A 43,853-nucleotide genomic window follows, 5' to 3' on the forward strand; every position below is an offset into this window, starting at 1 on the left:
CAACGCGGACAGGTTCGCGACCGTCTCGTTACGGACCTTGCCGCCCTCCCGGAACGTCCGGCGCAGGTAGGCGGACTGGTACTCGCGGCGCTCCCCACGCTTGTCCACATGCGACTTCCGCACTCTGACTACGTGGACCGCGCCATCCTTTCTACCCATGAACACACAGTAACGGCATCTCTCGCGTCAGGCCGCTCAACACGCCGAATATTCTGACTACATCACAGGACAGCAAAGACACAAACACGCAGGTCAGGCAAGGAGTCGCCGCTCAAGGCCGCCGCAACTTCGGGCTAGCCGAACCGGACTATGTCCTGTCGGTCGGGACACAACCTCGCCGGCAACGCGCCACACCACCGGCTTCACGGGGCCGGCACCAGCTCCCCGGCGCCACGACATCTTCCACTGGTACGTCGAATCAGGTGGGTCGGTCTCCCTCGAGGTGCGTCAGGCCTTTGCGGGCGGCCTCCGCGGCATCCTGTTCGGGGTAGTACTCGGCGAGGGCTTGGAGTACCGGGAGCGTGTCGGGGTGGTCGCAGCGCCAGAGGTTTTCGAAGAGGGCTGCGGCGTCGTACTCGATGCCGTCGGCGAGGTCGCCGATCAGGTCGCGCGCCGATCGGGGGTCGCCGTCCAGGTCGGCGGCGACCATGTCGATGAAGACGCGGTGCAGGTCGTCCAACGTGGACTCCTTCGCCGGTAGGCCGCGTGCTGTCAGCCAGGCGTTGGCGTGAGGGCGGAGGTCGCGGTCGTCGAGACAGGCCCGTACGCCGTCCGCCGCGTCCGCGCCGACCTGGTTGAGCATCCCGAACGCCACCACCCGATGCGCCGGCGTACCGCCCCGCGCGTGCTCGAGGATGCGCTCGGCGGCGACCTCAGGCCCGATCGCGGCAAACCACTCCTCGAAGGCCGAGTCCTGGGTCAGGCCGAGATCGAGCACCTCCGCCACCGTTGCGTCCGCCAGGTCCATCACGTAGGGCGCGCCGAAACCGCCTGACTCGAACCAATGCACCAAACCGAACCGCCCCAGGTCGGAGAGCCGAACCAGGTCGTCGTCGACGACGAGCGCGTCGATCGTCGTCAGCGCACCCAGCAGGTCTCGGATGGACGGCTCCAGAGCTGACGGCAGTCCCGATGGGATTGCGCCGGACTCCAGGCCACCGCCCGGCCCGATCTCGAGCGAGGCGCTGATGACGTGCTCGGCCAGATCCTTGACGGTGATTCCCCGCGTGTCGACGTACAGCCGCATCAGCAGTGGCATCGACAGTTCGTCGCCATGCGCCTGCAGAGCCCTGGCGAGCACCTCGATCCACAGCTCGACGACACGGCTGTCCGAGTCGTCATCGGCCTCCGCGACATAGGCGGCACGGCCACCCCCGCCTTCGACCAGATGCATGCCGACAACCAGGGACCACAGCTTCTTCAGCTCGGGAAATCCGGTCGATGCCCGCGCTTCGGGATGATCTGGTAGGCCGAGTACCCGTACTGCGGCTCGGGCGTCGGCGAGCAGGAGATTGCCCGTCTTCGTGACCCGGCGCTTCCCGGTCCACTCGGCCAGTCGGCGTACCAACTGAAGTTGCTCACAATCACGGGCAGCGGCAGCAAGTTCCCCGAAGGGAGGCAGCCGCACGGCAGGCAACTGGAACAACGGCTGCACCGATTCCTCGTCCATAGTGGTCAGCCTAGTGACCTGAAGTCGGGAGGACAGACAGCGGCAGAGCTGAGCTTGCGGCCGGTGGGCGAAGAGGACCTGGCGATGTTCTGGCGATTCTCGACCGAGCCTGGGTTGATCGGGTTGGACTGGGGCGGATTCAAGGACCACCAGACGACCGTACGGCGGTATGCGGAGGACGGGTTTCTCGGCAGCGACAAGGGACGGCTGATCGTGCAGGACGGCCATGAAGCCACCGGTTTCGTGAGTTGGGGCGAGGGGTCGTTCGACGGCAAGACGAAGTACTGGGAGGTCGGGATCGCCCTGCTGCCGGAGTACCGGGGTCGTGGGATCGGGTGGCGGGCGCAGCGGATGCTAGTGGACTATCTCTTCGAGCACACGCCGGTGCACAGGATCCAGGCGGCGACGCATCCGGAGAACCAGGCCGAGCAGCGGTCGTTGGAGAAGGCCGGGTTCCAGCTCGAAGGTGTGATCCGTGGCGCGGAGTTCCGCGCAGGCGAGTACCGCGACGGCTGGCCCTACAGCCGGCTGCGGACGGATCCGGTCCGATGAGGCCCGTACTGCGGAAGGTCGACGCCGTGACGATTCGGGTGCCGGATCTGGACAGTGGGCTCGCGTTCTATCGGGACAAACTCGGTCACGAGTTGCTGTGGCGCCATGACGAGATCGGGCAAGCCGGGTTGGGCCTTCCGGAGAGCGAGACCGAGATCGTGCTGGCGACCGGCCTGGACTACGCGCCGAGCTGGCTGGTCGGCGACGCGGATGAGGCCGCGGCGGCGATCGTCGAGGCCGGCGGTGAGCTGATCAGCGCGCCGTTCGACATCCCCGTCGGGCGGTGTGCCGTGGTCGCTGATGCGTTCGGCAACCAACTGGTGCTGCTCGATCTGTCGACGGGCCGGTATGAGACGGATGGCAACGGTTCGGTGACGGGTGTGGCGAAACCTGGCTGTGGGAACCCGTAGGGGGATTAGCCTCGGCGGGCGGCAGTCGCGCACGGCGGGTCTTCGGTCGAGCGCGCTGCCTTTCTGCGAGTCTGAGAAGTGCCGACGGAAAGGGGAATCGTGTCTCGACGACGTGGTCTCGTTGCTGGTGTCGCCCTGCTAGCCATCACGCTGACGGGATGCACGGACGTGGCGGCCGATTCCTCGACGCCTTCCGGTACGCCGAGCGCTACCGCGTCGACGCCGTCCGAGACACCGGGCACGAGCAACACGCCAAGCACGCCGGGTACGCCGGGTACGCCGAGCGCATCAAGCACCCCAGGCACGCCGACCACCAAGCCCACGGTCAAGCCGACGGTGAAGCCGCGAGTCAAGCCGCGCCCGCCATCGGCGTACGCGAAGCAGGTCGAGGCCAAGCTGGACGCACTCGGCTACCCCGTCGGCGACGTGGACGGTGAGATCACCAAGCGCTCCAAGCAGGCCCTGTGCGCCTGGCGCGAGACGAATGGCTTGCCGGTCAGCCGCGGCGGCCTGACCGCCGCCGATGTACGATCGGTGCTCACGGCAACCAAACGCCCGGCCGCCACCAAGGAACCCGGCATCTACGTCAACAAGACCTGCCTGGTGCTCTACCAGATCGTCGGCAAGACCATCCGCCGGATCGTCTGGGTCTCCACCGGCGCCCCGGGATACGACACCCCGAACCGCACCGGCAAGGTCTGGCGCAAGTGGGCGGGCGCGCACGAGAGCAGCCTGTACGACGACGCGTACATGTACGACTCGATCTACTTCCTCAAGGATCGCCCGGGCATCGCCCTGCACGGCAGCCGCGTCAACACGCTGATCAAGACCTACCCGGCCAGCCACCGTTGCGTCCGCGTGATGCGCCCGCAGATCCACCACATCTTCGAAGAGACCGCGATCGGCACCAAGGTCCAGGTCGACGGCGAGTACTGAGGCAGCGACACGCCACTTGATTTTCCGGCGTTTGTCCGTGGGTTCCGCTATAACTGATCGCATGCATGAAGAGCTGCTCGCCGAGGTGGAGTCCGACTGGACCGCGAGTGGCGTTCTGCCCGAGTTGCTCGGGTTGCTGCGCGACGTCTGGCGGACCAACCTCGAGCGGCACGAACCGGCGCTCGGCGACGACGCGGTGACGCTCGGGATGGGTTCGGCGCGCAACTTCGCGAACCGGACCGTCCAGGTGCTCGTCCCCCGCAACGACGTCATCGCCGATCTCCAGGGCAACTCCCTGCGAGTGATTCATCTCGGCCGGACTCTGCGCGCTTCCAAACTGCCGGGCAAGTCGGTGCACACGGATCCGTACTCCATCGACTGGGATTCCTCGGCGACCAGACACCAGGGACCGCTGGCGAACAGCCAGCAGCTCGAGTTGTTCGAGCTGCCGACTGAGGAGTTGGCGGCCAACTCGGCCGTGGGCTCACCGCGGTACTTGCATCTGGCGTGGGCGGGCGATGCCGAGACCGGCGACGTTGCCGTGCATCTCGGCTTCCCTCGCGACACCAGGGACGGCGCCGAGCCGTGGTTCGCCGTGCGGATGGTGTACTGCGACCAGCCTGGCGATCAGCTCCCCATCGTCCCGGTCTCGGAGTCCGGCGGCGACCGTTTCGACCAGCGTCCAGTGCCACCGATCGCCGTCCGCCTTCGCGCTGCCGACCGTGTCGAGCGTCAGGTGGCCGGCAACGATGGTGCGTAGTCCCCACTCGGACCCGAAGGAACGCCGGTCCGCGGGTGTTGCCGTGCGCTTCGATCCGCTCCGGCTCGCGCTGGCGCGACGGCTCAGAGGCCTTCGGCGGACCGAGCTGGCCGACCTGATCCGGGTGACTCCGGCGGCGGTCAGTCAGTTCGAGCGAGGGCAGAGTCGCCCGACCTTGCCGTTGGTCGCGGCGATGTCGCTGGCCCTCGGCGTACCGGCGGAGTTCTTCACTTTGGGGCGATCGCTCCAGCCGGGTTCGGCTTCGAGTCCGCACTTTCGCAGTCTGCGGACGACCAGCCAGCTCCAGCGGGATCGGGCGCTCGCCTTCGCGGAGCTCGCGGCCGACGTACTGACTGCGCTTGAGCAGCATGTCGAGTTGCCGCACCTGTTGTTGCCTGACCTTCGGGCGCCGGAGGCTCCCGATCTCGCCGATCTCGCGAAGCTGGCGGCCGAAGCGCGCGCCTTCTTCGAGCTGAAGCCCGGGCCTGTGCCGCACGTCGTCAGGATGCTGGAGGCGGCCGGAGTACTGGTACTGCGTCTGCCGGAGATCTCGCAATCGGTGGATGCGTTCTCGGCTCACCTGCCGACCCGCCCAGTCGTCCTGCTCAACCCGGCCAAAGGCGACGCCGCCCGCGCGCGCTTCGACTCAGCTCACGAGCTCGCCCATCTGGTGATGCACTACGACGCGACGCCGGGTTCACGCATCGTGGAGAAGGAGGCCGACTCCTTCGCCGCCGAGTTCCTGATGCCGGCGGACGAGATCATCGAGGAACTCCCTCGCAGGCTTGACTGGGAGAAGCTGCATCAGCTCAAGCTGCGGTGGGGTGTCTCGTTGAAGGCACTCGTCTACCGCGCGCACCATCTCGGCGTACTGACTCCGAACGCCTACCGCCGCGGCATGCAGCAGCTCAACGAATGGGGATATCCGGAGCCGGGCCCCTTGACCGCGATCGAGGCGCCGACGCTGCTACAGCTCACTTTCGAGTTGCTGGAGAAGTCTGGCTATGGGTCCGACCGGCTTGCCGACGAGCTGCATCTGCCATCGTCGGTTCTGCTCGAGATCGTCAAGGCTGGAAGCGATCTCCGCCCGCAGCTGCGTCTTGCTTAGTCAACCGTCGGCCAAGGCATGTGCGTGGGTTCGATGAACTCGGCCAGGCGGAGGGCAGCCAGGTCGTTGAAGCGCGGTGCGGCTAGTTGGAGGCCGATCGGGAGGCCTTCCGCTGAGAAGCCGCAGTTGACGGTGGTGGCGGGGTGGGTGGACATGTTGTACGGGACGGTGAAGGCGATGTGTTCGAACGGCTTCAGGGGGTCGGCGGTCGGGTAGGCGAGATCGGCGGCGAAGGCCGTGATCGGGGCGACCGGGGACAGGATGAAGTCGTAGGTGGCGAAGGCCGCGTCGACGGCGACGGCCATCTCGTGCATCTGGGAGTGGCCGTGGAAGACGTCGAAGGCGGTCAGGTCGTTGGCCGTCGAGACCCAGCGGCGGATCTCGGGCAGGACCTTGGCGCGACGATCCTCCGGCAGCGCATTGATGTCGTACGCCGAACGCACGCGCCAGAACCGGTCGAGACCGTCGAGCATCTCGCGGGTGATGATCGGTGCGATCGGTTCGACGGTGGCGCCGGCCTTCTCCAGGAGGGCTGCAGCGGCTGAGACGGCTGCGGTGACCTCCGGGTCCACCGGCAAGCCGACACCGGCGTCGAGGAGTAGACCGATGCGGAGCCCTTGCGGGTCGAGGGACCCGCTGTAGCTGTCGGCGATGGGCGGTAGGGACGTGTAGTCGCGACGGTCGGGCCCGGCCATCACGGACAGCGCTAGCGCGGCGTCGGCCGCAGTACGGGCTAGTGGGCCGATCGCCCTTCCTGGGTAGGGGTTGCCGACTGCTACTCGGCCGTGGGTTGGTTTGAGGCCGACAACGCCGCACCAGCCGGCGGGGAGGCGGATGGAGCCGCCGATGTCGGTACCGATGTGGATCGGTCCGTAGCCAGCGGCGGCTGCTGCGGCTGCACCTGCGCTGGAGCCGCCCGGAGTACGGGTGAGGTCCCAGGGGTTGCGCGACAGGTGGTGGAAGGTGGAGACGCCGGACGAGAGCATGCCGTACTCCGGCATCGTGGTCTTGCTGAAGATGACGGCCCCGGCTGCCCGCAGACGCGCTGCGGCCGGTGCATCCTCCGCTGCCGGGATCAGCTCAGTCGCCGCTGTTCCTTGCGGCACCGGAGTACCGCGGGTGGCGACGTTCTCCTTAACAGTCACCGGTACGCCGTCCAGCGGGCCGGCCTCGCCGCGGCGCCACCGGTACTCCGATTCGCGGGCTGCCGCACGCGCTGCAGCGGGGTCGAGTGCGTAGAGGGCGCAGAGCTTCGGCTCGAGCGACTCGACGCGGGCGAGCACGTCCTCGATCACCTCGACGGGTGAGAGCAAGCCTTCCTGGTAACGCGAAACGAGCTCGACTGCGGTCAGATCGGCGAGGCGTTCAGTCATCTATTGGCTCCAGCATCTTGGCTCCAGACAAGTCAGTTCGGAGGATCGAAGCGGCCGTCGACGGCGGTCCAGCCACCGTCGACGTGCAGCACGCTGCCGGTGACGAAGGAGGAGGCATCGGACGCGAGGTAGACGACGGCGCCGGCCAACTCGTCGGGAGTCGCCCAGCGACCGAGGGCACCCTTCTGCGCGTAGGCGTCGTACCAGGCCTGATTCGCCTTGATCTGCACGGTGAGCGGGGTTTCGACGACGCCGGGAGCGATCGCGTTGACGCGGACGCCGTTGGGGCCGAACTCGGCGGCGGCTGTCCGGAGCAATTGAACGAGGCCGGCTTTGGTTGCCGCGTACACCGCTTGGCCGGGCTCGACGGTGGTAGCGCGGATCGAGCTGAAACCGACGATGCTGCCGCGGCCGCGAGCCGCCATCGGGCCGCCGAACGCGCGGATGAGGTCGAACGAGGCACGCAGGTTGAGCGCGACGACACGGTCGAACTCCTCGCCGGTGTAGTCGAGGATGCGTTTGCGGACATTGGTCGCCGCGGTGAACACGAGCACGTCGACCTCACCGAGGTCCCGCGCCGCTGTCATCACCGCCTGCTCGTCCAGAACATCGAGCCCGTACGCCGTCAGCCGGTCGCCGAGTGCCGCTGTCTCCGAGGCCGCGGCGAGATCCCGGTCGGCGACGGTCACGCGTGCGCCCTGGGCCGCGAGGGCGAGAGCGGATTCGCGACCGATGCCGCTGCCGGCGCCCACGACGACGGCGTGCTTGCCATCCAGGCGGAACAAGTTCGCATAGTCGGTCATCGTGGAACCTCCTCAGGGCTTCGGGGGCTTCAGGGTGGGCTCAGGCTTCGGGTGAGGTCAGGGGCTTCGGGCGGATGATCGCCATCCGCGTGGTGGTCAGTTCTTCGATGGCGAAGCGGGGGCCTTCACGGCCGGTACCGGAGTCCTTCACCCCGCCGTACGGCATCACGTCGGAGCGGAAGCCGGGGACCTCGTTGACCACGACTCCCCCGACGTCGAGCTGGTCGATCGCGGCGAACGCGGTCTCGAGCGAGGCGGTGAAAACGCTCGCGTGCAAGCCGTAGCGCGAGGCGTTGACTGTCTCGAACGCCGTCGCGATGTCGGGGACCGAGCGGATCGCGATCACTGGGCCGAAGATCTCCTCGTCCCAGACGAGCTGCCCGTGCGGGAGATCGAGGAGCACTGTGGGCCGGATGACCGCTTCGCCGGGTTTGGTCGATGTGGTGGCATCGGGCTCGACCGCTGATATCGGATGGACGAGGGTGGCGCCGGCGGTGATGGCGTCGTCGACCCAGCTGCGGACGCGGGTGGTGGAGCGGTCGTCGATGAGAGCTGAGACTCGGGTGGCCGGGTCACGCGGGTCGCCGACGACGATCTGGTCGAGACGAGGTGTCAGCTCGGCGAGGAAGGCCGCGCGGACGGACTCGACGACGATGACCCGTTGAACACTGATGCACGCCTGACCGGAGGCGTAGTAACCACCCCGTACTACGGCGTCGGCGGCTGCGGCTAGGTCTGCGTCCTCCGCTACTACGAGGGCCGAGTTGGAGCCGAGTTCGAGCAGCACCTTCGTGGGGGCCGCATCTCGGGCGATCTGGTGGCCTACTGCTGCTGAGCCGGTGAAGGAGACCGCGCCGATTCGGCGGTCTGTGGTGAGGGTGGAGCCGACGTCTACTCCGCCGGTCACCAGTTGCACGGCGGCAGCTGGGGCGCCTGCTGCGACTAGGGCTTCTCGGACGAGGTGGACGAGCCGGAGGGTTGCCAGCGGGGTCTGGGGAGCTGGCTTGATGATGACCGGGCAGCCGGCCGCTAGCGCTGGGGCGATCTTGTGGCAGGCGAGTAGGAGCGGGTAGTTGAACCCGGCGATGCCGACGACCACGCCGATTGGCTTGCGGACCCAGAAGCCTTGCAGGCCGTCGCCGCTCGGCAGTAGGTCGAGGGGGACGGTTTCGCCGTGGAGGCGGGCTACTTCTTCAGCTGAGGTTTCCAGGGTGAGAAGGGTGCGCTCGACCTCGACCCTGCAGTCGATCAGCGGTTTGCCGGTTTCCAGGACGAGGAGGTCGACGAAGGCGTCACGCTGCTCGGCTAGCGCAGAGAGCGCTCCCTGCAAGGCTTTGCGGCGGACATGGGAGGGCAGGCGGCCGACTTGAGCACGCACAGAGAGCGCGTTCTCGAGTGCTTGCCGCGCGATCGCTACGTCGCCGACGGGCGCCTCGGCGACCACCGAGCCGTCGTACGGGAAATGCACCGGGGCGGTGGAAGGGGTTGGGATCCAGGAGTCGCCGATTGGTAGACCTGCGGGGGTGGTCATTCGGGGGCTCCTCTCAGTAGGTCTGAGGTCGTGGCGCCGGCCAGGGCTCGCGGCAGGGTTGGGATGGCGGAGACGAGGCGTCGCGTGTACGGGTGGGTGGGGGTTGCGTAGACCTGGCCGGTAGGGCCGGTTTCGACGATCTCGCCGGCGTTCATGACGGCTACCCGGTCGCAGACGTGCTTGATGATGGAGAGGTCGTGGGAGACGAAGACGAGGGTGAGGTTGAGTTCGTCGACCAGGTCTGAGATGAGGTTGAGGACCTGGGCGCGAACCGAGACGTCGAGAGCGCTCACTGGTTCGTCGGCAATGAGGATTCGTGGACGCGGGGCGAGGGCGCGGGCGATCGAGATGCGTTGGCGCTGGCCGCCGGAGAACTGGTGCGGGTAGCGGTCGCCGGCGTCTGGGGAAAGGCCGACGGCGTCCAGTAGTTCGCGAACGCGCTCTCCGGAGGCCGGATGCCCTTGTACGACGAGAGGTTCGGCGATGATGTCGCGGACGCGCATGCGCGGGTCCAGCGAGCTCATCGGGTCCTGGAAGACGAGTTGGAGGTTCTCCCGGAGGAACTTCAGGCGGCGTTCGGGCAGCCTGGTGATATCGGTGCCTTCGACAACCACTTGACCCGAGGTCGCGCGGTCGAGAGCGGCGATGATCCGCAGCAGCGTGGACTTGCCGCAGCCTGACTCTCCAACAATTCCAAACCGCTCCCCCGCCTGTACTTCGAGGCTGACACCGCGCAAGGCGTGGACGGTGGGCGCCGGCTTGAGCAAGGAAGTGCGAGGGCGCGGGTAGTCACGGGTGACGTCGACAACCCGGATAACTGGCTCAGGCATGGGTGGGCTCCATTGCGGGAGCGGGGTGGTGGCAAGCGAAGCCGTGGGCGGGGGTGCCCTCCCACGGTGGGACTTCGGCGCAGAGCTCGGTGGCGTGGGCGCAGCGGGTTCGGAAGACGCAGCCCGAGGGGAACTGGCCGGCGGCGGGGACGTTGCCGGGGATGGTGGGGAGACGGGCGTCGGCCGATTCCAGGTCGGAGGCGGCCAGCAACCCTTGGGTGTAACGATGACGGGGACGCGTGAAGACCTCGCCGACCGGACCGGCCTCGACCACTCGGCCGCCGTACATGACCAGGACGCGTTGGCAGATGGTCGCAACCACCGCCAGGTCATGAGTGATGAAGAGCAGCGCCGACTCGCGAGCCGCGACGCCTTGCATGATCAGGTCGAGAATCATCGCCTGCACGGTCACGTCCAGCGCGGTCGTCGGTTCGTCGCAGATCAGCAAAGCCGGATCGTTGGCCAGGGCAAGAGCTACGACGATTCGTTGCCGTTGGCCACCAGACAGCTGATGCGGATACGTCTTCATCGCCCCCGCCAAACCAACCCGGTCGAGCAGCTCAGTGGCAGCCAAACGGGCCGAGCGACGTCCCGGCACCGTGCGGTGGATCAGCATGGCCTCGGCGACCTGGTCCCCCACCCGCATCGTCGGGTTGAGCGCGGTCATCGGTTCCTGGAACACCATCGCCAGTTGAAGGCCCCGTACGCGAGACATCCGCCGCTCGTCGGCACCGATCAGCTCATGCGAGACACCGGCCAACCGCACTGACCCGGCCGCATGCACGTCCTCCGGCAGCAGCCCGATCACGCTCAACGCGGTCAGCGACTTCCCGGATCCCGACTCACCGATCAGCCCGACCCGCTCCCCCGGCCCGACGGTCAGGTCCACGTCCTGCACCAGCGTCTTGTCCCGCACGGTGACGCTCAAACCCTGCACACTCAGCACGTCGCTCATCGCCGGTCCTCCAGCTTCGGATCGAACCGGTCCCGCAACCCGTCACCCAGCAGATTGAACCCCAGTACGGCGATCGCGATCGCAACGCCCGGGAACACCGCCAGCCGCGGCGCGCTGAACAAGAACTCCTGGCTCTCCTGCAACATCCGCCCCCACGAAGGCGTCGGCGGCGGCGTCCCATAGCCAAGGAACGACAACGCGGCTTCAGCCAGTACTGCGATCGCGAACGACACCGAAGCCTGCACGGTGATCAGACTCGTCACATTCGGCAACACGTGCCGCAGAGCGATCGGGAACGGAGTACGGCCGGCAGCCCGCGCGGCCAGCACGTACTCCGTCCGCATCACCTGCAACGCGCCACTTCTGATCACCCGCGCGAACGACGGCACGGTAGCGATGCCGATGGCAACCATCGCCGTCAGCGTGCTCGCCCCGAACACCGCGCCGAACATGATTGCCAGCAGCAACGCCGGGAACGCCAGCAGCAGATCGTTGGAACGCATGATCACTTCGCTCGCCCAGCGCCGGCTCATCGCCGCGAGAATCCCTACCGGTACGCCGATCACGGCCGCCACGCCGACCGCCACCAGCCCGACGAACAGCGTCGTCCGCGACCCGACCATGAGCTGGCTCAACACGTCCCTGCCGAACTTGTCCGTGCCCAGCCAGTGCGACCACGACGGCTTCGCCAGCCGGATCGCGGGGTCGACCAGCGTGGCGTCGTACGGGGTCCAGACGAAAGACACCAAGGCGGTCAGCACGATCAGGCCGACGATCACGGCGCCGACGACGAGGCTCGGATTCAGTCTCCTCATCGCGAAACCCGCAGCCGTGGATCGAGTGCGACGTACAGGAGATCGACGAGGAAGTTGACCACCAGGACGGCGACGACGAGCACCATCACCACATCTTGTACGAGCAGCAGGTCGCGATTGGAGACGCCGTCGAGCAGCAGACTCCCAAGCCCGGGGATGACGAAAACGCGCTCGACCACGACTGCTCCGATCAGCAAGGTCGCCAACTGCAACCCCAGCACGGTCACCACCGGCACGGCAGCGTTGCGCAATCCGTGCCGCCACAACGCGGGAAACGGCCGCAATCCCTTGGCCCGCGCGGTCCGCAGATAGTCCTCACGCAGTACGTCGAGCACGGCGCTGCGCACATAGCGAGTCAGCACCGCGCCCTGCACGAGCCCTAGAGACAAGGCCGGCAGTACCAGCTGCTTCAAGAACATCCCGGGATCCTCGGCCGGCGGCGTCCAGCCGTTGGCCGGCAACCATCCGAGCTTCACCGCGAACACCATGATCAGCAAGATCCCCGCGAGAAACGCCGGTACTGCGACGCCCAGCTGCGAGAGAGCCGAGAGCGCCAGCCCAGAGATCCGCCGGTGCCGCGCAGCCATCACCGTCCCCGCTGGAGCGGCCAGCACCAGGGCGACGATCATGGCGGTCACCACCAGCCAGAGCGTCACCTGGAACCGGTCGGCGATTTGCGGGCCGATGGCAACCTTCGACACGTACGACGTACCGAAGTCGCCTTGCAGCAAGCCGCCGAGCCAATCGACGTACTGCGTAGCCAGTGATCGGTCGAGTCCGAACTGCTGACGCAACTGCGCGACGGCCTCGTCGGACGCGTTCACCCCCAGGGCGACCCGGGCCGGATCGCCCGGAAGCACCGCCATGAAGCCGAACACGAGCACCGACGCGACCGCAAGGCTGACGAGCAGGACAGCCGTGCGTTCGACCAATCGGAGGATCATCTGGTGGTCTCAGGAGCGCGCTAGGCGGGTCAGGTCGAAGGACTCGGTGATCGCGTTGGTGGGCAGGCCGGTCAGGTTCTTGTCGGCGACAACGAGGTTCGGGATCAGGTACAGCCAGTCGGCCGCGGCCTGCTCGGAGATCCGCCGTGCGGCCTTCTTCATGTTGTCGGTCTGAGCCGCCTCGTCACCGGCATCCGCCGCGGCTAGCAGGCTCACCAGGGTGGGATCGTCGTACCGGGTGTAGTACTTCGCGTTGAAGACAGCGCCGAGGTCGCGCGGCTCGACGTGCGCGATGATCGACATGTCGTAGTCGGCGTTCTTGAACACCGTGGTCAGCCAGGCCGCCGGGAACTCGAGCTGGTCGATCGTCACCTTCAGCCCGACCTGCTCCAGCTGGCTCTTCACCACCTGGCCGCAAGAAGTTGCATAGGGCAACGTCGGGAGCCGGAGCCGGAGCGTCGCACCAGTCGCACCGGCGGCCTTGAGTTCCGCCGTCGCCTTCGCCTTGTCGAACGGCGCGACGCTGGTCAGATCCTCGTACCACGGGTCGGTCGGCGGGACCATGCTGCCGATCAGCTTGCCGCGTCCCGCGAAGCAGGTGTCGAGCAGCGCCTTGTGGTCGATCGCCTGCCGGATCGCCTGCCGGACCCGGATGTCCTTGAACACCGGGCGCGAGTTGTTGAACGAAAGGACAACTTCGCCGTTGGTCGTCCCCTCGATCACCTGGTACTTCGTGTTGCTGGTGAACTGAGTGAGCGCCTCCGGAGCCTGGACCGTGCCGACGACGTTGATCGTGCCGGTGAGCAGCGCGTTGTTGAGCGCGGTCGGGTCCTTGAAGTACTTCAGCGTGACCTGGTTGAAGAACGGCTTCGTTCCCCAGTAGGCGTCGTTGCGCTGCAGCACGATCGAGTCGCCGCGCTTCCAGCTGCCGAACTTGTACGGTCCGGTGCCGACCGGATCGCTGGCCAGCTTCTCGACGCCGGTCTGCGAGAACATCGCACCGACCCGCGTCGTCATCCGGAACAGCCAGCCGTTGCTCGGCTTGGTCAGTGTCACCTGCAACTGCGTCGGCGAGACGGCCTTGGCCTCCTGTACGACATCCATCGCGGCCTTCAGCGAGGTCGTCCAAGCCGTCTTCACCCGGTTGATGCTGAACACCGCGTCGGCGGCGGTGAAGCCGGCGCCGTTGGTGAACTTGGCGTTGTCGACCAGTTCGAACGTGTAGGTCTTGCGGTCCGGCGAGACGGTCCAGGACTTCGCCAGGTCCGGCACGATCTTGCCGCTCTCGTCCTGCTTGACCAGGCCGTTGTAGACGTTGCCGAGCAGCACCTGCGGAATCGCCGCGCCGTCCGTGGTGGTGAAGTCGAGGCTGGCCGGTTCGGCGACCAGGCCGATGGTGAGCGACTGGTCGCCGCCAGGGGACGAGCCGCCCGAAGTACCGGAGCCAGCTGAGCAGGCTGCGACCGTGGCGGTCAGCAGGGCGGCGCCGAGCAGCGCGATCGCCCGGGTGGGATACGACTTCACGCTAACTCCTCTGGTGCCGCCGGCTGTTGCCCTCATGCGCCGCATTTTGCCTGCCCATCCGGGTGGCCAGGCTCGCGGATCGCCGATGGACGGCGGAGACGCAACTGGTCTGACCAGTGGACTAGGTCCTAATAGAGCACTAGGTTTGTCGTTACCGATCGGGCTGTCAAGCGATGGAGGTGCGGATGGCCGGAAGAATCCAGCCACTGCGGTTCGAGCCGGTACAGACCGTGCGCGCGTATCAACGGATCGTCGAACAGATCGAGGACGCGCTCGCTCGCGGCGATCTCGCCCCCGGGCAGCGGCTGCCCAGCGAGCGGGAGCTGGTGACCCAGTTCGCGGTCAGCCGGTCGACCGTGCGCGAGGCGCTGCGGGTGCTCGAGAGCAACGGCGTGGTCCGCTCCCGGCCGGGCGATCCGAACGGCCCGGAGATCCTGCCGTTCTCGCAGGGACCGCTGCGCAAGCAGATGACCAGACTCGCCCGGGTCGACGAGCTGACGCTGAGCGAGCTGATCGCCTTCCGGATGATCATGGACGGCGCGGCGATCCAGCTCGCCTCGCGGTTGCGCACGGACGAGCAGCTCGCCGAGATGGAGCAGACGCTGGTCGCGATGCGCGAGGCGATCGACATCGACTTCGCGGCCTTCAGCGAAGCCGACGTAGCCTTCCACGAGGCGGTCGCGCGAGTCAGCCGCAACTCGCTGCTGCAAACCTGCAACGAGGTGGTGCGCGGCGTAGTACTCAGTCTGATCTCGGACAAGATCGCCCACGCGACGAACAGCCGCGCCCTGATGCTCGAATCACTCCAGCACCACGCAGAGGTAGTCGAAGCCATCCGCGCCGGCGACGGCCACGCCGCCGCCCGCCTGGCCCGCCAAAACCTCTACGACTACTACGCCACCTACGTGCCCGAGCCCGACCGGGACCCCCTGCGCGCCCTGATCGACGACTGACCAGCTCGCGTCGACGTACCGATAGCGGCTTGTACTACGGCTAGCGCCCTACAAACCCGCCAGTCGTCATAGAACCTGCTACCGGGGAGCGCCGGGCAGCTGCGCGGCGGATTGCGGACTGGATTCGGCGGGTGAAGTCGGCTGGGCGAGTGAGGTCGGGCCAGGTCGCTCGAACCACCTCATAGCCGAGGTCGCGCAGGCGGTCCTCGCGGCGCTTCTCCTCGACGAGCGGCCTGGCCGACTTGCCGGCGTACTTGAGCGCACCGTCGAACTCGACGATCACGTTCCACTCGGCGAGCAGGAAGTCGACTCGTCCCACCAGGTGGCCGTCGCCGTCCCGGATCTCGGCCTGCAGGACGGGCGTGGGCAGGCCGAGGTCTGCCATCAGTACCCGCAACCGGGACTCGCCGACCGACTCCGAGCGGCCGTCGGCGAACTGCACGGCCCGGATCGCGGTACCGATACCGGTGCGGTATCCGAACAGTTCCAACGCAGCTGCGAGATGTGGAGCTGTCGCAACCCCCTTGCGCAGGGCCTCATCAACAACGGACACCGCGATCGGGTACGAGGCTTGCCGAATCGCCTCGACGACCGCGCGCGGTCCCGCAGTCAGCTGAACGCCGTCTACCTCAACCGAACCCAGGACAGGCGGCCGGGGCGCATGCTGGCACACCGAACCGCTGGATCTGCCGAGACCCGACAACCTCGTCAGGTGAACACGGGTCAGGTCGAGGTCGCTCACCTCGATCCCGTGCAGCACGACTGCCGACTGGTGACTCAGCACCGCCCGACCACCAAGCCGGTGATAGACCGCCTTGGCCGTCCGAACGTGCAGCCAACCAGCGCGCTTCCACTCGGTCCACGACTCGTGGTCGCCAGGCAGTTCGGCGTACGAGGCGCGGTACAGCCGCACCCACCGGCCGGCCCGGAGACGCGTCCGGATTTCGTTGTCGCTGTAGCCCGCGGCGATGGCGTCCTCGCGATCGAACCAGTCGCCTCGTGCGGCGGCTGTCGTCGTCAGTTTCCTGTTCATGCCAGAGAACATGCCGTCGTCGGGAGCCCGGGCGGCAGGTTGCTGCGAAAGCTGTGGACGAACGCCGTTTTTCGGGCCGCTAGCGCGCTACAGGGCGCCAGCGGCCCCGGTAGGCGCTAGCGGCAGGCGTGCGGCGTACGGCGTGCGGCTGGGCTAGTCGGCGTGTTCGAGGACTCGGATTCGGGGGACCTTGAGTTCGCGGCGGGCGCGGTGGGGCCAGTCGGAGCAGAGGAAGCTGGCTGCGGTTTCGGGCCAGGCGACGACTACTACTTCGTGGCTCTTGGTGCTGTTCACCACGGTTTTCAGGGCGAGCAGGATCTCGCCGTGGGTGACGGAGACGTGGACCGGGCTGTCGCTCGCGCTGCGGAGTCTGCGCGAACTGTGTTCGATCACCGAGGCGAGGTCGAACTGCGGATCGGCCAGTGCCGTCGCGACCGTCGTACGGCCCGGACTGGCTCCCGTGGACAGGCCGGCGACGTCAGCGAAGCTGGAACCCAGCAACGCCAGCGGGCCGCCGATGCCCTCGGTGGGGTGACTGGAGACCAGCAGGTGATAGTCCACCGGATCCTCCTGCCTTGCATGCAGGGCGGCGACCCTTCGCGCGTCGCCCTCACTCATCTCCCGCTCGATGAGCACCACCACGTCGTACGTCATTCGTGGCTCCCTTCGCCGACACTTCCTTTGTAACCCCGCGAGGCACTTTATGGTGCAGCGAACCGCGCCATTGTCATCGGAATCTCACAAGAGCGGGTTCTCATCGGAGGACTCTTCGTAACGGGTGGCGACCGCCACGGCACGTTTGCGTAGGGCGGCGCGCAGCCACTCCGGGCCCAGAGCTTCCGCGTTCAGGCCGAGCTGCCACAGCGCCCAGACGGCGTGTCTCGAATCTTGGAAGCTCACCTCCATCCGCAAGCCGTCTGCGTCGGCCTCTTCGGCGAGCACGGCCAGCGCAGTACCCACCAACTCCTCCCGCTTCGCCGGGTCCAGCCGTACGAGCACGCTGACTTGGTCGCCACCGGCCCGAAACCGAGTACCGCGTTCCTGCCAGGCCCGGCCCAGATCGACCCGATCCGGTCGCTGGGCGGGTTCGGCGAGTTCCTCGGCGGCCAGGATCCGGGACAGCCGGTAGGTGCGGTCCGCGCCAGACCTCGTCGCCAGCAGGTAGCCCTGGTCGCGAACGGTGACCAGGCCGATCGGGTCCACCGTGCGCCATTTCGACGTCTGATCCAGCGCCGCGTAGTGGATACGTAGCTTGTGTCCGGCGAACACCGCGCGCCGGACCTCGGCCACGATGGCGTCAGGCACCTCCTCAGTGACCAACCGACGCGAGAGAAGGTCGGTCTCCGGGTCGATGAGCAATCGCTCGACCACGTCGGCCGCGGTGTCCCGCTGGCTTTCGGGGAGCGCGTCGACCACCTTGAGCATGGCCGAGGCGAGCGCCGAGCCGAGGCCGAATGCCTGCGCGCCGCGCCGCGATCCGGCGACCAGCAGGGCAAGTGCCTCGTCATGGTTCAGCCCGGTGAGCTCGGTCCGAAAACCGGGCAGCAACGCGAACCCGCCGTGCCTGCCACGTTCGGCGTAGACCGGTACGCCGGCCGCGGACAGCGCCTCGATGTCGCGCAGCACGGTGCGGGTGGAGACCTCCAGCTCGCGGGCCAGCGCGGGCGCGGACAGCCGGCCACGTTGTCGCAGCAGCAGCACCAGCGAGACCAACCGATCGGCGCGCATGCGGAAAACCTACCGGAATACACGACAGAGGGTGTCGTGATTCGTTGGCAGGCTCGTCATCACACCGTCGAAGCCGACGGACGTACTCCCAATGAAACGAATGGACCTTACGTGACAATGGAACGAACGGCAGTCAACCCGGTGACCTGGTCGGCAGAGCTGGGATTCAACCAGGGCGAGGTCGTCTCCGGGCACACCCGGACTCTGTACTGCTCCGGGCAGACCGCGATGAGCGACGACGGCAAACCCCAGCATGACGGTGACATGGGGGCACAGGTGGCGTTGAGCCTCGACAACCTGGAGGCCGTGCTCAGCGAGGCCGGCATGTCCCTCTCGAACCTCGTCCGGCTCAACGTCTACACCACCGACGTCGATCTGCTCTTCCAGCACTACGGCGTACTCGCGTCGCGATTGGGCGCCGCTCGGGTGGCACCGACCACCACGATGCTCGGCGTGACACGGCTGGCCATCCCTGGCCAGTTGGTCGAACTCGAGGGAACCGCTGTCGCGTAAAGCGATCTCGCTACTCGTGCCGGTTGGACCGGCACGAGTAGCGAGCCGCTGAACCCCAGCACGAGTAGCGGTCAGTGGATCGGGAGGCCGGCTCTGGAGTCGGGCGCCAGGGCACTCAACAGTTGCGGGGCGTCGAGGAGGGTCATCCCGGCCTGATCCAGCAGGAGCGGATGCAGCGCGAACACCTCGGCGCCGGACTTGGGATCCACGTCGCCGGTGATCACCGCGACGAAGTCGGCGCGGTTCGCGGCGTCGAGGTCCCAGTCGCGGTCTGGTTCGAGACGGGCGGTCAGGCGACGCGCGAAGTCGGCAAGGTCCTCGGTCTTGCCCCGCAGATAGCCCACGACCGAGCCGTCAGCGCAGCGGACCACCACCTCATCGGTACGGGCGGCGGCGTGCCAGCAGGACAGTTCCCAGAGGCTCACCCGGTCGCCGGCTCCGTGGACCTCCTCCATCGCCGCGGCCATCAGCGCGATCTGGCCGCCGTACTTCGCGACGTTGTGCCCGTAGCCGGTGGCGCTGAGGTTCACGTCGTACCAGCGGAGCTCTTTGGTTCGCAGGTCGACACCGAAGGGCAGCAGGATCTTCGCCGGGCCGGTCAGGTCGAACCGCTCCTCCACCGACGCCGGATCGAACAGCCCCGACGGCTGCCGCATCACCCCGGCGAAACCACGCTCAAGATTGTCGAAAGGTACGTCGTTGTAGCTGAACACCACCGGCAGCACATACCGCCCGCCGACTCGTCGCAGCGCGACCAGGTCCAGGTCGACGAACTCAGACGATCCCAACGGGCCGGGCGCCGACGTCAGATCCCCCGAGTGCACCAGCGCATCCTGCTCGAACCGGTACCGCGTGTAGTCGCAGAGCCCGACGAACGCCCACTCCTCGTCGAACACCGCGACCGACAGATCGAGATCCACTCTCTGACCCTTCGGCTCGACCCAGTACAGGAAGAGCCGCAACGAGTCGTCCGGCGGGATCGGCTGTGAACTCCCGCGCGTCATCCGCCTCAACGTCGACGACGCACCTCGCTCCGACCCGGGCACCGCCAGCCGAGACAGCTCCTCGTCCAGGAACGCCCTTCGCACCCGCGGCAAAGCCGTTGCCCGACGCAACAACTCCCCCACCAGTACTGCGCCCAGCGCCGCGGCCAGCTCGGTCGGCAACGGGTCCCGCTCGTCCACGGCAGTCCAGATCCGGGTGGTCCCGCCGCGTGGGAAGAACAGCCGCAGATCCCCTGGCGGAGTACGCACCTGGCCGAGCGCCGCGGTCAGCACGACGGGCGACACATCCGAGACAGCCGTCGCGACCGCTTCGACCAACGCGGCCTGCGAATCCGCCGGCAACGCCCGAGCCAGCTGGACCAGTCGGCGCAGCATCTCCCCCGGTCGCCCTCGCAACAGCTCCAGCGCCAACTCGGGCCGGCCGGAGCTGAACGCACCTTCGACCCGACTCGCGAAGGTGTTCACCGACAGCCGACCGTCCTCGAGCCGGACCAGTGGATGACGAGCCGCCTCGCTCAGCACAACTCGCCCAGCCGGAGTCGCGGCATCGAGCTTCGTCTGGCGCAGTACGGCGAACGCCAACGCGGCGACCGGATAGCGGGCCGCGAACTCGAACGGGTGCAGGTTTTCCGCGACGCGCTTCCACGCGCGCTCGTGACGCAGCATGTCCTCGACGAGCGTCTCGACCGGCAAGAGATCGAGCCGGGCCAGCACCGTACGCCGAGTTGCCCGCGGCAACGACCGGCGTCGTGCCGGCGGAGTGCGCAGACCCGGGTCGGCGCCCATCAACACGTAAAGCAGCCGGAGTGCATCGGTGGCCGTGTCGATCAGACCGTCAACCTGGGAAGGAAACCGCGGCATCAGCTCGGCGAGCACCAGCGCACGAGTCTCGCGCACCGGGATCACCTCGGGAAGCCAACTAGGATCCGCCTCGGCCAGCAGCACCACGAGGTCCGCGCCGTCGGCCGCGGACAGCGGCGCACGTCGCGCAAGCAAGTCAGCCGCCGTACTGCGCGCGCCGTCCGCGGGCGCTAGCGTCAGCAGGCGCAACCGGTCAGCGCGGCCCGGCGTCGTCACCGGGACCTCGTCGAAGGATGGCTTCAGGAACGGGTCATCGGGATCGATCCGTCGCATACAGAGCGGGCAGGCGCTGAAGTCGGAGCCGTCCCAGCACGACCGGCAGACCAGGTGTGCACAGGGCGACACCGGATAGACCGTCTTCGCCTCGCCACACAGCACACACGGCTGATCCGGCTCCTGCAGCAGCTTTGCGAAGACACGGTCGATGTAGAAGGTCTCGGTGTTGCCCGGCACGCTCTCCGGGAAGCCACGGAAGAGCGGCACGTGCGAGGCGTCCGCACCCGACTCCTTGTCGAGCAGGTCGAGCACTGCTTGACCAAGCCCGGCCAGCGCCAGCGGGTTCAGCCCGGCGCAGTGGCGATAGAGGTCGGCCGACAACAACAGCCCGCGCTGGATCAGGTCGGCCTGCAAGGTGTCCAGCCCGGCCTGGGTCGTCAGTGGACGTCGCAGCCATTGCCAGGCGGAGCGGCGTACGGGTGGAGTGAGGCGGGTGGCGTCGACCAGCCGTCGGCGGCGCAACAGCACCGCGGCAACCGCGTCTGTGCTGATTTCTTTCCCCACCCCACCGCCCCGGTCTGGCATCTAGGCCTCCCCCAGAAGAGCCCGAAGCCGGGCGACAGCGTATGGACAGAGCTGCCAGGGGCGGAGAGCGGACGCGCTACATGGCCTGGGCAAGGAGAAGGAAGCACGTCCAAGAGCCGCCCCTGGCAAGAAGAACGCTACCGGCACGCACCGACAGTTTCTGCACAGATCCCGCCCCACCGCCCCGGTCGTTTTCACCGTCATCCTGGGGCAGGCTGCCAGGGCAGAAAAAAGCTCCGGTACCAGGGTCGGGGCCGCCCCGCCCAGACCCCGGTACCAGAGGACTCCAGGATAGAGGCGCCGGACAAGTCATGCTCCACCGGCCACCCCTTTGGCACTGATTTGCCGCCATCAAACCCTTGAATGGCAACACCAGTGCACCCCTGGTACTGAACAGTGCGGGTGCGATCGATCACACCACGCGCAGGGAAACCCTCGCTGTCACGGGGAGGAGGTGTCGGGCCACGGATAGTGGTTAAGGTCTGCGATATGGAGGGTGGGGTGGTGGACAAGGCACGCTGGCGGGATGTCTTCGGGCATTCCGAGTTCCGTGCTCTGTTCCTGGCAGGCGTGCTGTCAGTAGTCGGCGACCAGCTCGCGCGGGTAGCGCTGTCGGTACTCGTGTTCGAGCGGACCCAGTCGGCCGGTCTGACTGCACTCGCCTACGCCCTTACCTACGTTCCGGACTTGCTGTTCGGGCCGCTGCTGGCCGGGTTCGCCGACCGCTACCCGCGGCGCCGCGTGATGATCATCACTGACCTGGCGCGCGCAGTACTGGTGGCTGCGATGGCGATCAATGCGTTGCCGCTGGTAGTGGTCATCTCGCTGCTTGTAGCGCTGCAGGCCTTCGGGTCGCCGTTCAACGCCGCTAGGGCCGCAACTCTCCCGGTGGTACTGCCAGACGACCACTACGTGCTGGGCAAGGCCGCGAACGACATGGTCGTCCAGTTCAGCCAGGTGCTCGGCTTCGGAACCGGCGGCCTCGCAGTAGTCGCAGTAGGGACCTCCGGCGGCCTGCTGCTGGACTCCCTGACCTTCCTGCTGTCCGCCGTGTTCATCGCAGTCGGCGTACGTGCACGCCCAGTGCCGGCACGCATCTCCGACGAGCCCAAACGCAGGTACTTCAAGGATCTGGCCGCAGGCGCTTCCCTAGTGGCCCGTACTCCGAAACTGCGGTCCCTGGTCGTCTTGGCGACCGTCGCCGGCTTCTACGTCACCGTGGAAGGCTTGGCGGTCCCGTACGCCGACGAGATCGGCGGCGGCCCCAAGGCGGCCGGGCTGTTGCTGGCCGCCAGTCCTGCCGGCGCCGTCATCGGGATGTGGCTGATCACCCTGTGGTCTCCGGAGCGCCGCATGCGATTCCTGGGGCCGTTGGCGGTCGCCGCCTGCGTTCCGTTGGTCTTCTGCGCCCTTAAGCCAGGACTGGCCGTCACCGTGGTGCTCTGGGGCCTGTCGGGGCTCGCCTCGGCCTACCACCTGCCGGCCAGCGCGAGCTTCGTCCAGGCGGTGCCCGACCACCAGAGGGGCCAGGCGTTCGGGGTCGCGAGCACGGCGCTGAGGACCAGCCAGGGTCTCGGGATCCTGCTCGCCGGCCTGCTGGCCGAGCGGTTCACACCGTCGACCGCCCTGGCTTTGATGGGCGCCGCGGGAGCATTGGTGGCGATCGCGGCGGGCGCTGCCTGGCGGCGCGCCCGCCGAATATCGACCGATATTGTAAAATCCCGGTAAGGCGAACCTCGAAAATCAGCCCGAAATCAGTTCGGCCGAGCGTAAGCGAAAGGTAAAGATTTACCTTTCGTCACCAATCGTTACCGCCCTTGACGGCACCCGGCGCGAACCAGTCGTTACCGCCAGTGAGCCAGTCGTTACCGCCACCGGTGAACCAGTCGTTACCGCCGGTGAACCAGTCATTTCCCCCGTGGAACCAGTCGTTGCCCCCGCCGAACCAGTCGTTGCCCGGGCTGGTCGTACGCGCTGCCTTGCTCATGATTCTCGACCCTTCTGAAAGGTTTCGTCCGCTGAATGAATCCGGACACAGGGGTGACCTGACGTGAACAGGCCGTTACGATGAACGCATAACCGCCCAGGTCGAACTGTGTGAGGCTCATGATGATTCTGATCGGTCGGAGCGGCTGGGTGCCACCCCGGCAATGGAAGCTCTGGTCGTTGCCAGGCCCCGCGCTGGGATATGTGATTGCGGTTGATTTGATTGCGGTCACGATTACCACACTGGCCGTGAGCTCGACACTGTCCGGGCCGAACGCTGGAATCAGCTCCTCGGAGTGGGCCGCGTTCGCGGTCCTGGCGGTCGCCTCGACCCTGCACCTGGAGTCAGCGCGTGGGATCGAGCGGCGCCGGGAGATGGCCGCCAACACCTCGCCACACACGAACCTGAAGTGCCTGTGGGTCTTCGCCAGCCTGCTGTTGCTGCCGCTGTCGCTGGTAATCCCGCTGATCGCACTCTCGTACCTGTACTCGTGGTTCCGCGTGTACGGCCGGACGGTGGCACACCGCAAGATCTTCTCCACGTCCACCTACATCCTGGCCAGCGCTGCCGCTGCCGCCGTGCTGCGGGGCGGCGACCTGATCGTCACGCCCCGGGTCCCGACCGGGTTCTGGTCCTTGCTCGTCGTGATCGCCGCCGCGGCGACCTGGTGGCTGGTCAACTACGCCCTGGTGATCGGCGCGATCCTGCTGGCCTCCCCGGAGGCGACCGCCCGCGAAGCGCTGGGCGAGCTGTCCGACCAACTGGTGGTCTGCGCCGGGCTGGGCCTGGGCGTGGCGATCGCGGCGATGCAGACGTCATACCCATGGGTCGTCCCCGTGCTGATGGTGACTGTGCTCGCACTGCACCGTGACCTGCTGCTCCCGCAGTACCAGCGGGCCGCCGCGACGGACGTGAAGACAGGACTCGCCACTTCGTCGTACTGGGCCAGTGCGGTGCCGGCGGAGCTCGCCCGCGCCGAGACGCTGCGCAGTACGGTCGGGCTGCTGATGCTCGACCTGGACAGGTTCAAGGAGATCAACGACACCTATGGCCACCCAGCGGGCGACCAGGCGCTGAAGGCGGTTGGTGAGAGCGTCCGTGCCGAGGTCCGCCAGGGCGACCTGGTGGCGCGCGTCGGTGGAGATGAGCTGGCCGTACTGCTGCCCGGTGCCTCGGAGACCGAGGTGCTGGAGATCGCGGAGCGGATCAGGGATCGGCTGACCACGCTGACGGTCGCAGTCAGCACGACGGGAACGTCGAAGACGGTCATCACCGGCGTACCAGCGTCGTTCGGCGCGGCGGTCTACCCCGAGGTGGCTGCGACGATGGACCAGCTGGTCCTGGCCGCTGACAACGCGCTGCTCACCGCTAAGCGGGCCGGCCGGAACACGATCGTTTCCGCGCGGCCACAGCCACCGACAGTCGGTGAGTTCTCCGACCAGCCGATCAGCGAAATCTGACCGTAGCGCCTCACTGCGAAACATGGGTCAGCCCTCCTCGAGGCGCTGGTTGCCATTAGTGCAACCATGCCCCTTGGAGGGTTTTACCTAACCGGCGGTCATCGAATCCTAATCAAAGCCTTACCGAGCAGCGCCCGCGTTTCGATCGCGGTGTGTGCCTCGCCGAGCTGTTCCAGCGCGAAGGTCCGGTCGAGCACCGGGACGAGATCGCCTCGCAGCGCCCGCTCCAGGACGGCTTCGCCGGTGACCGGAAGCTTGTCGTTGTCCGCGCGGAGATCCATGATCCCCTTCACTGTGATCCCGCGGCGCTCGGCCTCGGCCGGGTCGTACGCCGCGAAGCCGCCGCTCGGCGCACCGTGTGCGGAGAACCAGCCGCCGTCCTTCACGGTGCTGAACGCCACCGCGCCGAGCTCGCCGCCGGCGCCTTCGAACCCGACGTCGACCCCTTCGTAATTGGTTGCCTCCAGCACTAATTTCTCCCAGCCCGGCACGGAGTAGTCGATCACCACGTCGGCGCCTTGGGCTTTGACCAGGTCGAGCTTCGCCTGGCCGCGCGCCGCGGCGATCACGTGCGCTCCGGCCTTGTGTGCCACCTGGACGAGCAGCACCCCCATGCCACCGGCAGCGGCGGTGATCAGGACCTCTTTTCCTTGCAGGCTTGGCGCGAGGCTTTCCAGCAGCAAGGTGGTGAAGCCGTCGCCGAACACCGCCACCGCGGTCTCGAGATTCAGCTCGCCCGGTACTTCGACGATCGAGTCGACCGCGGCCAGCCCCACCTCGGCATGGGCGCCGAAGGCAACGGTCCGGCCGAGCACGGTGCGGCCGATCCACTGCTCGTCGACGTCCGGGCCGACCGAACGCACAGTGCCTCCGAACGCGTTGCCCGGTACGTAGGGCGGCGTCACGTCGAAGAATCCGCCGTGTTCGCCGTTCCGGATCGCTGTCTCGACGAAGATGAGATCGGTGAGCTCGATGTCGACCAGCACCTGCCCCGGACCGGCCATCGGCTCCGGCCAGTCCTGCACCTCGATCACATCCGCGCCACCGAACTTCGTCACTACTGCTGCCCGCATCTGCCTGGCTCCGTTCCGTTCTCGTCGGTTGTCGGGCTCAGACTGCTACCTCAACTTATGTTTAGGTCAAGCTCGGCGCCTGTGGATGACCGGACGCGGGATGTCGGCGGCTGTCGGTAGGGTTCGTGGCGTGCTGGAGGTCGTGTTCAACCCTGCTGACCCGCCGCGAGCGGGCCGGTTGGTGCTGTACGGGGACCTCAGCGCGGCAGGTCTGGTCGCGCAAGAGAAGGTCGAGTTGGTACTACCCCGCGGAGATCAGGTACGCCGAGTCCAGGTGCCCGCACTCGCCCTCGGGGTGGAGGACGCACTCGCCTTTCTGCTGCGGTCGGGCCACGCAGACCAAAGGCCAGAGGGCGGCATGGACTCCGGCGGCGAGTCACTCAGTCGCCAGGCCTGGGCTGCGGCAGCCTTGGCCGGGATCGGGCTGATCGGGCGTGGGCGGTTGGTGCCGGACCAGAGCCCGGAAGGGTCCGGCGCCTGGCGGGTGGCGCCGCTTGATCCCGCGGACCACGGCTGGTTAAGGAATCTGGCGGCTGCGATGCCGGCGTACGGGCACGCGCTGGCGATCGAGGGATCCCGGCCACTCCGGCTCGTCGACCCCGAGCAACTCGTCCGCGCCTTCTGGGATGCGCTCGCCGACACGTTCGTGCGGACGCCCGCCGCTGGCGTCGCAGTACGGGGTGGTGCGGCGGCCTTTGCCGAGGTTGAGCCGATCGAGTTGACCGGCTCGACGGCTTGGCTCGAGGAGACCGCGCGGAGCGAGGAGGCCGGCGCACGACTGGTACTGCGAATCGAGCCGCCTGAGGACGACTCCGAGTTCAGGGCCGTGCTGCAACTGCGTAGCGGCGTGGATCCGAGTCTGCTCGTGGATGTGGCAGACGTGTGGAACGCGCCGCCCGCAGTACTGGCTGCTCTCGGAGAGCGCGCCGAGACGGATCTCTTGCTGGCATTGCGTCGCGGCGCACGGGTTTGGCCGCCACTCGGCGCCGCGCTGCGGGATGCGGCTCCGGCCGAGGTCGCGGTTGGAGATGAGGCGCTCGACGAGCTGGCGGGTGACAGCGATGCACTCGACGGCGCGGGGATCGAGGTGTTGTGGCCGGCCGAGTTGTTCGCGGGCGAGCTGGCGCTGCGGGGTGCGGCGACGCCTTCGCCGGGCGCGGTGACTGGGCCTGACTTCAGCCTGACGGAGCTGCTGGCGTTTCGCTGGCGGCCGACGCTGGATGGGCAGGAGCTGACCGAGGCGGAGGTCTCCGCACTGGCCGAGGCGAAGCGACCGATGATCCGGATGCGCGGGCGGTGGGTGCGGATCGATCAGGAGCTGGTGAGCAAACTGCGTCGCGATGGATCGCGGAAGCTCAGCGGCGCCGAGGCTTTGGGGGCGGCCTTGACGGGCTCGCTGGAAATCGACGGGGAGCTGGTCGCCTTCGATGCGGACGGTTCGCTGCAGACGATGGTCGAGCGGTTGCGGGTCGCCGAGCAGCCGGAGCCGCTGGCCGAGCCGGTGGGGTTGCGGGCGACGTTGCGCGACTATCAGCGGCGAGGGGTCGCGTGGATGGCGCAGCTGGCCGAGCTCGGGTTCTGCGGGTGCTTGGCGGACGATATGGGGTTGGGCAAGACGATCCAGGTGATCGCCCTGCATCTGCAGCTGTCTCAGCGCGGTCGTGGGCCGACGCTGGTCGTGTGCCCGTCGACTCTGCTCGGGACGTGGGAGCGGGAGCTGATGAAGTTCGCCCCCGACGTTCCGGTACGCCGGTATCACGGGGCTGGGCGTTCCTTGTCCGATCTGGCTCCGGACGAGGTGGTGCTGACGACGTACGGGGTGGTGCGTCAGGATCACCGGGTGCTGGGTGAGATCTTCTGGGGGCTGGCGGTCGCGGATGAGGCGCAGCATGCGAAGAATCCCTTGTCCCGTACGGCTCGTGCGTTGAGGACGTTGCCTGCAGCAACCAGATTGGCGTTGACCGGGACGCCGGTGGAGAACCGGTTGTCGGAGCTGTGGTCGATTCTGGATTGGGCGGCACCGGGGTTGCTCGGGACGCTGGATCGTTTTCGGCACGACGTCGCAGTACCGGTCGAGCGGTATCACGACGAGGAGGCGACGGCGCGGCTGGCGCGGGTGACCCGGCCGTTCCTGTTGCGGCGGCGGAAGAGTGATCCCGGGATCGCGCCGGAGTTGCCACAGAAGACCGAGCACGACGTCGTCGTACCGCTGACTACGGAGCAGGCGACGCTCTATCAGGCTGTTGCGAAGGAGACGCTGGCCAAGATCGAGGACGCCGAAGGGATGGCGCGGCGTGGGTTGGTGCTGAGTCTGCTCACGCAGTTGAAGCAGGTGTGCAACCATCCGGCGCAGTTCCTGCATGAGCCGGGTCCGCTCCCCCGGCGGTCGGGGAAGCTGGCAGCGTTGGATGAGTTGCTCGATGTGATTTTGGCTGAGGGCGAGTCGGTGCTGATCTTCAGCCAGTACGTCGAGATGTGCCGGCTGATCGAGGCTCACTTGGCGGCTCGGCAGGTTCGTTCGCTGTTCCTGCACGGTGGGATCGGGGTGCGGAAGCGGGAGCAGCTGGTTGAGCAGTTCCAGGCGGGTGAGGCACAGGTTTTCCTGCTGTCGTTGAAGGCTGGCGGCGTCGGGCTGACGCTGACCAAAGCGACCCATGTCGTGCATTACGACCGGTGGTGGAACCCGGCGGTCGAGGATCAGGCGACCGACCGCGCGTACCGGATCGGGCAGGACCGGCCGGTGCAGGTGCATCGCCTCGTCACCGAGAACACGCTGGAGGACCGGATCTCCACTGTGCTTGCGGCGAAGCGCGAGCTGGCGGATGCGGTGGTCGGCTCGGGCGAGGCGTGGCTGAGCGAGCTGTCGGATACGGAGCTCAGCGAACTGGTGGAGCTGTCGACGACTCCGGCTAGGTCGGGCGCGGCGAGTGCATACAACCCCTCAGCGGTGGGCCGCGCGTCGTCTGCGGTGGGGGTGGTGGGCGGTGAATGAGCGGACGCCCTGGCAGGGGTGGCGTCGGGAGGGCGAAAACGCGGGGCTTCCGGCGGCGAAGGGAGCGGGAAGCCGGCGGCCGTTCGGGGCGACTTGGTGGGGTAAGGCCTGGCTGGAAGCGTTGGAGCATCGGGCCCGCCTTGACCCGAATCGGCTCGGACGCGGCCGGTCGTACGCGCGACGCGGGAGCGTCCTCGGGTTGGTGGTCGATCCGGGTGTGGTGCGCGCGTCCGTGCAGGGCAGCCGTGTTACGCCGTACGAGGTGACGGTGAAGATCCGCGCGTTCGATGACGCCGAATGGGATGCGGTGCTCGACGTGGTGTCGGCGCAGATCGGTCGCGTCGCCGCGCTGCTCGACGGGGAGTTGCCGCCGGAACTGGTGGATGACGCTCAGGCTGCCGGCCTTGAGTTGCTGCCGGGAGCGGGTGAGGTGCGGACGGACTGCAACTGCCCGGATTTCGCCGTTCCCTGCAAGCATTCCGCGGCCGTTTGTTACCTGATCGCCGATGCGTTGGACGAGGCTCCGTTTGAGCTTCTGCTGCTGCGCGGTCGGCAGAAGGACGAGCTGCTGTCGGCGTTGCGAGCACGAAGGTCGGCGGGTGGCGAGCCGCTGGCGCTGGCGCCTCAGCCCGTCGGCTTGGTGGCTAAGGCAGCTTTTGCTCGGGTGACCGGCCCGATCCCGGTGCCAGTGCGGCCGCTGAATCAGCCGGGCGCGCCTACCGCAGTACTGGTGCTGGAACCGCCGCGGCAATCGGGTGTCGACGGCAAGGATCTGGTCGCGCTGGCGACGGATGCGGCGCGGCGTGCGTGGGAGTTGGCTTCGGGCGATGGGGACGGCGGGCTCGGGCTGACGCGCGATCAGGATCTGGCGCGGCGGGCTGCTGGGCTGTTCGGTACGCCGGGATTGGCTGATCTCGCGCATCGAGCGGGCCTGACCGCTCGGCAGTTGACGAGTTGGGCGGTCGCGTGGCGAGAAGGTGGCGCGGGTGGTCTCGCGGCTGCTGTCGAGCCGGCTATTGACGTCGACCCTCAGGCCATGGCGGAAGGGCTGGACACGCTCGACGGAGTGGTCGAGGGGAATCGGATCACCGCGGAGCGCGCTCAGCTGCGGCTCGCGTCGGACGGGCTCTGGTACTTGTTCACGAAGCAGTTCAACGACTGGATGCTGAGCGCACCACCATCGCCCGATCCAGCGGAGCTACTCGGCCGTCCTTGAGTCGACGAAGGCCTCGGTCAGGCGCGCGATCAGCTGGTACGGGATGGGCTGCGCGAGTGGGAACTTCAGGGTGCCTTGGCCGGATCGGTACTGCTCGATCTCCTGCGCCAACTGGTCGTCCACGGGTGGGATCGGGTAGACGGCGATGTGCTTCTTCCAGCCGCTGAAGTACATCAGCGCCTTGCCGTTCATCGTGATCGTCGGCAGTTGGTAGCTGATCTTCTCGCCGGCGTCCGGCACCCTGGCGCGGATCGTCTCGCGCACCTGCTGCAGGATCGCCTGGACGTCGGCGGGAAACGACGCGATGTACTCGTCGACACTCTTGAAGTCCGTGGTCGCCATCGTTTCATCGTGACACCGGACGTCCATCACATGCCAACCCGTCGGCGACCGGGTCGGCCACGCTCGGCAACCTAGCATTCAGGCCGCCGAGGCCGGGTTGGTGTGTGGTGGCGTTCCGGGGCCGCGGGTGATCGTGCCCCGGAGCAGGCATGCTGAGTCAGCTGGGGAGATCCAGCTTCAGTTCTTCGGTTAGCCGGGTGGCGATCTTGGCGTGGCCGTCGACTGTGGGGTGTACGTCGTCGGTGCAGTCGTCCTTGGTGATCCAGCCGTCGGTGCCGACGTACCGGATGGCCGGATCGCCGGCCGCGTTCGCCACCTTGACCGCCGCCTCGATCTCGTCCGCGTGCTTCCCGCTGAACGGGCTCAAGGCAACGATCTTGGTCCCGGGATACTCCGCCCGCACCCGCATCAGGTACTCGCCGTACTGCGCCGCCGTGAGCGTCGCGTCGTTGACCCCGAGGTTGAGCACGACCACGTCCGGCTGCTCGACCCGCTCAGCCGGCGAACCGGCGAAGTTCCAGCCGAACGACTCCGTCCCCGACGGCACCTCACCGTTCCCTGGCTTGATGATGCCCTGGCTGCCGAACCCGACCTGGTACGCCGATGCGCCGAGTGCTCGCGCTGTCAGATAGGCATACGACTTGCTCCCGTCGGCACCCTCCGACTCCGAGTGCGTGCTGAGCGCGCGGACGCCCTGCGTGATCGAGTCGCCGTAGAACTCCAGCCGCGGACCACCCGGGCGACCACTCAACCGCAGCCGCGTGCCCGCGTCGAGCACCAGTCCGGCGAACACCACCGCGCACCCGAACGGCGGATTCCACCGGTTCGCGTGCTCGTTGACGTCCTTGACCACGATCTCCACCTTGTGCACACCGGCCTCGGCGGTCAACTCGATCACCGGCTGCTCGACGACGTACAGCACAGGTTCGCCGTCGTCGACGGAGACCCACAGGTGCGGCGCTGTCACCAGCCCGGCGACATCGAACAGCACCTGCACACTCGTGCCGTTGAAGGTGAACGAGATCCGCGAACCGGAGTTCACCGTGATCGCGAGGCCCGGCTGATGCCCCCACTGCCCTTCCAGCACCACCCGAGGATCCCCCGGCGCCACCACTTCGCCCGCCACAAACCCCACAGCTCCACTCCCAACTCACGGCAACCTGGCCTATTCTCCCCACCTCCCCCCAAACCCACCCCTCCGCCCCGGCTTCACCAACCTTGTTTGCGGGCTCGGGCTTCGAACAGGAGGATGCCGGCCGACAGCGCGACATTGAGCGAATCCGCCCGGCCGAGCATCGGGATCGAGACAGCGCCGAACCCTTGCTCATGCCACCGCCTGTCCAGCCCCTTCCCCTCCGAACCAACCACGAACGCCGTCGGCCCTCCCCTGTACTCCGGTACGCGGTAACTCCCGGTCGCTCCAGGATCGGCCAGATGGACCTCGAAGTCGTGCCGCCGAAGCCACTCGGCCGCCGACGCGATGTCGTCGAACTCGAGGACCGGCGTACTCAGAACCATGCCGCGGCTCGCCGTGTAGACCGACGGGTGGGACAACTTCGCCCGGCGACTGGTCAGCACCAGGCAATCCGCACGGGCGGCGTCGACCGTACGGATCAGCGTGCCGAGGTTCCCGGCGTACTCGACCCCGTCCGCGACCAGAACCAAGGACGACTCGTCGAACTGGAACTTCTCGGGCTGCCAGACGGGCAGCCGGGCAATGGAGACGAGGCCGTCCGATCTGCTTCGCCGGGCGACCCGGGTGAGCAGCTTCGGCGAGATCCGGTAGACCTCACGGGCTCGGGCGGCGACGCGTTCCGCAGTACTGGTGTCTTCTGCTGCCTCAGGGCAGTAGTAGAGCGCGTCGATGGTCGTCGGGGTGGTGAGGAGCTGGCTGTGCTCCCAATTGCCCTCGACCAGGATCCGGCCGGGGACGGAATCCTTGCGAACGGCCAGCAGCTCGCGAACTCGCGGGTGCTGCGCGCCGATCGGCAAGGCATCGAGACGTGACGGTGCCATGGGTGACTCCGGTGAATGAGAACAGCAAGCCGCCCGGGGACGACCGCCTGGGTCGCCCGCACCGGTACAGCTGCTGGGGGTCGGCTAGAGCGTTGAGGACGCGCTAGCCGAGCAGTCTCATCATGCTTCGGATGGTAGGAAACGCAGGCCCCGGCGTCATCAGGTTTTCGGCTGGCGTCGAATGCTCGGGCAATTGTCGGTGGGGCAATTTAGGGTGGGGTCCATGTCCAACGGACCTGCAGTCGAAGCGATAGATCTGGTGAAACAGTTCGGCACGAACCGGGCCGTCGACGGGGTGAGTTTCGTCGTCCCGGAGGGAACAGTGCTGGGCTTGCTCGGTCCCAACGGCGCCGGCAAGACGACGACCGTGCGGATGCTGACGACACTCAGCGTGCCCACCAGCGGCACCGGCCGGGTCGCCGGCTACGACGTGATCAAGGAACCCGCGGGGGTACGGCGGAGCATGGGCCTGACCGGTCAGTCCGCCACCGTCGACGAACTGCTGACCGGCCGGGAGAACATCCGGCTGGTCGGCAGGCTCTACGGGTTGCCGACCAAGTATCTGCACAAGCTGGCCGACGAGTTGCTCGAGCGGTTCCTGCTGACCGATGCGGCCGACCGGATCGCGAAGACCTACTCGGGCGGAATGCGGCGACGGCTGGACCTCGCGGTCAGTCTGGTCGCCTCGCCGCCGGTGTTGTTCCTGGACGAACCGACCACCGGGCTCGACCCACGCAGCCGCGCGGACCTGTGGGAGGTGCTCCGCGGCCTGGTCAAGGACGGCACCACCTTGCTGCTCACGACTCAGTATCTGGAAGAGGCCGACCATCTGGCCGACGAGATCATCGTGATCGACAAGGGCAAGGTGATCGCGGCCGGTACGCCGACCCAGCTGAAGGACGAGGCGGGCCGAGCCAGCGTGGTCGTGACCGTTTCGGCGGTGACCGACCTGCCGCGCGCCGCCGAACTCCTGCGACAGCACACGACCGAGGTGCACGTCGAGGACGTGAGCCGGCGTCTCACAGCGCCTGCTTCCGGCCTGGGCGACATGACCCGGATCGCTGGGGTTTTCGCCGAGAGCGGGATCGAGATCGACGATCTGGGCCTGAAACGACCGAGCCTCGACGACGTCTTCCTGCACCTGACCGGCCACCGCGCCGAGCAGACCGACAGCGACACCACTGAGGCTCTGACCGAGCAGGAGGCCGTCCGATGACCGCCGTGATGACCAGGCCGCCGATCCATCAGCGCAGCCTGCTGCAGCAGTCGTTGACCGTCGTCTGGCGCAATCTCCTGCACATCCGGCGGATGCCCGAGATGTTGCTGGACGTGACGATCCAGCCGGTGATGTTCGTCCTGCTGTTCGCCTACGTCTTCGGCGGCTCGATCGACGTGCCCGGTACGTCGTACCGGGAGTTCCTGCTGCCGGGCATCATGGCGCAGACCATCATCTTCTCCTCCGCCATCGTGGCCCTCGGGCTCACCAGCGACCTGGAGAAGGGGATCGTCGACCGGCTGAAGTCGCTGCCGATCTCACGATCGTCCGTGCTCGTCGGCCGGAGTCTGTCGAGCCTGATCCACTCCGGCATCGGCATCGTGGTGATGAGCGTGACGGGCCTGCTGATCGGCTGGCGGATCCGCGACGGGCTGATCAACGGCGTGCTGGGCTACCTGCTCCTGCTGCTCTTCGGCTTCTCGATGATCTGGCTGGGCATCTGGGTCGGGTCGCTGATGCGCTCGGTGGAAGCGGTGAACGGCTTCATGTTCACCGTGATGTTCCCGCTCACCTTCGTCGCCAACACCTTCGCGCCGACCCAGGACATGCCGACCTGGCTGCGAGTCATCGCGGAGTGGAACCCGGTGTCGGCCCTGACCGCGGCGTGCCGTGACCTGTGGGGCAACGGCCTGCCGCCTTCAGCAGACGCCCAATGGCCGCTCCAGCACCCGGTGCTCGCCTCCATCGCCTGGTCGATCCTCTTTACTGCCGTCTTCGCACCCCTCGCCCTGGCAGCCTTCCGCCGCCGCTCGCGGGACTAGTCCGCTCCGTTTTCTGCCTCGACCGGCCCGCCTGGACCAGTTGTCCACAGGCCGGTCGGGGCCGATTTCGATCCGTCGGCCCGCGTGGATAAAGTCCGTTGTCTGGTTGTCTTCGAGGCGGCCGGGCCACGGGAGGAGATTCGCGATGGACGCGACGTTGCTGGACGCGGAGGCCGAAGCGGCCGTACTGCGCGTCTACCGGCAGGTCTTCGCCGTGCTCGCCCGGGAGGCCGGCGCGATGATCGTCGATCCCGACCTGCTGGACGTGGACCAGGCGATCCTGGACGCGTTCGCCGAGGCCGGCAGCGACGGGCTGACCGTCGAGCAGGCCACACTCGCCTGTCGCGGCTATCCGCATGACGTGATCGTGCGGCGTTTCGACGTACTACGGCAGTATGGCGCGATCACCAAGCTGGTGGATCGGCCAAACGAGTTGCGTCACCGAGCGGCCTTCGCGCCGTACGTGATGTTGATGTTCCTCAAACGGATGTCAGTGCAGGGCGGACAGGCCGAGCTGCATCAGCTGCTGACGCTCGAGGCACACAGCGTGAGCGATCCGCGGGCTGTCGCCGAGCAGGGGCAGGCGTCGATCCAGCGGCTGACGAAGGTGTTCCGGCTACTGGGGAACGAACTGTCCATCCTGGTGTCGACCAGCACGACCGCGCAGTTGCGGGAGAACGCGCAGCTCGCCTGGGGCAACGAGCGGCTGATCGAGCAAGCCGAGAAGGTGCACCGGATCGTGCTCGACCGGTGGCCGACTCTGCATCAGGTGTGCACGCAACTGCGGATGTCGCTGGCCGCTTATGCCGATGCCGTTCAGCTTGCGGCCGGCCGGCTGGTCGAGAGAGCCGGTACGACGCGGGCGCTGGGGTTGCTGCCGATCGAGACCTGGCTGACCTTTACGCGCAGCAGCGATACCGAAGTACTGGCCGGCGTTTTGGACGGGTTGCTCTTTGATGCGGCTGCGCCGGACTTCTCGCCGGAAGGGATGCTGGAGGCGGTCGAGTCCGGGCGCCGTACCGGTACTGCGCGGATGGCGCCGCCTCGGCCTTCGTCGGAGACGGACGCGCCGGAGTCGGCAGCCGCGACTGATCGCGAGGACTTGCGGGCCCAGGCTGAGCGGATCCTGGCCGGGCGGTCCAGCGTGAGCATCGTCGAGGTTGTGGACGACGCTGGTGACTGGGTGACCGCGCGGCGGGTGCTGGCCGAGTTGACGGCTGCTCATCTGCATGACGAGCTCGACTACGAACTGGTGTGGAGCGACGGGATGCGGATCGATCCGTCGGCGGGGACGCCGTGGGCGACCGAGGGCACGTTCAGGCGGGTGGCGAGATGAGCACGCCCGAGGTTGTGGAGAGCGGGCGCAGCTACAACGCGCTGTGGTGGGCGAAGGTGCAGTCGGCCGGGCCGCTGCAGGTTTCGCCGGATACGCCGCCGGTCTCAGGGCTCACGCGCGCGGCCGAGCCTGATGGGGCGTCGGTCTGGATGCTGCCGACGCTGCCGGATGGTGCCGGGCATGGGGTTCTCGAAGAGCTCGGCATGCCTCCGGTGGCTGTCGAGCAGCCGAACGAGACGGCCCGGGTGCTCGCGATCTGCGTCGCTTGCTGCTGGCCGGATCGCAGCGGGTCCGCGTGGCCCGGGGTCGTCGGCACACTCACCCAGATCAAAGCCGTGTACGCCGGTCTGCGCGGCCGGCCGGAGCAGTCGAGCGATCTCACCCTGATCATCGGCAGCCTCCGCCGTCTCCACGCAACCAGCTGGCTCCTCTGGAACGAGAAGGCCGGCGAGGTCCGCCTAGGCCCCCGAGTCATCACCTGGGGCGCATCCCAACTGACCGGCCTCCGCGAACTCTGCCGAATCCTGCCGGACCCGCCACCCGCAGTACTGGCTCCCAAGCAGCAACCCCAGCCAACCCCAGACCCTCTCCCCTCCAACGCAGCACCCACCTCGCCCGACGCAGCGTCCCCCACCACACCTCCATCCGACGCGGCCTCACCCAGCCCGTCCGACGCCGCGTCCGCAACCGCGCCTGGGTCCGACGCTGCCTCGCCCGACGCTGCGCCCTTCACGACGCCGCCGTCCGACGCGACCTCGGAGCAGCCTGCTGCGACTGACGCTGCCCCTTCCTCGCCGGCCGCAACCGAGGAGGACAGATGACCGAGCAGCATGCTCTCTTCGACTCTCTGTTGCAGGACTTGAGCGACCGCAGCCGCGACGAAGTACTGGCTGCCTTCAGCGCCGTCCAGTACGCCGCCCACCCGGTCGCCGAGGTTCAGCTAGCCGGTCTGCGCGATGTCACCCTGCGCCGCCAGGTGCAGAAGATGCTGAAACTGATCGGCCGGACGCTCGTCCAGGTCGACGGCACCCATTGGACCGCCGGTTATGCCGACGACGTCGCAGAGACGCTGACCGCGCAAGGCTGGCAGCCGTTGTCCGTCGTCGATCGCGCCGTCCTCGTGCTCGTACTGGTCCACTCGGTGGCCATCCCCCGCAGTGAAGGCATCCTCACCGGCGACAGCTGGAAGTCCGCCCGGCCAACGACGGTCGACGAACTCCGCACCACCAAGATCAGCAGCGAAGAGCGCCGGCTGGCCCTCCAACGACTCCGCGCCGCCGGGCTGATCCAACTGTCCGGCGACCATTCCGGCGGCCCGAGCTACATCCCCGGCCCGCAACTCCAGCGCCTCACCCCGGCGGCGCGACGCCGGCTGCAGGACCAACTGATCCTCGCTGCCGCACCGTCGAGCCCAATCGCCGAAGCCATCCGCGCCCGAACCGAGCAGCCAGCGAAAACCACAGCAACACCCGCCTGACCCGTAGCCGGCCAGCCTGAACCGCAGCCCGGCCCGCACCTGCCGCCAGTCGTGACGACCTCGGACACCCTATGGTCACCGCCGACGGCGGCACCGAGCTTGTCCTCCAGCACCACTGACTGCGGCCTGGGCAGGCTTGTTCGTCGGCTGGACGAGCGAGCCCACCAGTAGTGGGCTTGAACAGCTTCTGGTGACCTCGAACAGGGCACACCTTGTTCAAGGTCACCGTTGGGGGCCCGAGCCCACCAGTGGTGGGCTCGGACCGGCGGTCGAGAGGTTGGCCCCTCGGGGGCGCGATGCCGGGAGGGTCCGGACGCCCACGCTACCCAGCTCCGGCTAGCAAGCGCTTCCCTCGGCGTGTCGGTGCATCGGGGCCGTGGCGTGCATGCGCAGCCGTCCGCGCCTACAAAGTTCCGTCGGTTCTGCCTACCAGTTTGCGGAATACCGGGTGCCGGGTTTCGGAGTTGCCGCGGTTCGGGGGGACTCCGATGCTCGGGGTTCCGGGAGTTCCGGACCGCCGGAGTACCAGGTTCCGGCGGTCCGGCGTACCGGTGACTCAGATCTTGCCGGTGCCTGCGTTGGCGGTGACGATCGACTTCACGTTGGCGGCTGCGTCAAGCGTGAAGCTGTAAGGGATGGCGGCGACGCTGCCCGGGTTGCGGGAGACGGGAGCGCCGGAGCCCACCAGGTGGTTGCCATCGAGCTTGAGGTTGCCCTCGGACGAGTCGCCGGTCTGCGCGACCGCCGGCTTGCTGACGTTCTCGAAGTAGTTGCGCTGGACGAAGACGCCCGCGCCGACAGTGGAGGCGACGCCGTAGCCGCTGCTGGCACGGTAGTAGTTGTTGTAGACGTGCACGGGGTTGGCGAAGCGCACCCGCGGGTGGCGCTGGGTGGAGCCGTCGAAGTAGTTGTGGTGGTAGGTGACCCGCAGCTTGCCCCGGTCCTCACCGCCGTTGTCGTCGGAGTGACCGAGCAGGAACGACTTGTCGTGGCTGAAGACCCGGTTCCACGACACGGTGACGTAGTCCGAAGCGCGCTTGATGTCGACCGCACCGTCGTACCCGTTGCTGAAGTTGTTGTGGTCGATCCAGACCCGGCTCGAGTACTGGACGTTGATCGCGTCGTCGTTCCAGTTCTTGAAGTTGATGTTGCGGATGATGACGTTGCTGACCTGACTGACGTTGATCCCACCGGAGGTGATCGTCGCGCCGCTGCCGACGCCGATGATGGTCTTGTTGGACGCAACCTTGGTCACACCGCTGGGCAGCGCGATCGTGCCGGAGACCCGGATGACGCGCGCGCCGCTCGCCTGCATGTTGCTGATCAGCGCCGCCTGAGTTGTGACAGTGACCGGCGAGGCGCTGCCGCCACCGGTCGTGCCACCACCCTGGGTGGCCCATCCCTCCAACGCGAAGGTGTAGGCGGCAGCCTCCGGTACGGCGCCGGTGACGATGCTGGTGACGGAACCGGCCGCGACTAGCGCGGCAGTGGCGGCGATGACGGTCGCGACGCGGCCGAACGGGCGGCGTGGCGGGGTCGAGGTGAGGGCGGAAGATGTCACGAGGAACCTCCAAGGGGTTCGAAGCCCACTCTCTGCGCGACCCGCGTCCGGACCCGCAGTACCAGTGGATGGACTGAGTGGGTAGAGCGCTCTACCCGGTTTGGAAAACGCTTTCCTCGGAATGCAAGGTAGCCAGGGCCGTCAGTGACGTCAACAGCAAGTGACCGGCCGGTTACATATTCGACAATCTTCGATTCGGCAGGGAGTTGCCGAAACCCCGCTGAACCGGTTCGTTCTGGCCTCTTCCGGGGCTCTTCCGAGCCTCTTCCGGGGCTCTTCCGAGCCTCTTCCGGGGCTCATCCGAGGCCTTGTCTGAGGCTCGTCCGAGGCCTTGTCCGGGGCTCGTCCGGCGCTGCCGGCCGGTGGGCGCGATCGATCCCGGCCTGCCGATGCGGCCCAGCCCGCGCCCACTGGATAAGGTCGGTTCTTCCGGCCGGATGGACGTGGAGTCGCCCGCACCCGGAGTCCCCGACCGCAGACCAGATAGGAACGCCATGAGCACCCCCGCCCCGGCTGAGGACGGCCCGTTCGACATCCTCGGCTCGAAGGTGCTGCTCGGCGTCCAGGTCGTCGACCTGTCGCGGTTGTCGACGCACCCGATCCCGATGGTCGGCCAGGGCCTCGTCACCGTCGCCGGCCAAGGTCCGGTCGACTCCAACGGCGCCGGCAAGTCCTCCTGGATCGCGGCGCTCTCGCTCCTGCACGCCGACGACCAGTGGCGGCTGACCAGCGGTGCGCCCGGCGCCGCCGAGCTGCTCTTCACCGCCGAGGCGGCCGGCCAGGAAGGCAGCTGGTCGAACGTCGACCGCGGCTACATCGTCGGCGTCTTCTCCGATCCCGACCTGACCGAGCTGGCCGAGATCGAGGCGGCCGCGATCACCGTCTGGATCAGGATCAACCGCAAAGCGTCGTACCTGGATCTGCGCTGGAAGAGCGGGCTGCACGTCCCGTACGGCGCCACCGAGGCCGAGCGGGCCGCCGGCGCCGACGCACTCTGGGCGGCGCTCCCCCACTCCAACGGCCGCACCGACTTCCACGCCAACAAGCTCTCCAACGTCCTGTACGGCGGCCAGGTCCGCTGCGTGTCGTTCCTGTCGACCTCCGTCAGGTCGTCGCCAACGGCCAACCTCCTCGCCGAGCCCCTGAACGAACTCGGCCCGGCCCGCATCTTCAACGCGATAGCCACGCTGACCGGCCTCGACCACGAGCTGGAGCAGGAGCAGGCGCACCGCTCCGCCGAGCACACGCAGCGAGAAGCGACCAAGCAGGCGACGGCCGATCTGCTGCGGTGGGAGCAGGAGATGGCCACTGTCGAGGCCGGCATCCTGCAACGCGCAGCGGCTCGCGAAGCCCTCGCGGCTGCTCGTGAGTCGTGGCGGGCTCGGTGTGCGCGGCATCTGGTCGACGGCGATGCTCGGAACAGCGAGATCGTGCAGGAGCTGGGTGTTCTCGACCAGCGGGTGGCCGAGCAGGAAGCGCGGCGCGAGACCATCGACACCGAGATCGAGGCGTTCGGCAGCGAGGAGAACCTGCTGCGCGACGTCCAGCTGACTCGGCAGGAGCGCGACAAGCTCGACGCCCGCGATCGTGAGCTGGATCTTGCTCAGCGTTCGGTCCGCGAACAGCTCGAGCGGCTCGGGCAGGAGCATCGACGGCTGCTCGAGGCCGGGCGTTCGGCCGACGGACGCGACCTCGCCGCTGCCGCGGACGAACAGGAAGAGGCCCGCGCTGTGCTCGAGGAGCACATCGGGCGGGATCACGCGGCGCGCTCCTTCGTGGATCAGGCGACAGCTGACCTGCGCGAGGCCGAGAGCGGCCAGACCGTTTCGGCTCCGCAGCAACAGGTACTGGCGAATGCCGGCATCGACTGTGGCGCGCTCACCGACATCACCGAGCTCGCGACCTCCGACCGTGCCGAGTGGGAGCCGCGGCTGGCGCCGTACCGGGAAGCTGTTGTCGTCGACGCGGCCGATGTCGCGCTCGCGACGTCGGCTCTGAGTGACGCCGGCTATCCCGGGTTCATGCTGGTGCTGGCCAATCGGCCTGACGCCGCTGCTTTCAAGGATGGTCCCGCGTCGGCGGACAAGCGCTTCAAGCTGGGCGGGTTCTTTGCCGCGCTGGCCTCCCGCTCGGCCAAGGAGATCATCGACGATGCCGCCGGCGTGGTCGCCGTCGGCCAGTTCGATGAGGCGATCACCGGTCGCACTGCTCGGATCGAGGCCGCCCGCCGTCGCCTCGACGGTGCCGTGGAGGCTCGCGCGGACGCATCAGCCGCTCTTGACCAGGCACGCGCTCGAGTCGACCAGGCCGAACGCCGTACTGCGGCCGCCCGCGCGCTGGGTACCGCCGCCGACGTACGGGAGCAGATCCTCGCCCTTCGCGAGTCGAACGATCAGCACGAGACCGACCGCGAAACGCTCGCTCCCGCTCTCCAGGCGGCCAAGGAGTCTGCCGAGGCGGCCGCCGGGCAGCAGCTCGTCCGCGATGAGCGGTTGAAGAACCTCGAGGCCACTCGCCGGGATCACGACCGCATCCTCGACGACCTCGCCGGGCGACGGCTCGTGCTGCTGGAGGAGCAGACCGGCCTCGACCTGGTCACCAGGACAACTGCTTGGGGCGGCAGCGCCGATGAGGCCTCCGAGTTCCTGGTCGCCTTGCCGGACGACGCGGCCCAGCGCCGTACGACGGCCGACTGGAACCACCAGGCGTGCACCCAACTCGACGACGTCGTACGCCGATGCTTCCCGAACGCGCGATCGCGGGAGGAGATCCCGTCGGAGCTGTGGGAGATCCTCAACGGCCCTGACGGGTGGTCGAACGGGACGCTGGGAGCGCGCGTGTCCCTGGTTCCCGCGTTGCAGCGAACGCTCGCGAGCCACCTGGCGCAGCACGAGACCTTCGACAGCCTGCAGCAACAGCAGATCGCCAGCCAGCGTGCCGAACGCAATGCTGCTCTGGAGCGGGCCCGGGAGGGACTCGGCGAGGCCGAGAGCACGGCGCGCGCCCACCGCTCCTCCCTGGCCGACGGCATCAAGGCGCGGCTGCGGCTGGTGTCGGCCGAGTTCGACCGCCTTGACCAGCAGTACGGCGGCTATGGGGCGAAACTCGAGTACCCGGAGCCCGACCCGCCGGCCGAGCCGGACAAGCCGTGGCGCTGGACGGTCACGCCGAAGTGGCGGCGTTCCGAGGGCGGGCCGTTCTCGGCGTTCAACGTCAAGGGCAACACCGCGCAGATGGACGAGAAGGCGGTCAAGCTCGTATGCGCTGCCGCCCTCGCCGGAGGTAGCGACCGGCCGTTGTTGCTGATCCTGGATGAGCTCGGCCGCAACCTCGGCTCGCAGCACCGGCGCGAGGCTGTGGCTCTCTTCGAGCAGATCGGCCGTGATCGGAACATCACGGTGATCGGTGCTCTCCAGGACGATATGGAGCGCTACGCACTGTCGTCGTCCCGGCTGTACGTGAAGCTCCGGCGTTCCTCCGACACGATGGCCTACAACCAGGCGCCGGTGGTGAAGGGGAACGAGGAGTACACGGCTCGGGTGGAGCTCCTTCGCGAGTGGCTCGAGTCCTATCGAGGGCCTCGTCCGACGCTCGACTTGTCGACGCTGACTCTCGACTCCGAAGACGGCACGTTGCCTTCGTCGGCGGCTGGGGCGAGCTCTGAGTCGGCGGTGTCGACGGCTGCCGCGAGCTCTGAACCAGCGGTCTCGGCGGAGGCTCAGCGCTCAACGGCTTCAGACGGTTCGGGCTCAGCTGTCGCAGGCGGTAATGGCGGTGGGGTGGACTCGGCCGGGCGTGCACCCAAGTCGGGTACTCGGCGCAAGTCTGCTAACGCGGTCAAGCGGGTCGATGCCGAAGCGGCAGACCCGAGCGACGCGACCGGCGAGACAGGCGGCGGCGCCGTCGACGAGGCGAGTGGGGCGGCGGGCTGAGCGCGGCCGGAGTACGGCTCGCCGCTGGAACACGCGGGTTTTGGGCGAGACGCTGCGGAAAACCGACCCCGGTGGTCGGGTCTGACCTGGGGCTCCTTCACACTGGAGCGGTGAGGTGTCAGCAGATGGGCGTTCCGGCCCGCCCCAGCTGTTCACACGGAGTAGGCGGAGCTCTGGCCAACCCCTCGCCGTTCGGCGTACCGTCCGTTGAACAGGTCCAGCCGGCAGCTGAGCGGAGGGCGTGAGATGGCATCTTGGCTACTACGCGCCCAGTGGGCTCACCGGGACGAATCGGTCGAACACCGGGCACTCCGCGTCGGGCGCACCCTGACCGCGGTGGCAGTGGCGTTCCCGGAGGTCCACCTGTGGACGCAGGACGAGCGCTGGGGCTTCCACGTGCTCGAGGCCGATGCCTCGACGCCGCTCCAGGAAATGGTCGAGGCGACCACCAAGGTCCTGTCGAACGGTTCGAGTACCACCCGCCTGCATCTGCAGAGCGCCGGTGAACTCCCCTGGCTGTTCGACCTCTCCATGGGCGGCACCCTCACCACAGTCTCGGACCAGCTCACCTTGCACTGGAGCGACGAGGACGCGCTGATCCAGTCAGAACGCTTCGCCCAGGTACTGCGCGCCGTCGTCACGATCTGGGAACCCGAATGGGCCAGCATCGCCGACACCGAACTGGCCGCGGCCGCCGGCGTTTTCCGCCGCGGCATCCCGATGATGGGCTGGCTGACCTATGTCCGGGGCTTGGTGGCCGGCGCTCATGGCATAGACATCAACCTCACGCCGTTCGAACGCGGCACTCTCCTGCAGGCGCCTGTTGCCCCGGCAGATCTGACGCCAGTGCACATCTGCGCCGCGGCAGCCCTGGTAGGCATCGGCCCCGAGGACTAACCGCCCTATCGGGCAGCGCGGAGACGCGACCGACTGCTGGCCGCCGGCGCTGGAAGCCGCAGAGAGCTGATCAACTCCGGGCGCCGAGGACCTAAGTGGGGGAAATGCTAAGGGCCACCCGGTGTGGGTGGCCCTTAACAGTGTGAATGTCCGGCGACGTCCTACTCTCCCACGACCTCCCGGTCGCAGTACCATCGGCGCTGTCGGGCTTAACTTCCAGGTTCGGAATGGAGACTGGGTGTTTCCCCGACGCTATGGTCACCGTAACTCTATAGAAATATCAACCAACCACCGTGCGAGTCACCGAAACCCCTGGGGGGGGTTCGGGCTGGGGTTGACCGTATTTCGGGAACCGTATAGTGGACGCGTACATGTTTTCAGCAGCAGGGTCTCTTGTTGACCACACATGGTGGTGTTGAGACAA

37 protein-coding genes and 1 rRNA gene are annotated in these 43,853 nt (G+C 67.6%); 18 read left to right on the forward strand and 20 right to left on the reverse strand.

The annotated features are described in order from the left end of the window. Positions 1–418 precede the first annotated feature (418 nt). The gene (locus tag A3ES_RS0139880; RefSeq protein ID WP_020392443.1) at positions 419–1,669 is read right to left on the reverse strand and encodes a hypothetical protein; all 1,251 of its coding nucleotides are present in this window, start codon (positions 1,667–1,669) and stop codon (positions 419–421) included. Between the two features lie 54 nt (positions 1,670–1,723). Here A3ES_RS0139880 and A3ES_RS0139885 point away from each other — a divergent pair, with 54 nt between their 5' ends. The 5 genes from A3ES_RS0139885 to A3ES_RS0139905 all read left to right on the forward strand — a co-directional run bounded on the left by A3ES_RS0139885 (position 1,724) and on the right by A3ES_RS0139905 (position 5,435). Next, positions 1,724–2,221 (forward strand): GNAT family N-acetyltransferase, encoded by a 498-nt coding sequence (locus A3ES_RS0139885; protein ID WP_272944663.1) that lies wholly within the window; start codon positions 1,724–1,726, stop codon positions 2,219–2,221. After that, the gene (locus tag A3ES_RS0139890) at positions 2,218–2,631 is read left to right on the forward strand and encodes a VOC family protein (RefSeq protein WP_020392445.1); all 414 of its coding nucleotides are present in this window, start codon (positions 2,218–2,220) and stop codon (positions 2,629–2,631) included. Before A3ES_RS0139885 ends, A3ES_RS0139890 begins: the two co-directional genes overlap by 4 nt. A 99-nt stretch (positions 2,632–2,730) precedes the next feature. Beyond that, positions 2,731–3,567, forward strand: a complete 837-nt coding sequence (locus A3ES_RS56865; protein WP_272944664.1) for a L,D-transpeptidase family protein — start codon at positions 2,731–2,733, stop codon at positions 3,565–3,567. 61 nt (positions 3,568–3,628) lie between these two features. Further along, positions 3,629–4,327, forward strand: a complete 699-nt coding sequence (locus A3ES_RS0139900) for a hypothetical protein (RefSeq protein WP_020392447.1) — start codon at positions 3,629–3,631, stop codon at positions 4,325–4,327. Beyond that, on the forward strand, positions 4,317–5,435 hold the full coding sequence (locus A3ES_RS0139905; protein WP_026163631.1) for a helix-turn-helix domain-containing protein: 1,119 nt from the start codon (positions 4,317–4,319) through the stop codon (positions 5,433–5,435). Before A3ES_RS0139900 ends, A3ES_RS0139905 begins: the two co-directional genes overlap by 11 nt. Here A3ES_RS0139905 and A3ES_RS0139910 read toward each other — a convergent pair. The 8 genes from A3ES_RS0139910 to A3ES_RS0139945 are packed head-to-tail and all read right to left on the reverse strand — an operon-like array spanning position 5,432 to position 14,210. Next, entirely contained in the window at positions 5,432–6,808 is a 1,377-nt protein-coding gene (locus A3ES_RS0139910) for an amidase (RefSeq protein WP_020392449.1), read from the reverse strand. The genes A3ES_RS0139905 and A3ES_RS0139910 overlap by 4 nt on opposite strands. 32 nt (positions 6,809–6,840) lie before the next feature. Next, positions 6,841–7,611 (reverse strand): SDR family NAD(P)-dependent oxidoreductase, encoded by a 771-nt coding sequence (locus tag A3ES_RS0139915; protein ID WP_020392450.1) that lies wholly within the window; start codon positions 7,609–7,611, stop codon positions 6,841–6,843. Between the two features lie 40 nt (positions 7,612–7,651). Continuing rightward, positions 7,652–9,142: an aldehyde dehydrogenase family protein gene (locus A3ES_RS0139920; RefSeq protein ID WP_020392451.1), complete on the reverse strand. Its 1,491-nt coding sequence runs from the start codon at positions 9,140–9,142 to the stop codon at positions 7,652–7,654. After that, positions 9,139–9,972 carry an ATP-binding cassette domain-containing protein gene (locus A3ES_RS0139925; protein WP_020392452.1) on the reverse strand — a complete coding sequence of 278 codons (834 nt, stop codon included), beginning with the start codon at positions 9,970–9,972 and terminating at the stop codon, positions 9,139–9,141. Before A3ES_RS0139925 ends, A3ES_RS0139920 begins: the two co-directional genes overlap by 4 nt. Beyond that, positions 9,965–10,927 (reverse strand): ABC transporter ATP-binding protein, encoded by a 963-nt coding sequence (locus A3ES_RS0139930; RefSeq protein WP_020392453.1) that lies wholly within the window; start codon positions 10,925–10,927, stop codon positions 9,965–9,967. Before A3ES_RS0139930 ends, A3ES_RS0139925 begins: the two co-directional genes overlap by 8 nt. Then, entirely contained in the window at positions 10,924–11,742 is an 819-nt protein-coding gene (locus tag A3ES_RS0139935) for an ABC transporter permease (RefSeq protein ID WP_020392454.1), read from the reverse strand. The genes A3ES_RS0139930 and A3ES_RS0139935 overlap by 4 nt, the downstream gene beginning before the upstream one ends. Beyond that, positions 11,739–12,686 (reverse strand): ABC transporter permease, encoded by a 948-nt coding sequence (locus tag A3ES_RS0139940; protein ID WP_020392455.1) that lies wholly within the window; start codon positions 12,684–12,686, stop codon positions 11,739–11,741. Before A3ES_RS0139940 ends, A3ES_RS0139935 begins: the two co-directional genes overlap by 4 nt. 9 nt (positions 12,687–12,695) lie before the next feature. Beyond that, on the reverse strand, positions 12,696–14,210 hold the full coding sequence (locus tag A3ES_RS0139945; RefSeq protein WP_020392456.1) for an ABC transporter substrate-binding protein: 1,515 nt from the start codon (positions 14,208–14,210) through the stop codon (positions 12,696–12,698). Between the two features lie 185 nt (positions 14,211–14,395). Between A3ES_RS0139945 and A3ES_RS0139950 the strand changes: the two genes are divergently transcribed. Continuing rightward, positions 14,396–15,163, forward strand: coding sequence for a FadR/GntR family transcriptional regulator (locus tag A3ES_RS0139950; RefSeq protein ID WP_020392457.1), 768 nt, complete (start codon positions 14,396–14,398; stop codon positions 15,161–15,163). A 40-nt stretch (positions 15,164–15,203) separates the two neighbouring features. Here A3ES_RS0139950 and A3ES_RS0139955 read toward each other — a convergent pair whose 3' ends face one another. The 3 genes from A3ES_RS0139955 to A3ES_RS0139965 all read right to left on the reverse strand — a co-directional run bounded on the left by A3ES_RS0139955 (position 15,204) and on the right by A3ES_RS0139965 (position 17,924). Then, entirely contained in the window at positions 15,204–16,196 is a 993-nt protein-coding gene (locus A3ES_RS0139955) for a type IV toxin-antitoxin system AbiEi family antitoxin domain-containing protein (RefSeq protein WP_020392458.1), read from the reverse strand. A gap of 153 nt (positions 16,197–16,349) precedes the next feature. Then, on the reverse strand, positions 16,350–16,850 hold the full coding sequence (locus tag A3ES_RS0139960; RefSeq protein ID WP_020392459.1) for a hypothetical protein: 501 nt from the start codon (positions 16,848–16,850) through the stop codon (positions 16,350–16,352). Positions 16,851–16,934: 84 nt separating this feature from the next. After that, a complete protein-coding gene (locus A3ES_RS0139965; protein WP_020392460.1) occupies positions 16,935–17,924 on the reverse strand; it encodes a helix-turn-helix transcriptional regulator in 990 nt (329 codons plus the stop codon). A gap of 117 nt (positions 17,925–18,041) precedes the next feature. On the opposite strand from A3ES_RS0139965, the gene A3ES_RS0139970 reads away from it, so the two are divergent. Then, positions 18,042–18,437: a RidA family protein gene (locus A3ES_RS0139970; RefSeq protein ID WP_020392461.1), complete on the forward strand. Its 396-nt coding sequence runs from the start codon at positions 18,042–18,044 to the stop codon at positions 18,435–18,437. Between the two features lie 71 nt (positions 18,438–18,508). Here A3ES_RS0139970 and A3ES_RS0139975 read toward each other — a convergent pair whose 3' ends face one another. Continuing rightward, positions 18,509–21,103, reverse strand: a complete 2,595-nt coding sequence (locus A3ES_RS0139975; protein WP_051084917.1) for an MXAN_6230/SCO0854 family RING domain-containing protein — start codon at positions 21,101–21,103, stop codon at positions 18,509–18,511. A 489-nt stretch (positions 21,104–21,592) separates the two neighbouring features. On the opposite strand from A3ES_RS0139975, the gene A3ES_RS0139980 reads away from it, so the two are divergent. Next, on the forward strand, positions 21,593–22,831 hold the full coding sequence (locus A3ES_RS0139980; RefSeq protein ID WP_040456717.1) for an MFS transporter: 1,239 nt from the start codon (positions 21,593–21,595) through the stop codon (positions 22,829–22,831). A gap of 70 nt (positions 22,832–22,901) precedes the next feature. On the opposite strand, the gene A3ES_RS0139985 is transcribed toward A3ES_RS0139980, so the two are convergent. Next, on the reverse strand, positions 22,902–23,090 hold the full coding sequence (locus A3ES_RS0139985) for a hypothetical protein (protein WP_020392464.1): 189 nt from the start codon (positions 23,088–23,090) through the stop codon (positions 22,902–22,904). Positions 23,091–23,338: 248 nt separating this feature from the next. On the opposite strand from A3ES_RS0139985, the gene A3ES_RS0139990 reads away from it, so the two are divergent. Then, positions 23,339–24,550, forward strand: a complete 1,212-nt coding sequence (locus A3ES_RS0139990; protein WP_237745184.1) for a GGDEF domain-containing protein — start codon at positions 23,339–23,341, stop codon at positions 24,548–24,550. Between the two features lie 98 nt (positions 24,551–24,648). On the opposite strand, the gene A3ES_RS0139995 is transcribed toward A3ES_RS0139990, so the two are convergent. Then, complete coding sequence (locus A3ES_RS0139995) at positions 24,649–25,623, reverse strand: zinc-binding dehydrogenase (protein WP_020392466.1); 975 nt, start codon at positions 25,621–25,623, stop codon at positions 24,649–24,651. 130 nt (positions 25,624–25,753) lie between these two features. On the opposite strand from A3ES_RS0139995, the gene A3ES_RS0140000 reads away from it, so the two are divergent. Together A3ES_RS0140000 and A3ES_RS0140005 are read left to right on the forward strand one after the other, a co-directional pair. Next, on the forward strand, positions 25,754–28,615 hold the full coding sequence (locus A3ES_RS0140000) for a DEAD/DEAH box helicase (protein ID WP_237745185.1): 2,862 nt from the start codon (positions 25,754–25,756) through the stop codon (positions 28,613–28,615). Further along, positions 28,608–29,831, forward strand: a complete 1,224-nt coding sequence (locus tag A3ES_RS0140005) for an SWIM zinc finger family protein (protein WP_083933998.1) — start codon at positions 28,608–28,610, stop codon at positions 29,829–29,831. Before A3ES_RS0140000 ends, A3ES_RS0140005 begins: the two co-directional genes overlap by 8 nt. Here A3ES_RS0140005 and A3ES_RS0140010 read toward each other — a convergent pair. The 3 genes from A3ES_RS0140010 to A3ES_RS0140020 form a co-directional block, all read right to left on the reverse strand. Further along, positions 29,814–30,173: an iron chaperone gene (locus tag A3ES_RS0140010; RefSeq protein ID WP_020392469.1), complete on the reverse strand. Its 360-nt coding sequence runs from the start codon at positions 30,171–30,173 to the stop codon at positions 29,814–29,816. The two genes, A3ES_RS0140005 and A3ES_RS0140010, sit on opposite strands and share 18 nt — an antisense overlap. A 157-nt stretch (positions 30,174–30,330) precedes the next feature. Further along, positions 30,331–31,308 (reverse strand): SGNH/GDSL hydrolase family protein, encoded by a 978-nt coding sequence (locus A3ES_RS0140015; protein ID WP_157631008.1) that lies wholly within the window; start codon positions 31,306–31,308, stop codon positions 30,331–30,333. 74 nt (positions 31,309–31,382) lie between these two features. Further along, positions 31,383–32,189, reverse strand: a complete 807-nt coding sequence (locus A3ES_RS0140020; RefSeq protein WP_020392471.1) for a TrmH family RNA methyltransferase — start codon at positions 32,187–32,189, stop codon at positions 31,383–31,385. Between the two features lie 223 nt (positions 32,190–32,412). On the opposite strand from A3ES_RS0140020, the gene A3ES_RS0140025 reads away from it, so the two are divergent. From A3ES_RS0140025 to A3ES_RS0140045, 5 genes are all read left to right on the forward strand, one after another. Continuing rightward, complete coding sequence (locus tag A3ES_RS0140025) at positions 32,413–33,405, forward strand: ATP-binding cassette domain-containing protein (RefSeq protein ID WP_020392472.1); 993 nt, start codon at positions 32,413–32,415, stop codon at positions 33,403–33,405. Then, complete coding sequence (locus A3ES_RS0140030; RefSeq protein ID WP_020392473.1) at positions 33,402–34,226, forward strand: ABC transporter permease; 825 nt, start codon at positions 33,402–33,404, stop codon at positions 34,224–34,226. Before A3ES_RS0140025 ends, A3ES_RS0140030 begins: the two co-directional genes overlap by 4 nt. A 145-nt stretch (positions 34,227–34,371) precedes the next feature. Then, complete coding sequence (locus tag A3ES_RS0140035) at positions 34,372–35,562, forward strand: hypothetical protein (RefSeq protein WP_020392474.1); 1,191 nt, start codon at positions 34,372–34,374, stop codon at positions 35,560–35,562. Further along, on the forward strand, positions 35,559–36,383 hold the full coding sequence (locus A3ES_RS53165) for a hypothetical protein (protein ID WP_202806695.1): 825 nt from the start codon (positions 35,559–35,561) through the stop codon (positions 36,381–36,383). Before A3ES_RS0140035 ends, A3ES_RS53165 begins: the two co-directional genes overlap by 4 nt. Then, positions 36,380–37,039 carry a hypothetical protein gene (locus tag A3ES_RS0140045; protein WP_020392475.1) on the forward strand — a complete coding sequence of 220 codons (660 nt, stop codon included), beginning with the start codon at positions 36,380–36,382 and terminating at the stop codon, positions 37,037–37,039. Before A3ES_RS53165 ends, A3ES_RS0140045 begins: the two co-directional genes overlap by 4 nt. A gap of 556 nt (positions 37,040–37,595) precedes the next feature. On the opposite strand, the gene A3ES_RS0140050 is transcribed toward A3ES_RS0140045, so the two are convergent. Then, positions 37,596–38,600, reverse strand: coding sequence for a pectate lyase family protein (locus tag A3ES_RS0140050; RefSeq protein WP_020392476.1), 1,005 nt, complete (start codon positions 38,598–38,600; stop codon positions 37,596–37,598). A 494-nt stretch (positions 38,601–39,094) separates the two neighbouring features. On the opposite strand from A3ES_RS0140050, the gene A3ES_RS0140055 reads away from it, so the two are divergent. After that, complete coding sequence (locus A3ES_RS0140055) at positions 39,095–42,532, forward strand: coiled-coil domain-containing protein (RefSeq protein ID WP_020392477.1); 3,438 nt, start codon at positions 39,095–39,097, stop codon at positions 42,530–42,532. Between the two features lie 246 nt (positions 42,533–42,778). Beyond that, positions 42,779–43,429, forward strand: coding sequence for a hypothetical protein (locus A3ES_RS0140060; RefSeq protein WP_020392478.1), 651 nt, complete (start codon positions 42,779–42,781; stop codon positions 43,427–43,429). A gap of 148 nt (positions 43,430–43,577) precedes the next feature. Here A3ES_RS0140060 and rrf read toward each other — a convergent pair. Continuing rightward, positions 43,578–43,695, reverse strand: a 5S ribosomal RNA gene (gene rrf / locus A3ES_RS0140065). Between the last annotated feature and the right edge of the window lie 158 nt (positions 43,696–43,853).

This window comes from Kribbella catacumbae DSM 19601, from assembly GCF_000372465.1.
GTDB lineage: Bacteria > Actinomycetota > Actinomycetes > Propionibacteriales > Kribbellaceae > Kribbella > Kribbella catacumbae.

What these genes read in the sequence shown, in the direction of transcription:
- A3ES_RS0139930 (WP_020392453.1), bottom strand. Translation starts at nt 10,927, where the DNA reads ATGAGCGACGTGCTGAGTGTGCAGGGTTTGAGCGTCACCGTGCGGGAC.
- A3ES_RS0140035 (WP_020392474.1), top strand. Translation starts at nt 34,372, where the DNA reads ATGGACGCGACGTTGCTGGACGCGGAGGCCGAAGCGGCCGTACTGCGC.
- A3ES_RS0139915 (WP_020392450.1), bottom strand. Translation starts at nt 7,611, where the DNA reads ATGACCGACTATGCGAACTTGTTCCGCCTGGATGGCAAGCACGCCGTC.
- A3ES_RS0139960 (WP_020392459.1), bottom strand. Translation starts at nt 16,850, where the DNA reads ATGACGTACGACGTGGTGGTGCTCATCGAGCGGGAGATGAGTGAGGGC.
- A3ES_RS0139975 (WP_051084917.1), bottom strand. Translation starts at nt 21,103, where the DNA reads ATGCCAGACCGGGGCGGTGGGGTGGGGAAAGAAATCAGCACAGACGCG.
- A3ES_RS0139905 (WP_026163631.1), top strand. Translation starts at nt 4,317, where the DNA reads ATGGTGCGTAGTCCCCACTCGGACCCGAAGGAACGCCGGTCCGCGGGT.
- A3ES_RS0139965 (WP_020392460.1), bottom strand. Translation starts at nt 17,924, where the DNA reads ATGCGCGCCGATCGGTTGGTCTCGCTGGTGCTGCTGCTGCGACAACGT.
- A3ES_RS0139900 (WP_020392447.1), top strand. Translation starts at nt 3,629, where the DNA reads ATGCATGAAGAGCTGCTCGCCGAGGTGGAGTCCGACTGGACCGCGAGT.
- A3ES_RS0139950 (WP_020392457.1), top strand. Translation starts at nt 14,396, where the DNA reads ATGGCCGGAAGAATCCAGCCACTGCGGTTCGAGCCGGTACAGACCGTG.
- A3ES_RS0140060 (WP_020392478.1), top strand. Translation starts at nt 42,779, where the DNA reads ATGGCATCTTGGCTACTACGCGCCCAGTGGGCTCACCGGGACGAATCG.
- A3ES_RS0139980 (WP_040456717.1), top strand. Translation starts at nt 21,593, where the DNA reads ATGGAGGGTGGGGTGGTGGACAAGGCACGCTGGCGGGATGTCTTCGGG.
- A3ES_RS0139940 (WP_020392455.1), bottom strand. Translation starts at nt 12,686, where the DNA reads ATGATCCTCCGATTGGTCGAACGCACGGCTGTCCTGCTCGTCAGCCTT.
- A3ES_RS0140020 (WP_020392471.1), bottom strand. Translation starts at nt 32,189, where the DNA reads ATGGCACCGTCACGTCTCGATGCCTTGCCGATCGGCGCGCAGCACCCG.
- A3ES_RS0140025 (WP_020392472.1), top strand. Translation starts at nt 32,413, where the DNA reads ATGTCCAACGGACCTGCAGTCGAAGCGATAGATCTGGTGAAACAGTTC.
- A3ES_RS0139995 (WP_020392466.1), bottom strand. Translation starts at nt 25,623, where the DNA reads ATGCGGGCAGCAGTAGTGACGAAGTTCGGTGGCGCGGATGTGATCGAG.
- A3ES_RS0139920 (WP_020392451.1), bottom strand. Translation starts at nt 9,142, where the DNA reads ATGACCACCCCCGCAGGTCTACCAATCGGCGACTCCTGGATCCCAACC.
- A3ES_RS0139935 (WP_020392454.1), bottom strand. Translation starts at nt 11,742, where the DNA reads ATGAGGAGACTGAATCCGAGCCTCGTCGTCGGCGCCGTGATCGTCGGC.
- A3ES_RS0140055 (WP_020392477.1), top strand. Translation starts at nt 39,095, where the DNA reads ATGAGCACCCCCGCCCCGGCTGAGGACGGCCCGTTCGACATCCTCGGC.
- A3ES_RS0139890 (WP_020392445.1), top strand. Translation starts at nt 2,218, where the DNA reads ATGAGGCCCGTACTGCGGAAGGTCGACGCCGTGACGATTCGGGTGCCG.
- A3ES_RS0139880 (WP_020392443.1), bottom strand. Translation starts at nt 1,669, where the DNA reads ATGGACGAGGAATCGGTGCAGCCGTTGTTCCAGTTGCCTGCCGTGCGG.
- A3ES_RS0140030 (WP_020392473.1), top strand. Translation starts at nt 33,402, where the DNA reads ATGACCGCCGTGATGACCAGGCCGCCGATCCATCAGCGCAGCCTGCTG.
- A3ES_RS0139955 (WP_020392458.1), bottom strand. Translation starts at nt 16,196, where the DNA reads ATGAACAGGAAACTGACGACGACAGCCGCCGCACGAGGCGACTGGTTC.
- A3ES_RS0139925 (WP_020392452.1), bottom strand. Translation starts at nt 9,972, where the DNA reads ATGCCTGAGCCAGTTATCCGGGTTGTCGACGTCACCCGTGACTACCCG.
- A3ES_RS0139910 (WP_020392449.1), bottom strand. Translation starts at nt 6,808, where the DNA reads ATGACTGAACGCCTCGCCGATCTGACCGCAGTCGAGCTCGTTTCGCGT.
- A3ES_RS0140010 (WP_020392469.1), bottom strand. Translation starts at nt 30,173, where the DNA reads ATGGCGACCACGGACTTCAAGAGTGTCGACGAGTACATCGCGTCGTTT.
- A3ES_RS0140045 (WP_020392475.1), top strand. Translation starts at nt 36,380, where the DNA reads ATGACCGAGCAGCATGCTCTCTTCGACTCTCTGTTGCAGGACTTGAGC.
- A3ES_RS53165 (WP_202806695.1), top strand. Translation starts at nt 35,559, where the DNA reads ATGAGCACGCCCGAGGTTGTGGAGAGCGGGCGCAGCTACAACGCGCTG.
- A3ES_RS0139985 (WP_020392464.1), bottom strand. Translation starts at nt 23,090, where the DNA reads ATGAGCAAGGCAGCGCGTACGACCAGCCCGGGCAACGACTGGTTCGGC.
- A3ES_RS0139970 (WP_020392461.1), top strand. Translation starts at nt 18,042, where the DNA reads ATGGAACGAACGGCAGTCAACCCGGTGACCTGGTCGGCAGAGCTGGGA.